48 protein-coding genes and 2 pseudogenes (2 of these 50 cut by a window edge) are annotated in these 56446 nt (G+C 69.7%); 19 read left to right on the forward strand and 31 right to left on the reverse strand.

The window, feature by feature from the left end; genetic code table 11:
* The 6 genes from V6S85_RS16350 to V6S85_RS16375 all read right to left on the reverse strand — a co-directional run.
* Nucleotides 1-199: the 5' portion of a response regulator gene (locus V6S85_RS16350; RefSeq protein ID WP_116569651.1), read on the reverse strand. Its footprint begins 266 nt before the window's first position; 199 of the gene's 465 nt are visible here — the first part of the coding sequence; its start codon is at nt 197-199; its stop codon lies beyond the left edge, outside the window.
* Nucleotides 200-214: 15 nt separating this feature from the next.
* The gene (gene lovK, locus V6S85_RS16355) at nt 215-1324 is read right to left on the reverse strand and encodes a photosensory histidine protein kinase LovK (protein WP_116569650.1); all 1110 of its coding nucleotides are present in this window, start codon (nt 1322-1324) and stop codon (nt 215-217) included.
* Between the two features lie 162 nt (nt 1325-1486).
* Nucleotides 1487-2527, reverse strand: a complete 1041-nt coding sequence (locus V6S85_RS16360; protein WP_334349577.1) for a sulfate ABC transporter substrate-binding protein — start codon at nt 2525-2527, stop codon at nt 1487-1489.
* Between the two features lie 104 nt (nt 2528-2631).
* Nucleotides 2632-3672, reverse strand: coding sequence for a sulfate ABC transporter substrate-binding protein (locus V6S85_RS16365; RefSeq protein ID WP_334349578.1), 1041 nt, complete (start codon nt 3670-3672; stop codon nt 2632-2634).
* A gap of 163 nt (nt 3673-3835) precedes the next feature.
* The gene (locus V6S85_RS16370; protein ID WP_334349579.1) at nt 3836-5353 is read right to left on the reverse strand and encodes a porin; all 1518 of its coding nucleotides are present in this window, start codon (nt 5351-5353) and stop codon (nt 3836-3838) included.
* Nucleotides 5354-5564: 211 nt separating this feature from the next.
* Nucleotides 5565-8786: an autotransporter outer membrane beta-barrel domain-containing protein gene (locus V6S85_RS16375; protein ID WP_334349580.1), complete on the reverse strand. Its 3222-nt coding sequence runs from the start codon at nt 8784-8786 to the stop codon at nt 5565-5567.
* Between the two features lie 242 nt (nt 8787-9028).
* On the opposite strand from V6S85_RS16375, the gene V6S85_RS16380 reads away from it, so the two are divergent.
* From V6S85_RS16380 to phoB, 6 genes are all read left to right on the forward strand, one after another.
* Nucleotides 9029-10486 carry a sensor histidine kinase gene (locus V6S85_RS16380; RefSeq protein ID WP_116569646.1) on the forward strand — a complete coding sequence of 486 codons (1458 nt, stop codon included), beginning with the start codon at nt 9029-9031 and terminating at the stop codon, nt 10484-10486.
* Nucleotides 10487-10587: 101 nt separating this feature from the next.
* Nucleotides 10588-12030 carry a phosphate ABC transporter permease subunit PstC gene (gene pstC / locus V6S85_RS16385; protein WP_116569645.1) on the forward strand — a complete coding sequence of 481 codons (1443 nt, stop codon included), beginning with the start codon at nt 10588-10590 and terminating at the stop codon, nt 12028-12030.
* Nucleotides 12023-13336 carry a phosphate ABC transporter permease PstA gene (gene pstA / locus V6S85_RS16390; protein WP_116488297.1) on the forward strand — a complete coding sequence of 438 codons (1314 nt, stop codon included), beginning with the start codon at nt 12023-12025 and terminating at the stop codon, nt 13334-13336. The genes pstC and pstA overlap by 8 nt, the downstream gene beginning before the upstream one ends.
* Before the next feature lie 55 nt (nt 13337-13391).
* Complete coding sequence (gene pstB, locus V6S85_RS16395) at nt 13392-14234, forward strand: phosphate ABC transporter ATP-binding protein PstB (protein ID WP_425267026.1); 843 nt, start codon at nt 13392-13394, stop codon at nt 14232-14234.
* A 19-nt stretch (nt 14235-14253) separates the two neighbouring features.
* Entirely contained in the window at nt 14254-14946 is a 693-nt protein-coding gene (gene phoU, locus V6S85_RS16400) for a phosphate signaling complex protein PhoU (protein ID WP_101716941.1), read from the forward strand.
* 21 nt (nt 14947-14967) lie between these two features.
* Nucleotides 14968-15660 carry a phosphate regulon transcriptional regulator PhoB gene (gene phoB / locus V6S85_RS16405; protein WP_058349669.1) on the forward strand — a complete coding sequence of 231 codons (693 nt, stop codon included), beginning with the start codon at nt 14968-14970 and terminating at the stop codon, nt 15658-15660.
* A 300-nt stretch (nt 15661-15960) separates the two neighbouring features.
* Here the strand turns inward: phoB and V6S85_RS16410 are convergent, their stop codons facing one another.
* Entirely contained in the window at nt 15961-16359 is a 399-nt protein-coding gene (locus V6S85_RS16410; protein ID WP_116488300.1) for a MerR family transcriptional regulator, read from the reverse strand.
* Nucleotides 16360-16419: 60 nt separating this feature from the next.
* Here V6S85_RS16410 and V6S85_RS16415 point away from each other — a divergent pair, with 60 nt between their 5' ends.
* Nucleotides 16420-17088 (forward strand): cation transporter, encoded by a 669-nt coding sequence (locus V6S85_RS16415; RefSeq protein ID WP_334349581.1) that lies wholly within the window; start codon nt 16420-16422, stop codon nt 17086-17088.
* Between the two features lie 118 nt (nt 17089-17206).
* On the opposite strand, the gene V6S85_RS16420 is transcribed toward V6S85_RS16415, so the two are convergent.
* Nucleotides 17207-17830: an isochorismatase family cysteine hydrolase gene (locus V6S85_RS16420; RefSeq protein WP_334349582.1), complete on the reverse strand. Its 624-nt coding sequence runs from the start codon at nt 17828-17830 to the stop codon at nt 17207-17209.
* A gap of 171 nt (nt 17831-18001) precedes the next feature.
* A complete protein-coding gene (locus V6S85_RS16425) occupies nt 18002-19633 on the reverse strand; it encodes a PAS domain-containing sensor histidine kinase (protein WP_334349583.1) in 1632 nt (543 codons plus the stop codon).
* 176 nt (nt 19634-19809) lie between these two features.
* On the opposite strand from V6S85_RS16425, the gene purD reads away from it, so the two are divergent.
* The 3 genes from purD (at nt 19810) to V6S85_RS16440 (ending at nt 23998) form a co-directional block, all read left to right on the forward strand.
* Nucleotides 19810-21093 (forward strand): phosphoribosylamine--glycine ligase, encoded by a 1284-nt coding sequence (gene purD / locus V6S85_RS16430; RefSeq protein WP_116569640.1) that lies wholly within the window; start codon nt 19810-19812, stop codon nt 21091-21093.
* A gap of 313 nt (nt 21094-21406) precedes the next feature.
* Nucleotides 21407-22483, forward strand: a complete 1077-nt coding sequence (locus V6S85_RS16435) for a phosphotransferase family protein (RefSeq protein ID WP_334349584.1) — start codon at nt 21407-21409, stop codon at nt 22481-22483.
* Nucleotides 22484-22702: 219 nt separating this feature from the next.
* Nucleotides 22703-23998, forward strand: coding sequence for a metal-dependent hydrolase family protein (locus V6S85_RS16440; RefSeq protein WP_116569638.1), 1296 nt, complete (start codon nt 22703-22705; stop codon nt 23996-23998).
* A 137-nt stretch (nt 23999-24135) separates the two neighbouring features.
* Here V6S85_RS16440 and lpxK read toward each other — a convergent pair whose 3' ends face one another.
* The 5 genes from lpxK to V6S85_RS16465 all read right to left on the reverse strand — a co-directional run bounded on the left by lpxK (nt 24136) and on the right by V6S85_RS16465 (nt 30109).
* A complete protein-coding gene (gene lpxK / locus V6S85_RS16445) occupies nt 24136-25140 on the reverse strand; it encodes a tetraacyldisaccharide 4'-kinase (RefSeq protein WP_116569637.1) in 1005 nt (334 codons plus the stop codon).
* Complete coding sequence (locus tag V6S85_RS16450; RefSeq protein WP_442885675.1) at nt 25137-26411, reverse strand: 3-deoxy-D-manno-octulosonic acid transferase; 1275 nt, start codon at nt 26409-26411, stop codon at nt 25137-25139. Before V6S85_RS16450 ends, lpxK begins: the two co-directional genes overlap by 4 nt.
* Nucleotides 26412-26413: 2 nt before the next feature.
* Entirely contained in the window at nt 26414-27427 is a 1014-nt protein-coding gene (locus tag V6S85_RS16455) for a cation diffusion facilitator family transporter (RefSeq protein WP_334349586.1), read from the reverse strand.
* A gap of 169 nt (nt 27428-27596) precedes the next feature.
* Nucleotides 27597-28301: a lysophospholipid acyltransferase family protein gene (locus V6S85_RS16460; RefSeq protein ID WP_334349587.1), complete on the reverse strand. Its 705-nt coding sequence runs from the start codon at nt 28299-28301 to the stop codon at nt 27597-27599.
* Nucleotides 28298-30109, reverse strand: coding sequence for an ABC transporter ATP-binding protein (locus V6S85_RS16465; protein ID WP_334349588.1), 1812 nt, complete (start codon nt 30107-30109; stop codon nt 28298-28300). The genes V6S85_RS16460 and V6S85_RS16465 overlap by 4 nt, the downstream gene beginning before the upstream one ends.
* A 188-nt stretch (nt 30110-30297) precedes the next feature.
* On the opposite strand from V6S85_RS16465, the gene V6S85_RS16470 reads away from it, so the two are divergent.
* Complete coding sequence (locus V6S85_RS16470) at nt 30298-30963, forward strand: fused DSP-PTPase phosphatase/NAD kinase-like protein (RefSeq protein WP_116569632.1); 666 nt, start codon at nt 30298-30300, stop codon at nt 30961-30963.
* A gap of 166 nt (nt 30964-31129) precedes the next feature.
* Here V6S85_RS16470 and V6S85_RS16475 read toward each other — a convergent pair whose 3' ends face one another.
* The 5 genes and pseudogenes from V6S85_RS16475 to V6S85_RS26645 form a co-directional block, all read right to left on the reverse strand.
* Nucleotides 31130-31354 carry a DUF4170 domain-containing protein gene (locus tag V6S85_RS16475; RefSeq protein ID WP_101716954.1) on the reverse strand — a complete coding sequence of 75 codons (225 nt, stop codon included), beginning with the start codon at nt 31352-31354 and terminating at the stop codon, nt 31130-31132.
* Between the two features lie 29 nt (nt 31355-31383).
* Entirely contained in the window at nt 31384-32163 is a 780-nt protein-coding gene (locus tag V6S85_RS16480) for a 3'(2'),5'-bisphosphate nucleotidase CysQ (protein WP_334349589.1), read from the reverse strand.
* The gene (locus V6S85_RS16485) at nt 32163-33494 is read right to left on the reverse strand and encodes a TldD/PmbA family protein (RefSeq protein WP_334349591.1); all 1332 of its coding nucleotides are present in this window, start codon (nt 33492-33494) and stop codon (nt 32163-32165) included. The genes V6S85_RS16480 and V6S85_RS16485 overlap by 1 nt, the downstream gene beginning before the upstream one ends.
* Before the next feature lie 50 nt (nt 33495-33544).
* On the reverse strand, nt 33545-33946 hold the full coding sequence (locus tag V6S85_RS16490) for an MAPEG family protein (RefSeq protein ID WP_116488312.1): 402 nt from the start codon (nt 33944-33946) through the stop codon (nt 33545-33547).
* 157 nt (nt 33947-34103) lie between these two features.
* Nucleotides 34104-34748 (reverse strand): annotated as a pseudogene (locus V6S85_RS26645) (SDR family NAD(P)-dependent oxidoreductase); the annotation flags it as partial.
* A 75-nt stretch (nt 34749-34823) separates the two neighbouring features.
* Between V6S85_RS26645 and V6S85_RS16500 the strand changes: the two are divergent.
* Nucleotides 34824-35750 (forward strand): LysR family transcriptional regulator, encoded by a 927-nt coding sequence (locus V6S85_RS16500; protein WP_334349593.1) that lies wholly within the window; start codon nt 34824-34826, stop codon nt 35748-35750.
* 69 nt (nt 35751-35819) lie between these two features.
* Here the strand turns inward: V6S85_RS16500 and V6S85_RS16505 are convergent, their stop codons facing one another.
* From V6S85_RS16505 to V6S85_RS16515, 3 genes and pseudogenes are all read right to left on the reverse strand, one after another.
* The gene (locus tag V6S85_RS16505) at nt 35820-37643 is read right to left on the reverse strand and encodes a M14 family metallopeptidase (protein WP_334349594.1); all 1824 of its coding nucleotides are present in this window, start codon (nt 37641-37643) and stop codon (nt 35820-35822) included.
* Nucleotides 37644-37685: 42 nt separating this feature from the next.
* Nucleotides 37686-38297 (reverse strand): annotated as a pseudogene (locus V6S85_RS16510) (hypothetical protein).
* A 28-nt stretch (nt 38298-38325) separates the two neighbouring features.
* Nucleotides 38326-39861 carry a UbiD family decarboxylase gene (locus V6S85_RS16515; protein WP_334349595.1) on the reverse strand — a complete coding sequence of 512 codons (1536 nt, stop codon included), beginning with the start codon at nt 39859-39861 and terminating at the stop codon, nt 38326-38328.
* A 153-nt stretch (nt 39862-40014) separates the two neighbouring features.
* Between V6S85_RS16515 and V6S85_RS16520 the strand changes: the two genes are divergently transcribed.
* The gene (locus tag V6S85_RS16520) at nt 40015-41790 is read left to right on the forward strand and encodes a DUF4153 domain-containing protein (protein ID WP_334349596.1); all 1776 of its coding nucleotides are present in this window, start codon (nt 40015-40017) and stop codon (nt 41788-41790) included.
* Between the two features lie 3 nt (nt 41791-41793).
* Here V6S85_RS16520 and V6S85_RS16525 read toward each other — a convergent pair whose 3' ends face one another.
* The 5 genes from V6S85_RS16525 to V6S85_RS16545 all read right to left on the reverse strand — a co-directional run bounded on the left by V6S85_RS16525 (nt 41794) and on the right by V6S85_RS16545 (nt 46754).
* The gene (locus V6S85_RS16525; protein WP_334349597.1) at nt 41794-43575 is read right to left on the reverse strand and encodes an ABC transporter ATP-binding protein; all 1782 of its coding nucleotides are present in this window, start codon (nt 43573-43575) and stop codon (nt 41794-41796) included.
* A 244-nt stretch (nt 43576-43819) separates the two neighbouring features.
* On the reverse strand, nt 43820-44326 hold the full coding sequence (locus V6S85_RS16530) for a YkgJ family cysteine cluster protein (protein WP_116569621.1): 507 nt from the start codon (nt 44324-44326) through the stop codon (nt 43820-43822).
* Nucleotides 44327-44547: 221 nt separating this feature from the next.
* On the reverse strand, nt 44548-44901 hold the full coding sequence (locus V6S85_RS16535; protein WP_116569619.1) for a VOC family protein: 354 nt from the start codon (nt 44899-44901) through the stop codon (nt 44548-44550).
* Nucleotides 44902-44944: 43 nt separating this feature from the next.
* Entirely contained in the window at nt 44945-45604 is a 660-nt protein-coding gene (locus V6S85_RS16540; RefSeq protein ID WP_116569618.1) for a class I SAM-dependent methyltransferase, read from the reverse strand.
* A 202-nt stretch (nt 45605-45806) separates the two neighbouring features.
* Complete coding sequence (locus V6S85_RS16545; protein ID WP_334349599.1) at nt 45807-46754, reverse strand: fatty acid desaturase family protein; 948 nt, start codon at nt 46752-46754, stop codon at nt 45807-45809.
* A 74-nt stretch (nt 46755-46828) separates the two neighbouring features.
* Here V6S85_RS16545 and V6S85_RS16550 point away from each other — a divergent pair, with 74 nt between their 5' ends.
* Nucleotides 46829-47170 (forward strand): lysozyme inhibitor LprI family protein, encoded by a 342-nt coding sequence (locus V6S85_RS16550; RefSeq protein WP_334349600.1) that lies wholly within the window; start codon nt 46829-46831, stop codon nt 47168-47170.
* A 164-nt stretch (nt 47171-47334) separates the two neighbouring features.
* Here V6S85_RS16550 and ubiA read toward each other — a convergent pair whose 3' ends face one another.
* A complete protein-coding gene (gene ubiA / locus V6S85_RS16555) occupies nt 47335-48261 on the reverse strand; it encodes a 4-hydroxybenzoate octaprenyltransferase (RefSeq protein ID WP_334349601.1) in 927 nt (308 codons plus the stop codon).
* Nucleotides 48262-48438: 177 nt separating this feature from the next.
* On the opposite strand from ubiA, the gene V6S85_RS16560 reads away from it, so the two are divergent.
* Together V6S85_RS16560 and V6S85_RS16565 are read left to right on the forward strand one after the other, a co-directional pair.
* Complete coding sequence (locus tag V6S85_RS16560; protein ID WP_334349602.1) at nt 48439-49899, forward strand: catalase; 1461 nt, start codon at nt 48439-48441, stop codon at nt 49897-49899.
* A gap of 82 nt (nt 49900-49981) precedes the next feature.
* Nucleotides 49982-50239 (forward strand): hypothetical protein, encoded by a 258-nt coding sequence (locus V6S85_RS16565; protein WP_334349603.1) that lies wholly within the window; start codon nt 49982-49984, stop codon nt 50237-50239.
* Between the two features lie 119 nt (nt 50240-50358).
* On the opposite strand, the gene V6S85_RS16570 is transcribed toward V6S85_RS16565, so the two are convergent.
* Complete coding sequence (locus V6S85_RS16570; RefSeq protein ID WP_334349604.1) at nt 50359-51234, reverse strand: NAD-dependent epimerase/dehydratase family protein; 876 nt, start codon at nt 51232-51234, stop codon at nt 50359-50361.
* Nucleotides 51235-51269: 35 nt separating this feature from the next.
* Here V6S85_RS16570 and V6S85_RS16575 point away from each other — a divergent pair, with 35 nt between their 5' ends.
* Genes V6S85_RS16575 through V6S85_RS16585 form a run of 3 tightly spaced genes read left to right on the forward strand, consistent with a single transcriptional unit; the run spans nt 51270 to nt 53126 of the window.
* Complete coding sequence (locus V6S85_RS16575) at nt 51270-51617, forward strand: MmcQ/YjbR family DNA-binding protein (RefSeq protein ID WP_334349605.1); 348 nt, start codon at nt 51270-51272, stop codon at nt 51615-51617.
* Nucleotides 51601-52266: a Pr6Pr family membrane protein gene (locus V6S85_RS16580; RefSeq protein ID WP_334349606.1), complete on the forward strand. Its 666-nt coding sequence runs from the start codon at nt 51601-51603 to the stop codon at nt 52264-52266. The genes V6S85_RS16575 and V6S85_RS16580 overlap by 17 nt, the downstream gene beginning before the upstream one ends.
* 20 nt (nt 52267-52286) lie before the next feature.
* The gene (locus V6S85_RS16585) at nt 52287-53126 is read left to right on the forward strand and encodes an aldo/keto reductase (RefSeq protein WP_334349607.1); all 840 of its coding nucleotides are present in this window, start codon (nt 52287-52289) and stop codon (nt 53124-53126) included.
* A gap of 198 nt (nt 53127-53324) precedes the next feature.
* On the opposite strand, the gene odhB is transcribed toward V6S85_RS16585, so the two are convergent.
* On the reverse strand, nt 53325-54536 hold the full coding sequence (odhB, locus tag V6S85_RS16590) for a 2-oxoglutarate dehydrogenase complex dihydrolipoyllysine-residue succinyltransferase (protein ID WP_334349608.1): 1212 nt from the start codon (nt 54534-54536) through the stop codon (nt 53325-53327).
* Between the two features lie 107 nt (nt 54537-54643).
* Nucleotides 54644-56446: the 3' portion of a 2-oxoglutarate dehydrogenase E1 component gene (locus tag V6S85_RS16595; RefSeq protein ID WP_116563588.1), read on the reverse strand. 1161 nt of this gene lie beyond the right edge of the window; 1803 of the gene's 2964 nt are visible here — the last part of the coding sequence; the start codon falls outside the window, past its right edge; the stop codon is at nt 54644-54646.

Below are 56446 nucleotides of genomic sequence, written 5' to 3' on the forward strand. Positions count from 1 at the left end.
CGCCCGTGGGGCCGTCGCGCAGGTGGACGTCGACGAGGGCGAGGTCTGGATGCAGCGACCTGGCCAGGTCCACCGCCTCGTCCGCGCTCATGGCGCAGCCCACGGGGTGGTAGCCGGCTTCCTGGACCAGGAACTCCAGCTCGGTGGCCAGGAGGACCTCGTCCTCGACGATCAACACATCCAACGCGCGCCCGGGCATGGGGTCACTGAATTCCTAATGATGCGCGCCGTTGACGGGCAGGTTGACGACGACGCGGGTTCCGGGCTCGGCCGCCGTGGTCTCGGACCGCGCCTTGAGCTGCTGGCAGAGCAGCTGGACGATGGTCAGTCCGAAACCCGATGTCCGGGCCCCTTCAGCCATTCCAACGCCGTCATCGGCGATTTCGATCCGAAACTCGCCATTTGTGCGAGTGATCGATACCGAGACGTGGCCCGCTCGCCCCTCCGGGAAGGCGTGGCGCAGGGCGTTGGAGAACAGCTCGCTGATCACCAGGGCCAGGGGCGCGGCCTTCGAGGCCGGCACGTCCACCCGCTCCAGGTCCAGGCTGACGCGCACGTCGTCGCGGGCCGCGGTCCCGGCCATGTCCGACACCAGGTCGCGCACGAAGGCCGAGACGTCGAAGCGCTCGACGTCCTCGCTCTGGAACAGGCGGCGGTGGACGGTGGCGATGGCGTTCACCCGCTCCAGCATGCCGCGCAGGCTGTGCTTGACCGCCGGCTCCTTCTCGCGTCGGTTCTGCAGCAGCAGCAGGGACGAGATGAGCTGCAGGTTGTTCTTCACCCGGTGGTCGACCTCGTGCAGCAGGGCGGTCTTCTGCTCCAGGGCCAGGGACAGCTCGCGGGTGCGCGCCTCGACGGCGTCCTCCAGGTCGCTGCGGGTCTCGCGCAGGTGCTGCTCGGTCTGCTTCTTCTCGCTGACGTCCAACTGCGAGCCGAAGAAGTAGATGATCTGCCCCAGCTTGTTGCGCACGGGCGAGAGGTACAGCGCGTTCCAGAACGTGCTGCCGTCCTTGCGGTAGTTGAGGATGTCGATGGCGATGTCGTCGCCGTCGGCGATCGCGCCGCGCAGTTCGCCGATGGCGACGGGGCTGGTGTCGGGCCCCTGCAGGAAGCGGCAGTTGCGGCCGATCACCTCGGAACGGGCATAGCCGGTCAGCCGCAGGAAGGCGTCGTTGGCGAAGATGATCGGATTGTCGGCCTGGGTGGCGTCGGTGACGATCATCGCCATGCGGGTGGCGCGGATGGCGGCCGCGAAGGGGTCGTCGATGCCGTGCTCGGCCGCGAGCTGATCGCTCGCCCGCTGAGACTTCAGATAATCCGTCATTCCTGAGCCCGACCCCGGCCTTGTTCTATGGACGCCCCGTCAACGGCTGAACGCCCGGTCCTGGGTCGGGTTCCCGACCAAGCTTCGGCGTGGGAACGCAAAACGCGGCGGCCCCATGGGGACCGCCGCGCCTGCAATGGTCAAGTTTTGAAAGGGCGGGCCCTATTTCGGACGGTAGATGCGGTCGAAGACGCCGCCGTCGGCGAAGTGCGTGGCCTGGGCCTTCTTCCAGCCGCCGAAGGTGTCGTCGATGGTCGACAGCGGGATCTGCTTGAACTTGCCGGCGTACTTCTTGGCCACGGCCGCGTTGCGCGGACGGTAGTGGTGCTTGGCGATCAGTTCCTGGGCCAGCGGGCTGTAGAGGAAGTTGAGGTAGCCGGTCGCCGCCAGGCGGGTCTTGTGGCGGTCGACGTTCTTGTCGACCAGGGCCACCGGCGGTTCGGCCAGGATCGAGCGCGACGGCACGACGATCTCGAACTGGCCCGGCAGTTCCTCCAGCGCCAGGAAGGCCTCGTTCTCCCAGGCCAGCAGCACGTCGCCGATGCCGCGCTGGGTGAAGGTGGTGGTGGCGCCGCGCGCGCCGGTGTCGAGCACCGGCACGTGGTTGAACAGGTCCTTCAGATAGGCCTCGGCCTTGGCCGGATTGCCGCCCGGCTGCTTCAGCGCCCAGGCCCAGGCGGCCAGGTAGTTCCAGCGCGCCCCGCCCGAGGTCTTCGGGTTGGGGGTGATGACGCCCACCCCCGGCTTCACCAGGTCGGCCCAGTCGGCGATCTTCTTGGGGTTGCCCTTGCGGACCAGGAACACGATCGTCGAGGTGTAGGGCGTCGAGTTCTGCGGCAGGCGCGACTGCCAGTTGGCCGGCAGGAGCTTGGCCTTGTCGGCGATCTCGTCGATGTCGTAGGCCAGCGCCAGGGTGACCACGTCGGCCTGCAGGCCGTCGATCACCGAGCGGGCCTGCTTGCCCGAACCGCCGTGGCTCTGGTTGATGGTCAGGGTCTGGCCGACCTTGTCCTTCCAGTATTTGGCGTAGGCGGTGTTGATGTCCTTGTAGAGCTCGCGGGTCGGGTCGTAGCTGACGTTCAGCAGGGTCACCGACCCGGCGGCCTGGGCCTGGCCGGCCAGCAGGGCGGGAGCGCCCAGAGCGGCGGCGCCGGCCGCGCCGAGCAGGCCGCGCCGGGTGGGAGACTTGAAGGCGTTGGTCATGGCGATGTCGCTATGGCTCCGGTGGGGTCGTGCGGGATAACGCGCGAAACTGACCCGAGCCTCATACTCTATTGTCTAGGTAGGTTTCACGCCCAAGAAGACTCTCACGGCCGGTAGATTTGATCGAAGACGCCGCCGTCGGCGAAATGGCGGCCTTGCGCCTTCTTCCAGCCGCCGAACTGGCCGTCGATGGTGGCCAGCGGGATCTTCGGGAACTTGGCGGCGTACTTGGCCGCGGCCTGCGGATTGCGCGGCCGGTAGTGGTGCTTGCCGATCAGGTCCTGGGCCAGCGGGCTGTAGAGGAAGTTCAGGTAGCCTTCGGCGATCAGCTTCGTGCCGCGCCGCTTGACCACGCTGTCGATCACCGCCACCGACGGCTCGGCCAGGATCGAGCGCGACGGATAGACGATCTCCAGCCCGTCGGCGGCGAACTCCTGGCGGGCCAGGTGCGCCTCGTTCTCCCAGGTCAGCAGCACGTCGCCGACGCCCCGCTGGGCGAAGGTGGTCATCGAGCCGCGCGCCCCGCTATCGAGCACCGGCACCTGCTTGTAGAGCTGGCGCACGAACGATTGGGCGGAGGCGTCGCTGCCGCCCGGCTGCTTCAGCGCCCAGGCCCAGGCGGCGAGATACGCCCAGCGCGGGGCGCCGCCGGTCTTGGGGTTGGGGGTGATGATCTGGACGCCGGGCTTTACGATGTCGCCCCAGTCCTTGATCCGCTTGGGATTGCCCTTCCTGACCAGGAACACGATCGTCGAGGTGTAGGGGGCCGAGTTCTGCGGCAGGCGCGACTGCCAGTTGGCGGCGGTCAGGCCACGGGCGGCGATCTGGTCGATGTCGTCGGCGAGCGCCAGGGTGACGACGTCGGCCTGCAGGCCGTCGATCACCGAGCGCGCCTGCTTGCCCGAGCCGCCATGGCTCTGCCTGATCTCCAGCGTCTGGCCGACCCGGCGCTTCCAGTAGGCGGCGAAGGCGGGGTTGATGTCCTGGTAGAGTTCGCGGGTCGGGTCGTAGCTGACGTTCAGCAGGGTGACGACCTTGGGCGCCTTCTGGGCCAGCGCGCTCGCCGGCGCCGCCGCCAGGGCGCCCGCGCCGAGGGCGAGGTCCCGGCGGGAAGGCCGGAAGGAGGCAGGGCGGAGCAGGGTCATCGGGCGTCCTCGTGGAATGCCCCGTAACCTTGGCCGATGCGCGGTCCCGACGCGCGCGAGTGTTTCTGAGGGCGGGATCAGAAGATCCTCCCCCATCCCTTTTATCTCCCGTCATTCCCGCCACAAGGGCGGGAATGACGGGAGGAAAGGAGACGCTCCGTCCCTAGAACGCGAACTGGCTGCGCAGGTTAACCGCCTGGTAGCCCTGGCTGAGCGGGGTCGCGCCGCCGGCGGGGTCCAGCCGGTCGATGTCGACGTCCAGGTAGTCCAGCGAGAACTTGGTCACCGAGTTGGGGAACCAGTTGATCCCGGCGCTCCAGATCGTCTGCTCGCCGCCGCGCACCCGGTCGGCCGCCAGGGCGGCCAGTTCGTGGTGGTTGAGGTCCAGCACCGAATAGCGCGCCGCCAGCTCCCAGGCGCCCCACTGGCCGGTCTTCGGATCGAAGGGGTGGGCGATGGACGGGGCGTCGAAGGCGAAGGTGGCGGCGTTGTAGCGGCGGCTCTCGCCGGTCAGCACCAGGCCGCCCTCGACGTACCAGCCGCCGAACTTCGGGTCGCTGACGCCGGCGGCGGCGTTGCGCCGCTCGAGCGCGATGTCGAACACCTCGCTCTGGATCAGCAGGCTCTTGTGCTGCACGGCCAGTTCCGCGCCCAGGTGGCGCAGGTTCTTCGCATCGAGGGCGCCAGTCGAGACCAGGGTGGTCCCGTCGACGCGCAGTTCGGGCCGCTCGGTCAGGGTCAGGGCGTAGCCGCCGCCGACCGCCGTCTGGGCCGGGGTGGCGATGTAGCCGCCGTTGACGCCCAGGTGCAGCAGCCAGTCCTTGCTCTTGACCGGGGCGAAGGCGGTGCGGCCGACATAGGCCTGCTGCTCGTCGAAGGTCTGGGCGTCGCCGCTCTTGCCGCCGGTGGCGGCGGCCGACAGCAGCCAGTTCTCGCCCGAGGTCTGCACCTGCAGCCCGTAGCGGCGGTCGGCGGCGGCCAGGCCCCGCACCATCTCGGCGATCGCCGCGCGTTCGGGGAACAGCGAGCCGTTCTGCGACGCCGCGTCGCTGAGGCCCACGCTCGGGGCGAAGGCCCCGGCGCGCACCTTGAACGGCGCGTAGTTGTACTGGATGAACAGCTCCTGGAGCATGCCGGGGCCGTCGGCGCCGTTGCCGCCGAAGTCGAGCAGGATCGAGTAGTCGAAGTTCTTGAAGAACCGGCCGTCCACGCCCAGGCGGGCGCGGCGGAAGTTGCTGCCGCTGTTGAGGTCGCGGCCGTTGCCGATCACCGCCGGCAGGCCCTTGTCCTGGAAGTAGTGGGCGGTGTCGAGCTGCATCACCCCATGCAGGGTGGCGGTGAAGGCGCCGTCGGTCGAGGCGATGGTCGGGCGGCCGGCGGCGATGCTGACGGTGGCGGCCGGCAGGGGCGAGGCGGCTTTCGGCGCCGGCGCGACGGCTGCGACCTGCGCTGGGGCCGGTTGGGCGGGCGCCGTCTGGACCGGCGCGGCGACGGTGGTCGCCTTCAGTTCGTTGATCTGCTGTTGCAGCAGCTTCAGCTGCGCTTCCAGGGCCTCGATGCGGGCCTGCTGGTCCCCCGGCGCCTGAGACGCGGGTGTCTGGGCGCTGGCGCTTCCCGCGATCGCCAGCGTCGAGACGCAGGCGATCAGGGCCATGCGCGAGGCAAGGCGGTTGATGGTCACGGTCTTCCCCTCGCGGCGGCTTTGCGGCCACCGTCCTATTGCTCAGGAGAAGATGACTAACGGGCAGGCTCTAAACGGAGTTTTGACGGCCCAAGTCATTGGTTTTCCTGGCCGCTGCGGCCAAGTGTCGCTCCGAGGACGGACGATCGAACGAAAAAGGCCCCGCACGTTGTGCGGGGCCTTGAACTCTACTCCGCCGGGGCGGCGATGATCAGAACATCGTCCGGCCGGTGAGCTTCACGTTGTAGCGCTTCTGGCGCTTGGTGCTTTCCGCGCCGCCTTCGAGGGCGACGTAGGACATCGCCGTGCCGGCCCGCAGGGCGAAGCCCAGGGTCAGGGCGCCGTCGCGGTTGTCGAAGGCTTCCAGCACGTACTTGCCGTTCTTCTTGGTCACGACGGTGTCGGCCAGGCTGCCGGCGATGGTCTTGCGGTAGCCGACGCGCACTTCCGGACGCAGCCACACCTCGCGGCCGAAGTCCGCGCCCATGACCAGGCCCAGGTCGCCCGACAGGTTGCTCCACTTGCGCGAGCCGATCGCGCCGTCCAGCACGTCGCCGCCGCCGACCTCGTCGTGGCTCGACTCGTTGAGGTAGGTGTAGTCCATGCGCGTTTCGGGACGCAGGAAGTAGCGGCCCAGCTTGGCCTCGTAGGCCGCGCCGGCGAAGGCGTTGGCGGTCACCGCGCCCCAGTCGGCCTTGGTCACGCGGTCTTCGTCGGTGACGCCGTCGCCGTTGAGGTCGAGGAACAGCACGCGGTTGCTCTCGAACCAGCCGTAGCCGGCGCCGCCGCCGAGGTTGAAGCGCCAGGGGCCGACCGAACGACGCCAGTAGACGCCGGTCTGCACGATCGAGGCGGTGGTCTGCTCGCCGACCTGGGCGACCGTGTCGTGTTCTTCCAGCGCGGTGTAGGCCAGGGTCACGCCCAGGGCGCCGCCCGCGTCGCCCATGGCTTCATAGCCGGCGACGAAGCCGAAGGCCTGGGTGTCGGTGCCCAGGGTCTCGCCGTCCTCGCGGCGGACCAGGCCGTTGATCTCCTGCACCCAGATGCTGTCGGGGCCGTAGCGGTCGCCCGGATCGGGGCGGATGGCGGTGGCGGCCGAGATCTGCTGGTTGATGTTCTGCAGGGTGGCGAACATGCCTTCGCCCTGGTCGGGCAGCAGCTGGTTGTAGTTGTGGAGGAAGGTGCTCTTGTCGTTGATGCCCAGGAACAGGTTGGCCACGTCCTTGTCGCCGGCCAGCGAGCCGAACAAGGTGTCGTAGGCCGAGGCGCCCGAGCGGGCCAGGCCGATTTCCGAGGCGGTGCGGCGGCGAACGTCCAGATAGACGTCGTTGCCGGCGGCCTTGGCGGTGGCGACGTACATGTAGGGCGCGTTGTCCAGCAGGCCCTGGCCGAAGTTTCCGGCGGTCAGCGAGCCGGCCGAGATCACCTTGTACGAGGTCTCTTCGGTCAGCAGGCTGGTCAGGCGCAGGCCAAGCTGCGCGCCCGAGGTGATGTTGGCCGCGCCCGAGACCACCAGCTGGGTGTGCGTGCCGGCCGTCGGGTCGGCGGTGAACACCAGCTTGCTCTCGGCGCCCAGGTTCAGGTTCGAGATGTTGAGGGTCTGGGCGTTGGTCAGGCCCAGCGAGCCCTTGCCGATGGTGATGTCCAGCTGGCCGTCGCTGTCGCTGATCGCGCCGATCACGGCCGCGCCGCCGTCGATGCGGAAGGTGTCGGCGCCGGCGCCGAACGCGATGTCGCCGATCACGGCGCCGTTCAGCACGTTGAAGGTGTCGGCGCCCGAGCCGAAGCGGATGGCGCCGATGATCGACGGCTCGGCGTTGTCGGGCACGCCGTCGCCGTCGGCGTCGGGCAGGGTCTTGTCGCTGCTGACGATGCCGTTCTGGGTCAGGGTGACGCCGGTGGTGTTGCGGCTGACGTCGATGGCCACGGCCTTGCCGGTGATCGTCTCGTTCGAGGGATCGGTGTCGGCGTCGTCCTTGTCGTCGGCGTCGTCGGTGGGCGAGATCGCCGCGATGATCGAGCCGGTGTTCTCGATCGAGGTCAGGCCGCCCGAATAGTCGATGACGCCGTAGGCCGAGCCCTTCTCGCCGAAGACGTTGGAGTTGATCACGCCGCCGTTGCGCAGGCTGGGGACGTTGGCGCCGGCCTCGATGACGATGCCGCGGGCGTCGAACTCGCCTTCCGAGACGCTGTAGCTGGTGATCGAGCCCTTGTTGTAGATCACCGGCACGTTGGCGCCGGCCGTCACCCGCACGCCGTTGGCGTTGGCCTCGTAGGCCTGCGAGGTCATGGTGGTCTCGAGCAGGGCGCCATTGGCGATGTTGGTCGCCTGGCCCGTGTTGCCGCCCAGCTGGATGGCGGTCGAGGTGATCCCGTCATAGACGCCGTTGGCGACGATCGCGCCGCGGGCGCGCAGGCCGTAGGCGTTGTCGCCCGTGCCGATGACGCCGATGTTGATCGCGCCGGTGTCCGAGCCGATCAGCAGGGCCGGGGCCGAGCCGTAGACGGCCAGGGCGGCGTTGCCTTCGTTGGCGTCCTCGATACCGTCGCCGTCTTCGTCGGTCTTGGTGCTGTCGTTGTCGGCCGGGCGGATGTCGAGCAGGACGCCGCCGGTGACGCTGCCGGCCACGCGGACGGCCGGGCCGCCCTGAAGCAGGTCGTCGGCGTCGAGCTTGTCGCGCACGGTCTTGTCGGCCGGGCGGGCGGTGTAGCGATAGCCGGTGGCCGTGACCGCGCCCTGGATGACGAAGGCGCCGTTGATGTTGTTGTCGATCGCCACGCCGGTCGAGTTCTGGCCGAGGACCGAGACGCTGCCGTTGACGGTGACCTTGCCGGTCACGGGCGCGTTGACGTGGACGCCGTAGCTGTTGTTGCCGGTCACGGCGATCGCGCCGCCGCTGGTCAGGTTGCCGCTCAGCGCGCTGTCCAGCTTGATGCCGGCCGAGTTGTTGCCCTCGATGGTGATCGTGCCGCCGGTGGCCAGGATGTCGCCGGTGAAGGCGCCGGGGCCGGCCAGGCGGATGCCGTAGCGGTTGGAGCCCAGCGCGAAGGCGCCGTCGACGTCGCCGTCCGAGTCGGTGTCGGTCGGGGTGTAGTCCTCGTCCAGCGTGATCGTGCCGGTCTGGGTGACCGTGCCGCTCGTGCCGCCGTTGATCAGGATGCCGGTCGAGTCGTTCACGCCCTGTGTGCTGAGCGTGCCGCCGTTGGCGACCTTATTGTTGCTGTTCAGCGTCACCAGCGCGCCGCTGGCGGTCAGCTTGATCGAGCCGGCCGTGTCGATCTTGACATCGTCGGCCGCGCCGTTCGTCCCGGCCGAGCCGGTGGCGATAGGCGTGGTCCGCGCGGTGTTCACCACCGTCTCGGCCTGCGCGGCCAAGGCCATGGCCATAAGAGGAGCGGCCGCGACCGTCGCGACCAGGACCTTGCGCTGCATACGAACAGACCACCCTAAGGAGAATTCCCTCGATCCCCAGATTGCGTCAGGTTGCGGCGAAATTGCGGTGACTTCCGCAACCGACACGCATCCGGGGGTTCCCCGTCTATCCCATGCTCAACGGCGGCGCCATATCTGGATCGTCGAATCATCGCATCGTCACAAAACTGGCCTAGGAGCCTTGGCCCCCGCCCGGCCTTTGTCGGAAGCCATCGCCCTTTCAAGGAGCCCGGACGCTCGCCATGCCCAGCCTCTCTCCCCTCTCGCCGGTCGCGCCGGAGCGCTGGGGCGGCGGCTTGGCCGGAGCCTGGGTCGGGGCGTGGACCGCCGCGGCCGCCGGGCCGACCGCGCTGGTGGCCATGACCGCCCTGGGCGCGGCCAGGCCGGGCGTGGCCCTGCCGGCGGCGATCCTGCTGGGCGTCGGCGGCGCTATCATGCTGCGGCGCCTGCGCCGACGGCTCGACGACTCGGTGCTCAGCCTGGCGCCCGCCGCCGCCTCGGCCGACCGCGCGCCGCCCTTCGCCGTCATTACCGAGAACCTGCCCGATCCGTTGATGGTCATCGCCGCCGAGGAGGCCGACGACCTGACCGGCCGGCGCTTCGTGTTCGCCAACGCCGCCGCCCGCGAGCGCTTCCGCATCCGGGAGGGGGCCCTGCTGGTCACCGCCGTGCGCAGCCCGCAGGTGCTGGAGGCGGTGGACGAGGCGCTGTTCGGCGGGGTCGAGCGCATGGTCGAGTGGACCGGCGTCGGCTCGCAGGGGCGCGACTGGACCGCCCAGGCCCGGCCGCTGGGCCGTGACGAGGCCGGCTCGCACCTGGCTCTGCTGGTGCTGCGCGACGAGACCGACGTGCGCCGCACCGAACGCACCCGCGCCGACTTCCTGGCCAACGCCAGCCACGAGCTGCGCACGCCGCTGGCCTCGCTGTCGGGCTTCATCGAGACCCTGCGCGGCCACGCCAAGGAGGATCCCGGCGCCCGCGACAAGTTCCTGGCCATCATGCAGGCCCAGGCCGAGCGGATGTCGCGGTTGATCGACGACCTGATGAGCCTGTCGCGCATCGAGCTCAACGAGCACATCGCCCCGGCTGGCCGCGTCGACCTGGCCATGGCCGCCCAGGACGTCATCGACGCCCTGGCCCCGCAGGCCCGCGACAAGCAGGTCGGCTTCGACGCCGTGCTGCCGCCGCGCGGCGCCGCCGTGGTCGAGGGCGACCGCGACCAGATCGTCCAGGTGATCCAGAACCTCGTCGACAACGCCATCAAGTATACGCCCAAGGACGGGACGGTGCGGGTCGAGATCTTCCCCGGCCTGACGCCGGCCACGGCCGTGGCCCCCCGCGACCCGGCCGCCGCCCGCCTGTCGCTGCTGACCCCCGACCATTCCGCCATCGAGGAATTCTACGCCGGGCTGCGGGTCAGCGACCGGGGTCCGGGCATCGCCCGCGAGCACCTGCCGCGCCTGACCGAGCGCTTCTATCGCGTCGAGGGCCAGAAGAGCGGCGAGCGCCAGGGCACGGGCCTTGGCCTGGCCATCGTCAAGCACATCGTCAACCGCCACCGGGGCGGGCTGCACGTGGAATCCGTCCGGGGCGAGGGCGCCACCTTCGGGGTCTATCTGCCGATGGCCAAGACCTTGCAGGGCAAGGATACAAGGGCCTCGGAAGAGCCCGCGCCGGGCGGTGTCGTAAAACTGTCGTAGAAACGTCGCATAAGGTCGTCGCCCGGCCGGCATAGATCGGTTGACGGGCGGGGCGGTGCAACGGGCGCCGTCTTCGCATCCAGCGCAAGACCGCTTCACGCATGCTGACCTGGCTCTCGCTCCTGTTCCTGGCGCTGTTCGCGCTGGCGGCGTTCCTGCTCGGCCGCGGCCGAGCGCTCAAGGCCGCCGGCGGCGCTTCGGTGCGCCTGCACTCGCTGCCCAACTATTACGGCGCCTACGCCGCCCTGTGGGCCGGCGCCCCCGCCGCCCTGCTCCTCCTGCTCGGCGCCGTGTTCGGCGGCCGCATCGAGGAGGCGGTGCTGCAGGCCGAGCGCCCGGCCGCCATCGCCTCGCTGACCCCCGACCGCCAGGACGTGTTCTTCAGCGACGCCCGCGCCATCGCGGCCAAGGAATCGCCGTCGGAAGTCGTCTACGAGGGCGCGCTGAAGACCGCGCTCGACGCCAAGGTCGCCGAGTCCGCCAAGATCACCGCCACGGTGCGCTACAGCACCATCGCCCTGGCCGCCCTGGTGGCCCTGATCGGCGCGCTGCTGGCGCTGCCGCGGGTGGGCCTGGAGTTCCGCGCCCGCAACCGCGTCGAAGGCTGGATCAACGGCCTTCTGATCGCCTGCTCGGTCGCCGCCGTGCTGACCACCCTGGGCATCGTGCTGTCGCTGGTCTGGGAAAGCTGGCGCTTCTTCCAGAGCGTCAATCCGCTGGCCTTCCTGTTCGGCACCGAATGGAGCCCGCAGATCGCCATGCGCGCCGACCAGGTGGCCTCGTCGGGCGCCTTCGGGGCCGTGCCGCTGTTCGCCGGCACCTTCCTGATCATGCTGATCGCCATGCTGGTGGCAGCGCCCGTCGGCCTCTACTCGGCGATCTATCTCTCGGAATACGCCGACCGCCGCGTGCGCTCGGTGGTCAAGCCGCTGCTCGAGGTGCTGGCCGGCGTGCCGACCGTCGTCTACGGCTTCTTCGCCGCCCTGACCGTGGGCCCTCTGTTCCGGGCCTTCTTCAACGCCATCGGCGAGGGCATGGCCGGCGGCCCGCTGGACGGGATCGCCCAGTACCTGATGCAGGTGCAGAACCAGATGGCCCTGGTGGCCGGCGTGGTGATGGGGATCATGCTGATCCCGTTCGTCTCGTCGCTGTCGGACGACATCATCAACGCCGTGCCGCAGAGCCTGCGCGACGGCAGCTACGCCATGGGCGCCACCAAGTCCGAGACGGTCAAGAAGGTCATCCTTCCCGCCGCCCTGCCGGGCATCATGGCCGCCATGCTGCTGGCCGTTTCCCGCGCCGTCGGCGAGACCATGATCGTGACCATGGCCGCGGGCCTGCAGGCCAAGCTGACCGCCAACCCGCTGGACACGGTCACCACCGTCACGGTGCAGATCGTCACCCTGCTGACCGGCGACCAGGAGTTCGACAGCCCCAAGACCCTCTCGGCCTTCGGCCTGGGCCTGACGCTGTTCGTCGTGACCCTGGCGCTCAACATCATCGCCCTGCGCATCGTCCAGAAGTATCGGGAACAATATGACTGACGCCGCCATCAACGCCGGCGCCGCCCCGCGCGAGCAGGGTCCCCGCCCGCAGCTCTCGGCCGCCGAGGCGCGCCTGAAGAAGCGCTACCGCTCGGAGATGTGGTTCAAGGCCCAGGGCATCGCCGCCATCGTCGTGGCGATGATCTTCCTGGTCGTGCTGGTCGGCCGCATCGTCGCCCAGGGCTACACCACCTTCGAGACCCACTCGATCAGCGTGCCGGTCTACCTGAACCCGGACCGCATCGACCGCACCGCGCTGGACGGGGTCAACTACGACTACATCGTCGCCGAGGCGGTGATGAAGAAGCTGAACATCCAGGACGACGACCTGGGCACGACGTCGGGCAAGGTCATGGACCTGGTCTCGCGCGATCTCGGCTTCCAGCTGCTCGACAAGATCAAGGCCGACCCGTCGGTGATCGGCAAGACCATCGAGGTCACCGGTCCGGTCAAGGCCGACGCCGACCTCTACTTCAAGGGCGAGATCAAGCGCTCGACCGCCGAGGAAGACCGCAAGCTCGACAACCAGCAGCTGGCCTGGCTGGACCAGCTGGAGAAGGACGGAACCGTCAAGGGCGGCTTCAACGTCGGCTTCTTCACCAAGTCCGACTCCACCGAGCCCGAACAGGCCGGCGTGCTGGGCGCGGTGGTCGGCTCGGCCCTGATGCTGGTCATCACCGCCCTGATCGCGGTGCCGGTCGGCGTGCTGGCCGCCGTCTACCTGGAAGAGTTCGCGCCCAAGAACCGCTGGACCGACGTCATCGAGGTCAACATCAACAACCTCGCGGCCGTGCCCTCGATCGTCTACGGCCTGCTGGGCTTGGCGCTCTTCATCAACTGGCTGCACGTGCCGCGCAGCTCGCCGCTGGTCGGCGGCCTAGTGCTGGCCCTGATGGCGCTGCCCACGGTGATCATCGCCACCCGCTCGGCCCTGAAGGCCGTGCCGCCCTCGATCCGCGAAGCCGCCCTCGGCGTCGGCGCCTCCCGCGCCCAGACCGTGTTCCACCACGTGCTGCCGCTGGCCATGCCCGGCGTGATGACCGGCGCCATCCTGTCTCTGGCGCATGCGCTGGGCGAGACCGCCCCGCTGCTGATGATCGGCATGGTCTCGTTCGTGCCCGGCGTGCCGGAAGGCTTCACCGGCGCCTCGACCGTCCTGCCCGTTCAGGTGTTCATCTGGGAGAACGCGTCGGAGCGGGCCTTCCACGAGCGCACCGCCGCGGCCATCCTCGTGCTTCTCGTCTTCATGATCGTCATGAACGCCGCGGCCGTCATCCTGCGCCGCCGCTTCGAACGCCGGTGGTAGGATCAAGATGACCGTCACCAACCCCAACGCTCTCGCCCTCGTCCAGGGACACGCCATGCCCACCCAGAACCGCGACGCCTCCGTCGCCGCGCCCGTGATCCACACCGCCGTGCCGCAGGGCCACGGGACGGTCGAGACCCGCGAGTTCAAGATCCGCGCCCGCGACGTCAACGTCTTCTACGGCGAGAAGCAGGCGCTGTTCGATGTCGCCCTCGACATCCCGGCCAAGTCGGTCACCGCCTTCATCGGCCCGTCGGGCTGCGGCAAGTCGACCTTCCTGCGCTGCATCAACCGGATGAACGACACCATCCCGTCGGCCCGCGTGCAGGGCTCGATCGAGATCGACGGCGCCGACGTCAACGCCAAGAGCGTCGATCCGGTGGTGCTGCGCTCGCGCGTCGGCATGGTGTTCCAGAAGCCGAACCCGTTCCCCAAGACGATCTTCGAGAACGTCGCCTACGGCCCGAAGATTCACGGCCTGGCCACGCGCAAGGACGAGCTGGAAAGCATCGTCGAGAGCAGCCTCAAGAAGGCCGGTCTCTGGAACGAGGTCGCCGACCGCCTGCACCAGCCCGGCACCGGCCTGTCGGGCGGCCAGCAGCAGCGCCTCGTCATCGCCCGCGCCATCGCCGTCTCGCCCGAAGTGATCCTGATGGACGAGCCCTGCTCGGCGCTGGACCCGATCGCCACGGCCAAGATCGAGGAACTGATCGACGAGCTGCGCAGCCAGTTCTGCATCGTCATCGTCACCCACTCGATGGCCCAGGCCGCCCGCGTGTCGCAGAAGACCGCCTTCTTCCACCTGGGCAAGCTGGTCGAGAGCGGACCGACCGAGGAGATGTTCACCAATCCTCGCGACAGCCGCACCCAGGACTACATCACCGGCCGCTTCGGCTAAGCCAGAGGGGACGAGGCACATGACCGAACATACCGTCAAATCCTACGGCGAAGAGCTGAACCACCTGACCGCCGAGGTGACCCGCATGGGCGGCCTCGCCGAAGCCCAGGTCGCCGACGCCGTCGACTGCATCGCCCGCCGCGACGCCCCGCTGGCCCAGCTGGTGGTCGGCCGCGACGAGCGCCTCGACAGCCTGCAGGTCGAGATCGAGCGCAAGGCCTTCCGCCTGATCGCCCTGCGCCAGCCGATGGCCGTGGACCTGCGCCACGCCGTCGCCGCCCTGAAGATCTCGATGAGCCTCGAGCGCTGCGGCGACATGGCCAAGAACATCGGCAAGCGCGCCCTGATCCTGACCGAGGCCGAGCCGATGAGCGCCCTGACCCGCTCGATCGAGCGCATGGGCCGACTGGTGCAGAGCCGCCTGAAGGACGTGCTGGACGCCTACACCGCCTCGGACGTGCAGCGCGCCATCAACGTCTGGAGCAGCGACGAGGAAGTCGACGAGCACTACAACTCGATCTTCCGCGAACTGCTGACCTACATGATGGGCGATCCGCGCACGATCAACGCGTGCACGCATCTGCTGTTCGTCGCCAAGAACCTCGAGCGGATCGGCGATCACGCCACCAACATCGCCGAGATCATCCATTTCGAGCTGACGGGCGAGGAGATCATCTCCCAGCGTCCCAAGCTCGACGTCGTCGCTCAGTAAGCTTTCGGGAGGCCTTTAGAAGTGACTCCGTACGTTCTGGTGGTCGAGGACGAGGACGCCCTGGCCACCTTGCTTCACTACAATCTCGACAAGGAAGGCTACCAGGTCGCGGTGGCCGCCGACGGCGAGGAAGCCCTGACCCTGGCCAGCGAACGCGCGCCGGACCTCGTCATCCTCGACTGGATGCTGCCCAAGGTCTCGGGCATCGAGGTCTGCCGCCGCCTGCGCGGCCGCACCGACACCCGCAACGTGCCGATCATCATGCTGACGGCGCGCGGCGAGGAAAGCGACCGCATCCGCGGCCTCGACACCGGCGCCGACGACTATGTGGTCAAGCCGTTCTCGATGGTCGAGCTGACCGCCCGCGTCCGCGCCGTGATGCGCCGCATCCGCCCGGCCCTGGCCGACGACCGCATCACGGTCGGCGACATCGTCATCGACCGGGTGGCCCACCGCGTGAAGCGCCAGGGCAAGGAAGTGCACCTTGGCCCGACCGAGTTCCGCCTGCTCGACTACCTGATGCAGCACCCGGGCCGGGTGTTCAGCCGCGAACAGCTGCTGGACGCCGTCTGGGGCTCGGACGTCTATGTCGAGGCCCGCACGGTGGACGTCCACATCGGCCGCCTGCGCAAGGCCCTGAACGGCTCCACCGAAGCCGACCCGATCCGCACCGTGCGCTCGGCCGGCTATTCGCTGGACGTCGAGGCGGCTTAAAAGGGGTTCCCTCTCTCTGAGAGAGAGGGAGGGGCCCACGCCAAGGGCGTGGGAGGGTGAGAGGTTACAGTCTCACCGGACAAGGCGCCGTCCCCCAAGCCACCCGTCATCCCGGAAAGCCCGAAGGGCTTATCCGGGACCCAGGGGCCGACGCAGTGCGGCGACCCCGGCTCTCCGGTACGCGGCGCCCGGATGACGATGGAAGAGAGCGGTCTGAGGTTTCCCGGCCAGCGCTGAAACCTCTCACCCTCCCACCGCTCGCGCGGCGGGCCCCTCCCTCTCTCAAAGAGAGAGGGGCGATCATTTTCCCCGCAGCCGCCCGATGATCTCGCAGTCGGCCACCGTGTCGGCGCGGCAGTGGCCCAGCATGTCCTGCAGTTCGGCCCGCATGGCCGTGAGGTCGGCGATCTTGCGCTCGACCTCGGCCAGCTGATCGCGGGCCAGGGCGTCGACCTCGCCGCAGGGGCGGTCGGCGCCGTCGGCCAGGTCCAGCAGCGCCCGGATGGCGTCGAGCCCGAAGCCCAGGTCGCGCGAGCGCTTGACGAAGGCCAGCCGCCGCTCGTGGCCGGTCTCGTAGGCGCGGTAGTTGCCTTCCGTGCGCGGCGGCTTGGGCAGGAGGCCCATGCGCTCGTAGTAGCGGATGGTCTCGACCGGCACGCCGGTGCGGCGGGCGAGGTCTCCGATGGATAGTGCAGGCATGCTCTTGACCCTGTAGCGACTACAGGGTGCAGAGATGGGGCCTTCTTCGAGGAGGTCCAGATGTCCGGCTGCTGCGGCGACGATCTTTGCAAGCCACAGAGCGCTCCACCGGCGGGGCGCTGGCGCCTGGCGCTGTGGATCGCGCTGGTGGTCAACGGCGGCATGTTCCTGGTCGAGGGAACGGCGGGCCTGCTGTCAGGCTCGGCGGCGCTGCAGGCCGACAGCCTCGATTTTCTCGGTGACGCGGCCAACTACGCCATCAGCCTGGGCGTGGCCGGCATGGCCCTGGCCTGGCGGGCCCGGGCGGCGATGCTGAAGGGAGCGACCATGCTGGCCTTCGGGGCCTGGGTCAGCGGCGCCACGCTGTGGGGCGTGTTCGAGGGCCGCACGCCGCAGGCGCCGGTGATGGGGGCCCTGGGCCTGGCCGCGCTGGTCGCCAACGTCGCCGTGGCGATCATGCTGTTTGGCTTCCGCACGGGCGACGCCAACATGCGCTCGGTGTGGATCTGCTCGCGCAACGACGCCATCGGCAATGTGGCGGTGATGCTGGCGGCGCTGGGCGTGTTCGGCACGAACTCGCGCTGGCCCGACCTGCTGGTGGCCGGAGTGATGGCGCTGCTGGCCCTGCAGGGCGGCTGGGAGATCGTCCGCCAGGCGCGCGGCGAACTGCGCCTCGCCAACACCCCGCCGGCCCCCGCCCGCTTCAGCGTGGCGGCGCGGAAGCGCTGACGTCGTGCGTGGTCCCCGCCCTTCGACGGGCTCAGGGTGAGGACCAATTTAGGCGCGGTAACCGAAAACCTCATCCTGAGCTTGTCGAAGGACGAGGTTTTCGCTCCGCAAGGCGGGCTTAGGGCTGGCCCAGAGCCGCCGTCACCGCCTCGGCCGTCAGGATGGCGTGGGCGTAGGTCGGGGCGTTGATGGCGTGGGCCGCGTGCAGGGCCTCGTCGGTGAAGGCCGCCGTGGCGTCGGTGACCAGGGTGACGTGGTAGCCCAGTTCCGAGGCGAAGCGGCCGGTGCCCTCGATGCAGGTGTTGGCCACCAGGCCGATCAGGATCACGTGGGTGATCTCGCGCTGCTTGAGGCGGTAGTCCAGGTCGGTATTGGCGAAGCCGCTGGAGCCCCAGTGCTCGGTGACGATCACGTCGCCGGGCAGGGGCGCGAAGTCGGGGTGCCACTGGCCGCCCCAGCCGTCCTTCTCGAACACCATCGCCCGGGCGCTGCCTTGCAGGTAGGGCGAGGGATGCTTCCAGCCGTCGAGATCGCCCAGGGCGAAGCGGTGATGGGGCACGATGAACACCGGCAGGCCCGCCGCCCGCGCCGCCGCCGTCACGGCCGCCAGCCGCGCGTGCAGCCCTTCGGCCCCCTTGGTCGCCGCCACCCTGGGCCACAGCTTGCCGCCGTCGGCCAGGAAGTCGTTGTAGGGATCCACGAACAACAGGGCGGTGCGGTCCCTGGGATAGGCGTCGGGCATGGCGAGGCTCCTGGCGGCGTGACCGTCAAGAAGCGCGCTCGGCGGAAGGAAGGCTTGGACGATCCGGTCGTGGCGGGCCCTCTATCCGCCTCCAAAACTCGCGTCATTCCCGCCCTTGCGGCTGGCAGAGGGGTTCCCGCCACAAGGGCGGGAAGACGGGATGAATGGGTGTTAAACCCGCTCCGTCGCCAGTTCGCAGGCCTCGGCGATGGCGTCGAACAGGGCGGAGACCGTGATCGGCTTGGCCAGGTGCAGGTCGGCGCCGGCCGCCAGGCAGGCTTCCACCTGGTGGGGCATGGCGTTGGCGGTCAGCGAGATGATCGGGATGCGCCCGCGGCCGGCGGCCCGCTCGCGCTGGCGGATCTCCTGGATGGCCGTCAGTCCGTCCATCACCGGCATCTGGGTGTCCATCAGAACGAGGTCGAAGTCCTGCGCCTGGTAGGCGCGCAGGGCCGCCTCGCCGTCCTCGGTGACGACCACGTCGGCGACGCCGTCGAGCATCAGCTCGACCACCCGCTGGTTGGTCGGGTGGTCCTCGGCCAGCAGCACCCGCAGACGCTCGGGCGTGGCGGCCTTCGGCGCGCGCCGGGCCGGCGCCGGGGCTTCCGGGGCGGCCGGGGCGAGACGGGCGGTCAGGGTGAAGCGGGCGCCTTCGCCGGGCGTCGAGACGCAGGCGATGTCGCCGCCCATCAGCTTGGCGAAGCGCTGGGCGATCGACAGGCCAAGGCCCGAGCCGCCGAACCGGCGGGTGATCGAGCCGTCGCCCTGCACGAAGCGCTCGAACAGGCTGGCCTGCACCTCGGGCGTGAAGCCCTCGCCGGTGTCCTCGACGGTGAGGGTCAGCAGCACCTCGTCGCCATCAGGCCCTTCGACGGCCCTGGCGCCGGCGTGGACGCTGACCGAGCCCTCGCAGGTGAACTTCACCGCGTTGCTGATCAGGTTGTTGACGATCTGGCCGAACTTCAGCGCGTCTCCGGTGACCCGCTGCGGGAAGGGCTCGTCGAACTTCAGCGAGAAGGACAGCCCCTTCTGGTGGGCCAGGCCCTCGAAGGTGGCCGCGCAGGCGGTCACCGCCGCGCGCAGGTCGAAGGGCGCGGCTTCCAGCTCGATCTCGCCGGCCTCGATCTTGGCCAGATCCAGGATCCCGCTGAGCAGGGCGTTCAGGGTGCGGCCGGAGCTGAGGATCACGTCCATCATCTCGCGCTGGCGCGGGGTCAGCTCGGTCTGGGCCAGCACCTGGGCCATGCCCAGCACGCCGTTCAGCGGGGTGCGGATCTCGTGGCTCATATTGGCCAGGAATTCTGACTTGGCGACGCTGGCGGCGCGGGCCCGTTCGAGCGCGGCCTCCAGCGCGATCGCCGACTTCTTCCGCTCGGTGATGTCCTCGCTGATGATCAGCAGCAGCTTCTCGTCGCCCTCGCCGGGGATGGCGATCTTCTTGGTCTGCAGCCAGCGGTCGCCGTTGTGCGGGGTCTTCAGGGGCTCTTCGTCGATCACCCACAGGCGGTCGCTGGCCAGCACCTTGGCGTCCATCTCGGCGAAGAAGGCGGCCTGCTCGGGCGGGAAGAAATCGGCGTCGTTGCGGCCGATCAGGTCCTCGCGCGGCACGCCCAGCAGTTCCTCGCCCGTGCGGTTGACCAGCACGAAGCGGCCGTCGCGGCCGTTCTTGACCACCAGCATGGCCGGCACGCTCTCGACCACGGCGTCGAGGAAGGCCCAGGAGTGCAGGGCTTTCGACGGGTGGGAAGCGGCGTCCGACGCGGCCGCTGGGTCGCGCGGAAGGTGATGGTCGTCCTTGGCCATGTGTCTCGAGGCAGCCCCGTGGCGCGCGTCCTGCCCTGGACGCGCGAATTTGCACAGAAAGAAGCCCGCGCGCGGGGCGCCTGGCAATCGGGCCAAGCGTCGCAGGAGGGGGTGATGGACGATCGGACGCAGCGGGCGCTTGACCCGCGCCCCCGCGCGCGCGACATCCCCGGTTCATGGAAAAGCTGACCATCCTCCTCGTCGGGTCCGGCGGGCGCGAGCACGCCCTGGCCTGGAAGATCGCGCAATCGCCGCTGTGCGGCCGCCTCGTCGCCGCCCCGGGCAATCCGGGCATCGCGGCCATGGCCGAGCTGGCCGCCGTCAAGGCGACCGACGCCGACGGCCTGGTGGCCCTGGCCCGGGAGATCGGCGCGGACCTGGTGGTGGTCGGGCCGGAGTCGGCGCTCGAAGTCGGCCTCGCCGACAAGCTGGCGCAGATCGGCATTCCCTGCTTCGGCGGCAGCCAGCGCGCCGCCCAGCTGGAAACCTCCAAGGCCTTCACCAAGGACTTCTGCAAGCGCCACGACCTGCCGACGGCGGCCTACGGCGTGTTCGAGGACGCGGCCAGCGCCGGCGTCTTCCTCGACACGCTGGAAGCGCCGTTCGTGATCAAGGCCGACGGCCTGGCCGCCGGCAAGGGCGTCGTGATCGCCGAGACGCGCGAGGCGGCCGACGCGGCGGTGGTCGACATGCTGGGCGGCCGCTTCGGCTCGGCCGGCGCTCGCGTCGTCATCGAGGAGTTCATGCACGGCGAGGAGGCCTCCCTCTTCGCGGTGTGCGACGGCAAGACCGCCGTCCTCTTCGGCGCGGCCCAGGACCACAAGCGCGCCTATGACGGCGACGAGGGTCCCAACACCGGCGGCATGGGCACCTATTCGCCGCCGCCCGTGCTGACGCAAGCCCTGGTCGAGCAGGCCTGGCGCGAGCTGATCGTGCCGACCGTCGAGGGCATGGCCGCCGAGGGCAATCCGTACGTGGGCGTGCTCTATGCCGGCCTGATGCTGACGCCGGCGGGCCCCAAGCTCGTCGAATACAACGCCCGCTTCGGCGATCCGGAGTGCCAGGTGCTGATGCTGCGTCTGGAAAGCGACATCGTCCCGACCCTGCTGGCCGCGGCGCTAGGTCAGCTGGCGAGCGCCGAGCCGCCCAAGTGGCGCGACGAGGCGGCGATCTGCGTGGTGCTGGCCGCCGAGGGCTATCCCGACGCCCCCAAGACCGGCGGCCTGATCCAGGGCGCCGAGGCCGACTACGGCCACGAGGCCGAGATCTTCCACGCCGGCACGACCCGCGACGCCGATGGCAAGCTGGTGGCCTCCGGCGGCCGGGTGCTCAACGTCTGCGCCCTGGGCGCGACCCTGCACGAGGCCCGCGACGTGGCCTATGCCGCCCTGGGCACGGTGTCGCTGGAAGGCGGCTTCTACCGCAGCGACATCGGCTGGCGGGCGCTCAGCCAGCACTGAGCGGGGGAGGCCCCCTCGGTCGCGGAGTTTATCCTCGGGCCAGCCTTTGGCTGGACCCGGGGGCGACAGCTCCCCCGGAGGGGGAGCATCTGCTTGGCGCCGACGCTTCCAGATCCTCCCCCTTTGGGGGAGGTGGCCCAGAGGGCCGGAGGGGGGACGTTTTCAGCTTCCGCTGAAGCGGCCCATCTCGCAGTACTCCCCTCTCCGTCGGCTTCGCCGACACCTCTCCCACAGGGAGAGGGTCTGTTGCTGCTTGCCACCCGCGCTTCCGCCTCTAAACTCCCATTCAAACAAATGTTGGGAGTGAAGCGCCGTGGCCGAGCCGTCCGCTCAGGAGCTGAATTCGGGCACCAAGCCGGTCGATCCGCGCCATGCGATCGACGAGGCCGCCCTGGCCGCCTGGCTGGAGGCCAATGTCGAGGGCTATGCCGGCCCGCTTGAGGTGCGCCAGTTCAAGGGCGGGCAATCCAACCCCACCTACCAGCTCGTGACGCCCGCCAAGCGCTACGTCCTGCGCCGCAAGCCGCCCGGCAAGCTGCTGCCCAGCGCCCACGCCGTCGATCGTGAGTTCAAGGTGATCTCGGGCCTGCACCAGGCCAGCTTCCCCGTCGCCCGGCCCTACGCCCTGTGCATGGACGAGGGCGTGATCGGCACGATCTTCTACGTGATGGACAACGTCGAGGGCCGCATCCTCTGGGACGGCACGCTGCCCGACTATCAGCCGGCCGAGCGGCGGGCGATCTACGAGGCCCAGATCGACACCCTGGCGGCCCTGCACACCGTTGACTACGCCGCCGTTGGCCTGGCCGACTACGGCAAGCCGGGCAACTACTTCACCCGCCAGATCGACCGCTGGACCAAGCAGTACCGCGCAAGCGAGACGACGAAGATCGACGAGATGGACCGGCTGATCGACTGGCTGCCGGCCAGCGCGCCGGCCGACGACCAGACCTCGATCGTCCATGGCGACTACCGTCTCGACAACATGATCCTGCATCCCACCGAGCCGAAGGTGATCGCGGTGCTGGACTGGGAGCTGTCGACCCTGGGCAATCCGCTGGCCGACTTCACCTACTTCCTGATGAACTGGGTGATGCCGTCCGACCAGCGCGGGGGCCTGGCCGAGATCACCGACCTGACGGCCTACGGCATCCCGACCATTGAGGAGGCCGTGGCCCGCTACTGCGCCGCCACGGGCCGGAAGGGCCTGCCGCAGCTGGACTGGTACTTCAGCTACAACCTCTTCCGCCTGGCCGGCATCTGCCAGGGCATCGTCGGCCGCGTGCGCGACGGCACCGCCGCCAGCGCCCATGCCCAGCTGATGGAGGCCCGGGTGCCGGTGCTGGCCAAGGGGGCGTGGGCCTTCGCGCGGAAGGCGGGGGCGGCGTAAGGAACCTCCCCCTGTGGGGGAGGCGATCGCGAAGCGATCGGTGGGGGGAGATCGGCCGCCTCCGCGGATGTTGAAAACGGCCCCCCTCCGTCGGCTTTGCCGACACCTCCCCCAGAGGGGGAGGATCTACGAAATATGGCGTGACGCCTCGCTCGCGCCCCGCCATCCTGCCGCAAACGCCCCTGGGGAGGGGCGAGATCGTTCAGAGGGGCTCTCTTCATGCGTATCCGTTTCCTGGCCGCCGCGCTCGGCGTCGCGGCCGCCGCCCTGTCGTTCGCGGCGGCTCAAGCGGCCGGTCCGCTGACCTTCGTCCAGGCCGGCAAGCTGCTGGCCGACCCGGCCAGCGGCAAGGTCGAGACCGCCAAGACGGTGGTGCTGCAGGACGGCAAGGTGGTGAGGATCGCCGACGGCTACGTGTCCGAGCCCGGCGGGGTGGTGGTCGACCTCAAGGACCGCTTCGTGCTGCCCGGCTTCATCGACAGCCACGTGCACCTGACCGGCCAGCAGGGCCCGACCTCGCGCCTCGACGAGGTGACCCAGTCGTCGGCCGACCAGGCCATGGTCGGGGCCGGCTACGCCCGCAAGACCCTGATGGCCGGCTTCACCACCGTCGCCGACCTGGGGGCCGACAACGCCGCCATCTTCGCCCTGCGCGCCGGCGTCAAACGCGGCGACGTCGTGGGCCCGCGGATCATCGCCGCCGGCTCGGCCGTGTCGATCCACGGCGGCCACGGCGACGTCAACGGCTACAGCGAGGAGGTCATGCACGTGCTGCGGCCGGAATCGGTGTGCTCGGGCCCCGACGACTGCCGCCGCGCGGTGCGCGAGCAGGTCTGGCGCGGCGCCGACATCATCAAGATCACCGCCACCGGGGGCGTGCTGTCCAACACCGCAGCGGGCCTGAGCCAGCAGTTTTCCGACAACGAACTGGCCGCCATCGTCGAGAGCGCCCACCGCATGGGCCGTCGCGTCACCGCCCACGCGCACGGCGTCGACGGCATCAACGCCTTCCTCAAGGCCGGCGGCGACTCCATCGAGCACGGCACCTATCTCGACAACGACAGCATCGCCCTCTTCAAGAAGAACGGCGCCTATCTGGTGCCGACCCTGATGGCCGGCGACTACGTGGCCCGCATCGCCGCCAGCCCGGGCAACTTCTTCACGCCCGCCCAGACCGCCAAGGCCCTGGAAGCCGGCCCCAAGATGCTGGACATGGCCCGCCGGGCCAACGCCGGCGGCGTCAAGATCGCCTTCGGCACCGACAGCGGCGTCTCGGCCCACGGCGACAACGCCTACGAGTTCGTGCTGCTGAACCGCGCGGGCCTGTCGCCGCTGGACGCCATCCGCGCCGCCACCGTCAACGCCGCCGACCACCTGGGCGTCTCGGCCGAGGTCGGCTCGCTGGCCCCGGGCAAGGCCGCCGACCTGGTGGCGGTGTCGGGCGACCCCCTGGCGGATGTATCGGTGCTCCAGAAGGTGGAGACGGTGATCAAGGGCGGGGTGGTCGTCAAATAAGCCCTCTCCCCTTGCGGGAGAGGGTGGCCTCCCGGAGGGAGGTCGGGTGAGGGGTCTCTCAGAAGGTTGCGGACAGGCTTTTCGACCCCTCATCCGTCATCCTTCGGATGACACCTTCTCCCGCAAGGGGAGAAGGATCAGGAAACCCCCGCCAGCACCCGCGCCAGCGCTTCCTCATCCTCGAACCGGGCCCGCACGGGCCAGGCCGCGACGCGTTCGCGCCAGGCGGGGGGCAGGCGGATCCAGTCCTTCTCGGTGGTGATCAGGCTGGCGCCGAGGTCACGGGCGCGTTCGGCCAGGCCCCGCAGGGTGTCTTCGCTATAGGCGCCGTGGTCGGGGAAGGGGGCGAAGTCGACGAGGTCGCAGCCGGCGGCCTGCAGGGCGCGCTCGACCTTCCACGGCTTGCCGACGCCGGCGAAGCCGACCTGCGGCCCGCCCGGCGGCGGGGCGGCCGGCTCCAGCCGGGCGATCAGCACGGGCTTGGAGGCCAAGAGGTCGAGCAGGGCCGGATCGGCTTGCGGCAGGTCGGCCGGCAGCAGCACGATCACCGCGTCGGCGCGCGCCAATCCTACGGCGAGGGGCTCGCGCATGGGCCCGGCGGGAAACACCCGGCCGTCGCCGAACGGCCACTCGTCGTCGCGTGTCTCGCCGTCGACCACCACCAGCGACAGGGTCTTGGCCAGGTCCGGGTTCTGGTGGCCGTCGTCCATGACGATGACCTGGGCGCCGGCCGCGGCGGCGGCGGTCGCCCCGGCCACGCGGTCGCGCGAGATCCAGATCGGGAAGTCCTGGGCCAGCATCAGCGGCTCGTCGCCGACCTCGCCGGCCTTGTGGCGGCTCGGATCCACCCGCAGCGGCCCTTTCAGCGAGCCGCCATAGCCGCGCGACAGGCCATGGGCCGCCACGCCGCCGTTGTTCAGCACAAGCAGCAGTTCGCGCACGATCGGGGTCTTGCCCACGCCCCCGGCGGTGAGGTTGCCGACGCAGATCACCGGCGCGCCCGGATCGGCCGGGGTCGCCCTGGCGATGCGGCGGGCGGTGGCGCTGGCCCAGATCCACGACAGCGGGGTCAGCAGGGCGCGGGTCAGCGGGGCTGGGCCGCCCTCGCGGCGATACCACCAGCGGGGGGTCGAAAGCTTCATGCGGAAACCCCTTGCACAAGGTTGGGCGGCGCGAGTTCGAGGATGCGCGACAGGCCCGCCTGCGCGGCGGCGTCGCGGGCCTCGACGAAGGCCCTGGCGCGGGCCGCCTGGGCCTTGAGCCGCTCGGGCGTCTCCAGCATGGCCGACAGCCGCTGGCCCAGCACCGGGCCGTCGGCATAGGTCACGCCCTCGACGGCGGCCAGGTCGGCATAGGCGGTCAGCCAGTTCTCGACGTGGGGACCCGAGACGATCGGGCAGTCCAGACGCGCCGGCTCCAGCGGGTTGTGCCCGCCGATCCCGGGAACCAGGCTGCCGCAGACCAGGGCCAGGTCGGCGAGGCGATACCACAGGCCCAGCTCGCCCAGGGTGTCGGCGACGATCACCTCGGCCACGGCGTCAGGCGCCTGGCTGCGGCGCACCGCCTCGAGGCCGCGGGCCTTGGCCATCTCCAGGACCGCCTCGCCCCGAGCCGGGTGGCGCGGAACGATCACCAGGCGCGGGGCCAGGTGGAAGCCGGCCACGGCGTCGAGCACGATCTCGTCCTCGCCGGGGTGGGTGCTGGCGGCCAGCAGCAGCGGCCGATCGTCCAGCTGGAAGCGCAGGCGGGCGTACTCGGCCTCGTCGACCGGCAGGGGCGGCGAGCCGAACTTCAGGTCGGCTTCCCCGGCCACGGTTCCGCCCAGGCTGGCGAAGCGGTCGGCGGCGCGGCCATCCTGGGCCAGGATCAGGTCGAAGCCCGCGAACAGCCAAGCCGCCGCCAGGGGGCGCGCCTGCCAGCTGCGATAGCTCTTGTCCGACAGCTTGGCCGAGACCAGGGCGAGCTTGGTTCCCCGCGCCTTGGCCCCCAGCAGCAGGTTGGGCCACAGTTCGCTCTCGACGAAGACGGCCAGGTCCGGCCGCCAGTGGTCGAGGAAGCGGGCCGCGCCGCTCGGCGTGTCGACGGGCAGGTACTGGTGGATCGCGCCCGGCGGCAGGCGCTTGGCCAGAAGCTCGGCGGACGTGACGGTGCCCGAGGTGACCAGCACGCTGGCGTCGGGGCGCTCGGCGCGCAGGCGCTCGACCAGCGGCAGGATCGACAGGCTCTCGCCGACGCTGGCGCCGTGCAGCCAGACCAGCACGCCGGGCGGGCGCGGAATCGCGGGGCGACCGAGGCGCTCGTCGAGCCGGGTGGGATCTTCCTTGCCCTTGCCGGCGCGCCTGCGCAGCAGGGCCGGCGCGATCGGCGTCAGGGCCGTGGTCGCGGCGCGATAGAGGGCCAGGGAGAAGGGCAGGCTCACACGCTGCCTTCGGCGGCCAGGGCGCAGGGATGGGCCTGCCCGCCGCGCTCGATCTGGATGGTCGAGTGGCCGATGTTGAAGCGCTTGGACAGTTGCCCGCAGACGTCGTGCAGGAACTGGTCGTGGTCGGCCTCGTCGGGACGCACCAGGTGGGCGGTCATCGCCGTCTCGGTGGTGCTCATGGCCCAGATGTGCAGGTCGTGCACCTCGGCCACGCCCGGTTGGGCGGCCAGCCAGTCGGCGACGGCCTTGGGATCGATGCCGCGCGGGGCGGCGTCCAGCGCCAGGTCCAGGGAGTCGCGCAGCAGGCCCCAGGTGCCCAGCACGATGACCACGACGATGGCCAGGCTGACCACCGGATCCAGCCACAGCCAGCCGGTGGCCCACATGGCCAGGGCCGCGACCACCACGCCGGCCGAGACGGCGGCGTCGGCGGCCATGTGCAGGAAGGCGCCCCGCACGTTGAGGTCGTCCTTGCTGCCCTTCATGAACATCAGGGCCGTGGCGGTGTTGATGGCGATGCCGATGGCCGCGACGATCATCACCGGGCCGGTCTGCACCGGCTGCGGGTCGGCGAAGCGGCGCACGGCCTCCCAGGCGATGGCGCCGACCGCCACCAGCAGCAGGGCGGCGTTGGTCAGCGAGGCCAGGATGGTGCCCTTGCGCAGGCCGTAGGTGCGCCGGCCGGTGGGCGCGCGCTTGGCCAGCACCGAAGCCCCCCAGGCCAGCAGCAGGCCCAGCACGTCGGAAAGATTGTGCCCGGCGTCGGCCAGCAGGGCCAGCGAGCCGGTGAAGAAGCCGGCGGCGGCCTCGGCGGCCACGAAGGCCAGGTTCAGCGCCGTGCCGATGGCGAAGGCGCGCCCGAAGTCGGCCGGGGCGTGGCTGTGTCCGTGATGCCCGTGGCCGTGGCCATGCGAATGACCGTGGGCGTGCCCATGGTGATGCTCATGACCGTGGTCATGGTCATGATGATCGTGGTCGTGATCGTGGCCCGGATGGTCGTGCGGCATGGGTCTACATCCCACCAAGGCGGGCGGGGATCAATCGTCGAGAACCTCCCCCTGTGGGGGAGGCGATCGCGAAGCGATCGGCGGGGGGAGAAATCGGCCGGTTCCGCGGAAGCTGAAAACGGCCCCCCTCCGTCGGCTTCGCCGACACCTCCCCCAGAGGGGGAGGATTTCAGTCCTCCAACCCCACCAGTTCTTCCGCCCGCCTCGTCACGGCCGAAAGTCGGTCGGCCCAGTCTTCGGCGAGGGTCTCGGGATCGTCGCCGCGGCCCGCGCCCGTGGGGCCGTCCCAGACCATGGCGGCCTTGGCGAAGGGCAGGGGGATCAGGGTGGCGTCCCAGGAGCCCAGGCGGATGCAGGGCTTGGCGGCCAGGCCGACGAAGATCACCGGCGCGCCGGTGACGCGGGCCAGGGACGGCGTGCCCTTCTCCATGTGCTCGGCCGGGCCGCGCGGGCCGTCGGGGGTGATGGCGATGCCGCCGCCGTCCTTCACCCACTTGACCATGTCGCGGAAGGCCTGCTCGCCGTGTTTGTTCTTGGCCAGATCCGTCTTCTTTGCCGACGAGCCGCGGATCGACGGGAAGCCCAGCTTTTCGACCGTGCGGGCGATGAATTCGCCGTCGTTGGACAGCGAGATCAGGGCGCGCATGTCCTGGCGGGCCGGGCTCTGCGGCCAGGAGAGCGGCGACATCGGGATCCGCGAGTGCCAGAAACACAGGATCGCGCCCGTCCCCTTGGTGCGGCCCTGGGCCCACACGGCCTCGGCCTTGTCCTGGCCCTCGACGGTCATGCGCAGGGTCATGAAGACGAGCTTGGAATAGCCGGCGAAGATCGAGGACAGGATCTTGATGACCAGGGGGGAACGCAGAGGCCTCAAGAGGCGGTCTCCTCGGAATCCGGAGTGGGGGCGTGGTCGAGGTCCTGGGCCTTGGCCAGGCGGGCGTAGAGGCCCTTGGCGCGGACCAGGCCCGCGTGGGTTCCGGTCTCGACGACGCGGCCCCTGTCGATGACGTAGATGCGGTCGGCGTGCTTCACGGTCGACAGGCGGTGGGCGATCAGGATGGTGGCGCGACCGGCCATCAGCCGCTCCAGCGCCGCCTGGACCAGGGCCTCGCTCTCGGTGTCCAGCGCGCTGGTGGCCTCGTCGAGCAGCAGGATCGGGGCGTTCTTGAGGAAGGCGCGGGCGATGGCGATGCGCTGGCGCTGGCCGCCCGACAGCCGCGTCCCGGCCTCGCCGACGCGGGTCTCGTAGCCTTCGGGCAGGACGCTGACGAAGTCGTGGGCGGCGGCCTGGCGGGCGGCGGCCTCGATCTCGGCGTCGCTGGCGTCCGGCTTGGCGTAGGCGATGTTGGCGCGGATGGTGTCGTCGAACAGGAACGGCTCCTGCGTCACCAGGGCGATGCGGTCGCGCAGGGAGGCCAGGGTCACCGAGCGCACGTCATGGCCGTCGACGCTGACCGTTCCGCCGGTCACGTCGTAGAAGCGCGGGATCAGGTTGAGGATCGAGCTCTTGCCGCCGCCCGACGGACCGACCAGGGCCACGGTCTCGCCCTTGCGCACCCGCAGCGACACGTCCGACAGGGCCGGCGCGCCTTCCCCATAGGCGAAGTCGACATGCTCGAGGCTCACCGAGCCGTCGCCGGGGGGCAGCGGCGCGGCGCCGGCGGGCTCGACGATGGCCGGCGCGACGTCGAGCGCGGCGAACAGGCGGCGGGCGGCGGTGAAGCCCTCGCTGAACACCGTCTGCAGGTTGGCCACCTGGCGCAGCGACTGCGCGGCCATCAGCAGGGCGGTGAGGAAGGCGAAGAAGTCGCCGGCGGTCAGGCTGCCGCCCAGCAGGCCGGCTCCGGCGGTCGCGCGCCAGCCGGCATAGACGAAGACGGCGGCGGTGATCAGGGTGGTGAAGGTCTCGGTCGCCGGGGCGGCCATGGCCCGGGCGTTGCTGCCCTTGATCAGGTGGTGCTGGCGGCGCTCGACGACGGCGGCGACGCGGCCTTCCTCATAGGCCTCGCGGTTCTCCATCTTGACGATCTTGATGCCGTCCAGGCTCTCCATGATCGCCGTCGACAGGTTGGAGGTCTCGCCCATGGCGCCCTTGGCGGCCTTGGTGGTCTTCTTGGAGAACCGCCGCATGATCAGGCTGGCCAGCGGCGCCAGGATCAGGATGCCCGCCGCCAGGATCGGGTCGTAGTAGAACATCACGGCCAGCGCCCCGATCACCGTCAGGAACTCGCGCGCGTAGTTGACGACGCCGGTGGTCGTGGCTTCGCGGATCAGGCCGGCGTCATAGAGCACCGAGGCGACGTAGGAGCCCGAGTGGGCGCCGCGCAGGCGGGCCAGGTCGGCGCGGACCAGCTTGCCGAACAGGGCGATCTGCACGTCGCCGACCATGCCGTTGCCGATGCGGCTGATGACGGTCGACTGGATGACCTGGAAGCCGCCGCGGGCCATGGCCAGCACGGCGATGGTCAGCGGGATCGACCAGATCGCGCCCGGCTTGGGATGGGTGATCAGCTCGTCGATGGCCGGCTTGATCACCGCCGCCAGCAGGGCGCTGAGGCCCGCCACCGCGGCCGCGGCCAGCATCGACAACGCAAAGCCCTTCCAGCGCGGCCGCAGGTAGTCGCGCCAGACCCGCGCGGCCAGGGCGCGGTTGGAAAGCTCGGTCGCGGGCGCATCGGTCATGGGCGAGGGGTCGGATTTCGAGGGAGGGCTGTCAAGGACGCCGGCGCCGCACTTTTGGAATTAAAGCGTGGCGGACGCCGAAACCGCTGACACTTTCGGCTGCCACGCTTTGCGACGCCAAACGACGCGGGGGTTTTGCAATAATCCCCCGTGGGCCCTATCTAGGCGCGTTTTCAGAGGATCGCCACTTGGCCGGTTTCGACCTTTCCACGCGCTGGGGGCGCTTCAAGACCTATCTCCACTTCCTGTGGAACGACCATGCCTATCTGCGCGTGGGCTTCACCAACGCCCACTGGATCAGCCCGGAACTGGTGCGCACCAACCAGCCCTGGCCCTTCCAGCTGGCCTGGTGGAAGAAGCAGGGGATCAAGACGGTCGTGAACCTGCGCGGCGGCTTCGACGGCAGCTTCTACGCGCTGGAGAAGGACGCCTGCGAGCGCCTGGGCATCAAGATGGTCGATTTCGTGATCACCTCGCGCGAGGTGCCGATCGCCGCCCGGGTGCATGGCGCCAAGGCGCTGTTCGAGACGATCGAATATCCGGCCCTGATCCACTGCAAGTCGGGAGCCGACCGGGCGGGCATCATGAGCGTGCTCTACGCCCACTATCGCCTGGGCCTGCCGATCGAGGAGGCCAAGAAGCAGCTGTCGGGCCGCTACCTCCATATCAAGGAGGGCAACACCGGGGTGCTCGACTACACCTTCGACCAGTACCTGGAGAAGGGCGCGCCCAAGGGCCTGACCTTCACCCAGTGGGTCGACAGCGACGACTACGATCCGGTGGCGATGAAGAAGACCTTCCGCGCCGGCATGCTGGGCAAGGTGCTGACCGACAAGCTGCTGCGGCGGGAGTGATATCGTCCCTCTCCCCTTGCGGGAGAGGGTGGCCTCCCGGAGGGAGGTCGGGTGAGGGGTCTCTCAGAACTCCGGGAGAAGAGCTCTGCGGACAGGCCTTTCGACCCCTCATCCGTCATTCCTGCGGATGACACCTTCTCCCGCAAGGGGAGAAGGATCCGCTCAATTAAGCCGCGCTCGGATCCAGCAGCTTGTGGGCGTGGATGATGAAGTAGCGGGCGTGGGCGTTGTCGACGGTGGCCTGGGCCTTGGCCTTCCAGGCGGCGTGGGCGTCGTTGTAGGTCGGGTAGGCGCCGACGAATTCGACCTTCGAGAGGTCGCGGAATTCGGTGCCGGCGACATCCTTCAGTTCGCCGCCGATCACGATATGAAGAAGCTGCTTGTCGGACATGGGGGAGCAAGATCCTGCGGAGTTTTTGATTATGGCAGGTCGATATGCCCGACGCGTGACAGGATCAACGGGTGAAGCGCCCTATTCGCGCAAACCAGGCTCGGAACCGTCGGATTCGGCCGATTATAGGCGAATTTTCGGCCGAGGTGATCGGTAAGCAACGCTCCGGCCTCGCCGCAGATCAGGTCGGCGGCGGCCAGGTCCCACTCGCTCTTGGGGGTCAGGGCGATGGCGGCGTCGAAGGCGCCGGCCGCCACCAGGCAGATGCGGTAGGCGATCGAGTTGCGGGCCTCGACGCGCATTTCCGGCCAGGGCTCCGGCCATGCGGGGTGGGCGAACATCCTGGCGTCGCCCAGCATGGCCGCGCCGTCCAGCGTGGTGGAGAGGCTTGGCGTCAGGGCCGCGCCGTTGAGGGTCGCGCCGCCGCCCAGCGTGGCCGCATAGGTCTCGTCGAGCGCGGGGGCGTGGACAACGCCGGCGATCGGGCGGCCGTTCTCGACCACCGCCACCGAGACGGCGAACCAGGGCTTGTCCTTCATGAAGGCGACGGTGCCGTCGATCGGGTCGACCACGAACTGGCGGGCGGTGGCCAGGCGGGCCGGGTCGTCGACCGTTTCCTCCGACAGCCAGCCGTAGTCGGGCCGCGCCGCGCCCAGCCGTTCCTTCAGCAGGGCGTCGACCGCCAGGTCGGCGTCGGTGACCGGCGAGCCGCCTTCCTTCGACCAGATCTTCACGCCCCTGGCCCGGGCCGCCAGGGCCAGGGCGCCCGCCTCGCGGGCCGCGTCGAGGATCAGGTCGAGGTCGCTCATCATTTGCCCGCGATGGCCAGGCCGTCGACCAGCAGCGACGGGCTGTTGCTGGCGCCGCGCAGCTCCAGGTCCGAGCCCACGACCAGCCGACCGTAGATGTCGATCAGGTTGCCGGCCACGGTGATCTCGGTGACCGGATAGGCCAGTTGGCCGTTCTCGAACCAGAAACCCGAGCAGCCCACCGACCAGTCGCCGGTGTTGCCGTTCAGCGACGGGCCGAACATCGAGGTGATCAGGAGGCCGTCCTTGGCCTGGCCCATCAGGCCGGCGAGATCCAGCTGCCCTGGTTCCAGGGTCAGGTTGTGGGTCGAGACGCCCGGCGCCCCGGCCGAGCCGCGCGAGGCGTGGCCCGTGGTCTCAAGGCCCAGCTGGCGGGCGCTGGCGCTGTTGAGCAGCCAGGTGGTCAGCATGCCGTCGTCGATCAGGGCGCGGCGCACGGTGGTCACGCCTTCGTCGTCGAACGGGGCCGAGCCCAGGCCGCGCACCCGGTGCGGGTCGTCGGTCAGCTGCACGCCGGCGGCGAAGATCTTCTGGTGCAGCCTGTCCTTCAGGAACGAGGTGCCGCGGGCGATGGCCGGGCCGGAGATGGCCCCGACCAGCGGGCTGATCAGCGACATGGCCAGGCGGTTCTCGAAGATCACCGGGGCGGTGGTCGAGCCGATCTTGCGCGCGCCCAGGCGGGCGACGGCCTGCTGGCCGGCCTTGGCGCCGATGGCCTCGGGGGAGGGCAGGTCCTCGGCGTGACGGACCGACCGGCCCTCGCCGCCGCGTTCCATGCCCGCGCCCTCGCCGGCGATGGCGGAAGCGGAGATGCCGAAGCCCGTGGCGGCGTGCTGGCCGGAGAAGCCGTCGCTGGTCACCAGGCGCCAGACGGTCGAGCTCCAGCTGGACGAGCCGCCGTCGGAATTGGTCACGCCCTCGATGGAGCGGGCGCCGGCCTCGGCGGCGCGAGCCTGGGCTTCCAAGGTCTCGGCCGAGGGCTCGTAGGCGTCGATCAGGTCGAGGTCGGGGAACGGGCCCTTGGCCAGCCGGTCGTTCGGGGCGAAGCCGGCATAGGGATCCTCGGGCGCCAGGCGGGCCATGGCGACGGCGCGCTCGACCAGCTTGGCGCGGGCCTCGGGGCTGACGTCCGAGCCGGAGACGGTGGCGCTGCGGCGGCCGACGAAGACGCGCAGGCCCAGGTCCTTGGCCTCCTCGCGCTCGACTTCCTCCAGCTCGCCCAGGCGCACGCCCACGGAAAGGGATTGGCGCTCGGCGAACACGGCCTCGGCGGCGTCGGCCCCGGCCTTGCGCGCGGCGGCGACGACGTCATGCAACAGGTTTTCGTCCATGGCGTCTTATGGCGAGGCGGGGAGGGCGGGGCAAGCGCCGCCCTCCGGTTTTAAGGGATGGCGTAGAACAGCAGGATCACGCCGCCGAAGACGTAGGCCAGCCAGGTGCAGATCATGCCGATGGCGCGCGGCACCGAGGCGCCGCCGCTGCGCGACAGGCCCACGGCGTGGATCAGGCGGCCGGCGAACAGCACAACGCCCACCCCGTGAATGGCGATGGCCGGCGCGCCGACCACGGCCAGCACCGCCAGGACGCCCAGGCCCGTGGGGATGTATTCGCTGGCGTTGCCGAAGGCGCGGACGGCCTGGGCGAGCTCGGGCACGCCGCCGTCGCCCAACGCCACCTTGTGCTTCTGGCGGCCGCGCACGACCAGCAGCGACAGCACCAGCAGCAGGAAGACATGCAGGCCGGCCCACAGGGCGGCGGCATGGCCGGAAGCGGAAACGTCCATCGACGGACCCTTCGTACAGAAAGCGGGGCCGCATAAGGCCCTGGCTTCCACGCCGATGGCAACTGGTGACGTGACGGAAGCTTGGCTTTGGGTGGAGGCTGCCGCCGTCCGCGAACAGGGTGGTCCCCGTGGTGAAGCCGTTGGTCAGCAGGAACAGCACCGCCTGGGCGATCTCGGCCTCGGTTCCGGGGCGGCCGGCCAGGGAGGCGGCGGCCTGGCCGGCGAAGGCGGCGTCCCGGACCTGCGCGGGACGCCGGGCCCAGAGATCGCCGTCGATCGTGCCCGGCGCGATCACATTGACCCGGATGGGGGCGAGATCGACCGCCAGCCCGCGCCCGAAAGCCTCGATGGCGCCGTTGGCGGCGGCGTAGAGCGCCGCGCCCTTCGGCGGTCGGGCGCTGGCGGCGCCGGACATCAGCACCACCGAGCCGTCGGGCGACAGCTTGGGCGCGGCGGCGCGCACGCAGCGCACCTGGCCCCAGAACTTGCCGTCGAACGGCGAGGCCAGCGCCGCCTCGTCGGGATGATCGAAAGGCGCGATCGTGTAGGCGGCGGCAGGCGTGAACAGGTGGTCGATGCGGTCGACCAGCGCGAAGAACCGGGCGACCGAGGCAGGATCGAACACGTCGATCGCAGTCGCCCGGGCGTTGGGACCCAGGCGTTCGCGCGCGGCCTCGAGCCGGTCGAGCGAGCGGCCGCCGATCACCACCCGTCCGCCGCCCTCGACGAAGGCCTTCGCCGTGGCCAGCCCGATCCCCGAGCCGCCGCCGATCACCACCAGGGTCTTGTCATCGTATCGCATGGGCCAAGGCTTAGGCGGCGGCGCGCGGCGACGGAAACGACTTGAATTCCGATCATTGCGGACGTCAATTCCGGAATGGTCTCGATCCCCTCCCTCGACGGATACAGCGGCGTGCGCGCCTTCGTGGCGGTGGCCGAGCACGGCGGCTTCGCGGCCGCCGCGCCGGCCCTCGGCCTGTCGCCGTCGGCGGTCGGCAAGGCGGTGCAGCGGCTGGAGGCCAGGCTGGGCGTGCGCCTGCTGGCCCGCACCACACGCAGCGTGGCCCTGACGCAGGACGGCCGCCTCTATCACGCCCGCTGCGTGGCGGCCCTGGCGGGTCTGGCCCAGGCCGAGGCCGAACTGAGACAGGGGCGGGGCGAGCCGTCGGGCCTGCTGCGCGTGGCCTTGCCGCCGCTGCTGGGCCGGGCCTTCGTGATGCCGGTGCTGCTGGAGCTTCTGGCCCGCTGGCCGGCCTTGCGGCTGGAGGCGAGCTTCGAGGCGCGTCCGGTCGACCTGACCGGCGAGGGCGTCGACCTGGCGGTGCGGATCGGCGCGCTGGACGACCGCGCCGGCCTCGTCGCGCGGCCGCTTGGCGGGCAGCGGCGGGTGGTCTGCGCGACGCCGGCCTATCTCGACGCGCGCGGACGGCCGGCAACCATCGAGGACCTCGCCGCCCACGACTGCCTGGTCGAGGCCCGCGACGGCCGCCCCACGCCCTGGCCGTATTTCGACGCGGACGGCGCGGCGCGGACCCTGGCGGTCGACGGCCGGGTGCGGCTGGGCGACGCCCAGATGCTGGCCCAGGCGGCGCTGGTCGGCGCGGGGATCGCCATGGTCCCCCGCTGGCTGGTCGCCGAGGACCTGGCGGCGGGCCGGCTGGAGACGGTGCTCGACGGGGTGTTCGACAGCCCCCTGCCGGTCAACCTGGTCTGGCCGCGCACGCCGTACCCCAGCGCGAAGCTGCGCACGGCGGTGGAAGCGCTGGTCGAGCGCTATGGGACGGAGAGGCCCTGGGAGGGGTGATTTTTTCCGAGGGAACCCTTCCTCTCCCTCTGGAAGAGGGGCGAAAAAGAGGGCCTCGACCTTTGCCGCCTACTTCTCCCGGGCGATCGGGTACAGCAGGTGGCGGTCGTCGTAGAAGGGCGTGCGCTTGTAGAACCAGGCCAGGCGCGCGTTGGGATCGGCGGCGAACTTGGGCTCGGCGGCCAGCTTGGCCTCGAACTCGGCTTTCAGTTCCGGATCGGCGGCCATCATCTTCTCGGCCAGCGGAGCGATGGCGTAGGGCTCGATATACTCCACGCGGCTCAGCACCTCGGGGACCATGCCCCAGGCGAAGACGCTCTCGCTGGACTGCGGTTCGAGCAGCAGCACGACGAGGTCGCCCAGCGGCTGGTCGGTCGACACCCGCACCGAGCCCTTGGGGAAGGTCCAGTCACGCGCTTGCGTCTTCACCTGCTCGACGCTCATCTGCACGTGGCCCTCGTTGGCGCGCGGGGCGACCTTGGGGTCCACGAGGCGCAGCATCTCGACGGAGACGTTTCTGGGGGCGTCCAGCGTCTCGACCTTCACCCCGTGCAGCTTCAGGCGCTCGATGATGTCGGCGCGATAGCTGGGCACCCAGTAGGCCTTGGGACGGGCCAATTGCAGCGTGGGGTGCGAGCTGTAGAACGGCAGCCGCCACAGCTCCGGGTCGGCCTCGCCCAGCCAGCGGATCTCGGTCTTGCCCGAGGCGACGCTCTCGTAGGTCTCGTAGCGGATGCCCTTGAAGTCCCGGGTCACGATCGGCTTGTCGTCGGCGACGAAGTTGGCCGGGATGGCGGCCGGGCGCAGGGCGCTGTCGGCGGCGATGGCGGCGCGCAGGGTGTCGCCCTTCTGCGCCAGCAGCTCCAGCGCCGTCTCGATGAAGACGTAGGTCCCGAGCACGCGCTGGGCGTGGGGTTTCAGGCTATGGTTCTCGATCAGGATGGTCGGCACGTGGGCGGCGCTGCCCCAGCCGTTGGAGAACCGCTCCCCTAAGCCCCCGTCCGACAGGCCGGCCTTGGGGTTGCGCTCGTCGATGCCGAAGACGAGCTCGCCCGGAATGTGGCCCTCGGCCTCAAGGCTCTGGTTCATCGCCGGCTTGAAGGCGTCGTCCAGCCACTTGGCGGTGGCCGGCGAGCGCGACCAGACGCCGTCCTCGCCGTTGTAGCCGTAGGTGACGTCGTACTGGTAATCCATGCCGTCGGTGACGTGGACGTCGACGTAAAGGTCGGCCCGATACTTGGCCTGAAGCCGCTTCAGCGCCTGCATCTCGGGCTGGTCGAGCTTCATGAAGTCGCGGTTGAGGTTCTGGTTGGTGGCGGTATTGCGCCAGCCCTGGATGCGCGGCCCGCGCTGGTTGGGCCGCGAATAGGGGCCCGAGCGCTCGTGGCCGTCGACCGACAGGATCGGGATCAGCACCAAATTGACCTTGTCGAGCAGGCCGTCCTTGCCGTGGAAAGCCATGTCGCGCAGCAGCATCATGCCCGCGTCCTTGCCGTCGATCTCGCCCGGGTGGATGCCGCATTGCACGAGCAGCAGCGGCTTCTTCGGGTCGAGCTTGTCGCCGTCCTTGCTGGCGATCACCGCGAAGATCGGCCGGCCCTCGGGCGAGACGCCGAAGTCCTCGACGCGCACCAGCTTGCTGGCCTTGTCGAGCCTGTCGAACCAGGCGCGGGTGTCGACATAGTTGGGCGAGAAGTCGTGCGCCGGATCGGCCTCGAAGGCGGTGGCCCAAGGATCGGAAGCGTCGCGGATCAGCGCCTGGCTGGCGCCCTGCCAATGCGGGGCCGGGGGCAGGAAGGCCTGGTCCCAGGGGGCTTGGGCGGCGGGGGTCTGGGCCATGGCGGGCGTTCCCAATGCGAGCAGGGCGAGGGTGAGGAGAGCGGTCGAGCGCATGGGTCCTGTCGTCGCGCCTCCTCGCGGCGAAGGCAAGGGGCGTCAGCCGCCGAGCAGCAGCCAGCCGCCCTTGTCGACCAGCGCCTTGGCCGAGCCGAAGATCTGCCAGGCCTGGTAGGCCAGCAGGATCGCCAGGGCGCCCGTCACCACCAGCCGCTTGCGCGAGAGGGCCGCCACCAGGGTCAGGGCCATGAACATCGGCGTGCCGACCCAGAAGCCCGGGCCCAGCCGCAGCTTGGCGATCTCGCCGTTCAGGATGATGAGGCCCACGAACAGGAAGACGATCAACAGGTTGGCGCCCATGACGCTGAGCAGCACCAGCCGCTTGCGGGTCCAGAAGTGGTCGTCCAGGTCCTCGCCCGGCTTGAGTTCGCGCGGGAACACCTGGGTGGCGGCGACATAGAAGGTGCTGGCCACCGCCAGCCCCACGATCAGCAGGGCGTAGTTGTAGGGTGCGGGCCGGAAGATCACCTAGGCCTGGTTCCAGAAGCTGGCGATGTCGATGGCCACGAACAGCGCCAAGAGCGGGGTCAGATAGCCGAACCGCACGTTACGCCGCTCGTGCAGCAGGCGCGCGAAGCCGCCCACCAGCTCGGCCACCGAGAAGCCCAGCAGCAGGCCGTAGAAGCTGAAGAAGAACTCGAACGGGTCCACGAAATCCCCCGATTTCAGACGCTGCGGACTATTTGCCCTTCCAGATCGGCTTGCCCTCGCCCGGCAGGCCCAGGCGCGACCACTTCTCGCTGACCGCGTCGATCACCGACTGGTCCATGCGGATCTCCTCGCCCCATTCCCGCGTCGTCTCGGGCTCCCACTTGTCGGTGGCGTCGAGGCCGATCTTGGAGCCCAGGCCGCTGACCGGCGAGGCGAAGTCGAGATAGTCGATCGGGGTGTGCTCGATCACCGTGATGTCCCGCGCGGGATCCATCTTGGTGCTGATCGCCCACATCACGTCCTTCCAGTCGCGGGCGTTGATGTCGTGGTCCACGACGATCACCCACTTGGTGTACATGAACTGGCGCAGATAGCTCCACACGCCCAGCATCACCCGCTTGGCGTGACCCGGATAGGCCTTCTTCATCGACACCACGGCGATGCGGTAGGAGCAGCCCTCGGGCGGCAGCCAGAAGTCGACGATCTCGGGGAACTGCTGGTGGATCAGCGGGATGAACACCTCGTTCAACGCCTCGCCCAGGACCGAGGGCTCGTCCGGCGGACGGCCGGTGAAGGTGGTCAGGTAGATCGGGTCCTTGCGCATGGTGATGGCGGTCACCTGGAAGACCGGGAACTTCTCGACGCTGTTGTAGTAGCCGGTGTGGTCGCCGTAGGGGCCCTCGTCCTCGTACTCGTCGAGCAGGACGTGGCCTTCCAGCACGATCTCGGCCTGGGCCGGCACCATCAGCGGCACGGTCTTGCACGGGACCAGGTCCAGCTTGGCGCCGCGCATCAGGCCGGCGAACTGGTATTCCGACAGGGTGTCGGGCACCGGCGTCACGGCGGCCAGGATCGTGCCGGGGTCCGCGCCCAAGACGACGGCGCAGGGCAGGGGCTCCTTCTTGCCGGCCTTCTTGTGGCGGGCGTAGTGCTGGGCCCCGCCGCGGTGGGCCAGCCAGCGCATGATCGCCTTGTCCTTGCCCAGCACCTGCATGCGGTAGATGCCGAGGTTGAAGTCGTCCTCGCGGTCGTCGCTGGGGCCCTTGGTGACCACCAGGCCCCAGGTGATCAGCGGCGCGGGCTCGCCCGGCCAGCAGGTCTGCACCGGCAGCTTGGCCAGGTCGATCTGGTCGCCGGTCAGCACGACGTCCTGCACGGGGGCCTTCTTGACCGTGCCCGGGCGCATCGACAGCACCGTCCTGGCCAGCGGCAGCATGTCGATGGCGTCCTTCAGGCCCTTGGGCGGCTGGGGCTGGCGCAGGAAGGCCAGAAGCTCGCCCACCTCGCGCAGCTCGCCGGCGGTGGTGCGCGGCTCGCCGCCCAGCGTCACGCCCATGGCCACGCGCTTGACCGTGCCGAACAGGTTGGCCAGGGCCGGCATCGGCGAGCGCGACCCGTCGGGCAGCAGCACGTGCTCGAACAGCACCGCCGGGCCGCCGGTGGCCAAGAGGCGGGTCTGGATCTCGGTCATCTCGAGCACGGACGACACCGGCTCCTTGACCCGCACCAGCTCGCCCTGGGCCTCCAGCACGTCGATGAATTCGCGAAGCGAGCGGTAGGCCATGGGCGGGAAACTCCTGGAACGCGGCGGAACCTAGGGGTGGGCGTGCGTCGGGGCAAGGCGTCGAGAGGGGCGAGGCGGCAAGCTTCGCCCTAGTCGCGCCTTGATGGGTGTGCTCCCTTGCGGGCGCCTTCCAGAGTTGAGCGAAACGACGCCATGACCGATCCCGCGCCAGAGACCGCCGATCCCAAGGCCGTGCGCCGCGTCGCGATCCTGCGCCTGGTCACGGGCCTGGCCCAGGGCCTGCTGCTGTTTTGCCTGGACCACGCGCTGAAGGCCAAGGCCTGGCCGGCCACCCAGCCGGCGGTGTTCGCCGCCATCGCCGCGGTCGCGATCTTCGTGCCGTTCGTGGTGCTGGCGGGGTTGTCGACCATGCGCCTGAGCCGGCTGGCGGCCTGGAAGCTGGTCGCGGTGCTGGTCGCCGCGGGCCTGGCCGCCTACGCCGTCCACAGCGGTCAGGCCGAGATCCGGCCTCGGTCGGTGATCCCCGAGGGCGTGGCGATGCTGGCCATCGCCGCCCTGCTGTTCATCGGCCACCACCTGGTGCAGCCGGCCGAGATGGAGCGTCGGCCGATCGCGCGCTTCACCACCTATTTCGACGAGACCTGGAAGCACGGGGTGCAATTGGCGCTGTCGGCCCTGTTCACCGGCGCGTTCTGGCTGCTGCTGCACCTGGCCTCGGCCCTGTTCTCGATGATCGGCATCGAGGCGATCGACAAGTTGATCGACCAGCCGTGGTTCTCCTGGCCGGCGACGGCGGTGATGTTCGCCGCCGCCGTGCAGCTGACCGACGTGCGCGCCGGCCTGGTGCGCGGGGTGCGGACGGTGTCGCTGACGCTGCTGGCCTGGCTGTTGCCGCTGATGGTGCTGATCGCCGCCGGCTTCCTGGCGACCCTGCCCTTCAAGGGGCTGGACCTGCTGTGGGCCACCAAGAAGGCCGCGGCCCTGCTGCTGACGGCGGCCGCCTTCCTGATCGTGCTGACCAACGCCGCCTATCAGGACGGGACCGAGCGGCCGCCGACCGTGCTGGCCTGGGCGGCGCGGATCGCGGGCCTGCTGCTGGCCCCGATCACCGTGCTGGCCGGCTACGCCATCTGGCTGCGGGTGAACCAGTATGGCCTGACCCCGGAGCGGGTGTATGGCGCCGCCTGTGTCGTGGTCGCGGCGGGCTATGCGATCGGCTACGCAGTCGCGGCCCTCAAGCCCGGCGCCTGGATGAAGCCGCTGGAGGCGACCAACATCACCCTGGCCTTCGTGGCCATCGCCGTGCTGCTGGTCCTGTTCACCCCGATCGCCGATCCGGTGCGGCTGTCGGTGGACAGCCAGCTGGCCCGGCTGGCGTCGGGCAAGGTCAAGCCCGAGGCTTTCGACTACGACTTCCTGCGCTTCGACGCCGGCAAGCGCGGGGAAGCGGCGCTGGACCGGCTGGCCGGCGATCCCGACGCGGCGGTCGCCCGCGAAGCCAAGGCGGCGCGCAAGCGGACGGAGCGCCGCTACAGGTTGGACGCCTCTCGCGTCGATCTGCGCCGGTTGCCGGTCTATCCGGCGGGGCGCTCCTTGCCGGAGAGCTTCGTCACCGGCCTGGAGGCCTCGGAGCTGTTCGGATGCGCCCGGGAACCGGCCCAATGTCCCGCCGGGCTGCTGGACATCGACGGCGACGGCGTCGAGGAAGTGCTGGTGCGGGTCTTCAACCAGGTCCAGATCTTCAAGCTCCACGACGGGACGTGGAAGTCGTTCGGCGTGGCGACGCCCGAATGCGGGCCGATCAAGCTGGAAGAACTGATGAAGACCGGCCGGTTCGGCGTGGCGCCCAGCGCGCCCCGCCAGGACCTGCTGGTCGGCGGCGCGCGCCTCTCGATCACGCCGGAAGACAAGGCCTGTCCGCCCGCCGGTGCGCGGACGGACGGCGCGATCGTCTCGCGCGCCCGCTGAACCTTAAGCGCCCTCGCTGACCGCGTTCAGCCGGGCATAGACCCCGCCGGCCGCCTTGAGGTCGGCGTGGCGGCCTTCCTCGACGACCCGGCCGTTCTGGAACACCAGGATGCGGTCGGCGCCGCGCACGGTCGACAGGCGGTGGGCGATGACGATCGTCGTGCGGCCCTGCATCAGGGCCTCGGCGGCCTCCTGAACCAGGGCCTCGGTCTCGACGTCGAGCGACGAGGTGGCCTCGTCCAGCACCAGGATCGGGGCGTCGGTCAGGAAGGCGCGAGCGATGGCCACGCGCTGGCGCTCGCCGCCCGACAGCTTGATGCCGCGCTCGCCGACCAGGGTGTCGTAGCCGTGCGGCAGCTTGAGGATGAAGTCGTGGGCGCGGGCCTTTTTCGCGGCCTCCACCACCTGGTCGAAGGTCGCGTCGGGGCGGCCGTAGGCGATGTTGTCGAGCAGGGAGCGGTGGAACAGGGCCGGGTCCTGCGGCACCACGGCGATGGCGCGGCGCAAGCTGCCTTGCGTCACGCGGGCCACGTCCTGGCCGTCGATCAGGATCCGTCCGCCCTGCAGGTCGTGCAGGCGCTGGATCAGCTTGACGAAGGTCGACTTGCCCGAACCCGTCGGGCCGACCAGGGCCACCTTCTCGCCCGGCGCGATGTCCAGCGAGAAGCGGTCGTACAGCGGCGCGCCGGCGTTGCGGTAGGCGAAGGTCACGCCCTGGAAGGCGATCTCGCCGGGGCCGGGCACGAAGTCGGGCGCGCCCGCCTGGTCGGCGACCTGCGGCGTCAGGGTGGCCCAGGCGGCGGCGTCCTCGCTGTCGTCCAGACCCTTCTGCAGCATGCGGATGTTCTCGCCCATGTTGCGCAGGTAGCCGCTCATCAGCAGGAAGGCGGTGATGGCGAAGGCGACGTCGCCGGGGCCGGCCTTGCCTTGCAGCCAGCTCCAGACCATCGCGCCCGACAGCCCCGCCTGCAGCAGCACCAGGAGCAGGTTCTGGCCCAGCCACACGTCGGTGAAGCGGTTCCAGGTGACCATCACCGCGTCGCGCCAGGCGGCGGTGACCTGCGCCAGGCGTTCGGTCTCGCGGCCTTCGGCGCCGAAGGCCTTGACGGTGGGGTTGGAGGTCACCGCGTCGGCCAGGGCCCCGCCGATGGCCGAGTCCAGGGCGTTGGACTTCAGATTGGACGGGCGGACATAGCGCTCGGTGATCCACAGGTTCACCGCCAGGTACAGCACCACCACGCCCAGCGAGATGGCCCCGGCCAGGGGCTGTCGCACCAGCATCATCACCGACAGGCCGACCAGCACGATCAGGCTGGGCACGAGCCAGATGGTGAAGGCGTCGGTGACGCTGTCATAGCCCCACATGGCGCGGGTCAGCTTGCGCACCGTGGCGCCGGCGAAGCTGTCGGCGTGCCAGTCGGACGAAAAGGCCTGCACGCGGGCGAAGCCCTCGTTGGTCATCTCCTCCATGTTGCGGGCGGCCAGCGGAATCCAGAACCGGTGGGCGACGTTGCGGATCAGCGAGAAGGCCAGGTAGACGCCGACGAAGGCCGCCCATGCGCCCCAGGCCTGGTCCTTGTGGCCGGCGGCGACCACGTCGATCAGCTTGCCCGAGGCCCAGGGCAGGGCCAGGTCGAAGGCCACGGCCACCAGGGTCAGGATCACGCCGGCGGCGAAGATCGTCTTCCGGCGCAGCCAGAACCGCGCCAGGAAGCCCAGCACCTGGCCGTTGGACAGCGCCCGGCGCTTGCCTCCGTTGTCGTCGTCATCCTCGAAATCGCTCATGGGCGGCTAGATAGGCTTGTTGGGGCCGGCTGGGAACGTCCTGCCGACAGGCTGCTGCCAGGTTTCGGTCCCATAATCTCGATCGCCTTCCTGGGGCCGGCGTCCAGGATCCATCGTTCCGCTGCTCAGGCCGTTCGAGGACGGCCGAGGTCCGAGCTGTCGCCGGCATGGGCTCTCGCCACTAGGCCGAGGGAGGCCAAGACAGGGGCTGAGGGGGGCAAAACCCACCGCCGCCGCGCAGCCCTCACCCCTCCGGGTCGCTCAGCACCATGGCGAAGGGAACCTGCGCGCCGTCGCGGGTGACATAGCCGCTGACCAGCTTGTGGCCGGGATCGAGCACGCCCAGGTCCACGTCCTGGCTGGGGAAGACCACGGTGCGGCGGTCGCCGACGCAGACCACCAGCTCGTAGCCGTCATAGGCGCGCTGCGACATCGCCTTGATGCGCTCGTAGTAGGGCGAGCGCTTCCAGGCCGTGGGCTTGCCGGGATCGACCACGACATTGAGCCGCTTGCCGTCGCGGTCGGGGTACATGACGAAGCCGGCCTTGTCGGGCCGCCAGGCCTCGTCGAGCTTTTCCGAGGTCAGCCACAGGCAGTGGAAGCCGCGACAGGCGTCGGGCCGGGTCTCGTAGGACCCGCAGCCGCCGCCCTTTCTGAAATGGCCGCACCAGACGCCGTCCGGCTTGGCCAGGGCCTCGATGGCCAGCACCTTGCAGCACAGGCCGCAGGAACCGCACGTCCGCTCGCCCATGTCGCTTCCCCCAAGCCCGGCCGATCGTCAGGCGTCGGAGTTTGAAAGCGATGTGTGACGGTTTTAGCAGGGGGCGGCAGGCTCGAGATGCTCCCCCTGAAGGGGGAGCTGTCGCGGAGCGACTGAGGGGGAAGCGGCTGCGCAATCGGTCAGGTCTGCGAAAGCTGAAAACGGCCCCCCTCCGGCCCTCCGGGCCACCTCCCCCAGAGGGGGAGGATCATTTATTCGAAGCCGGTGGCGCTCCAGACGGCCAGTTCGTTGCCGGCCGGGTCGATGAAGTGGAAGCGGCGACCGCCCGGGAACTCGAAGATCGGCTTGACGATCACGCCGCCGGCGGCCGTGACCTTGGCCTCCATGGCTTCCAGGTCGTGGGCGTAGAGGATGACCAGCGGCTTGGCCGGTTCCTCGGTGATGTCGCCCACGAAGCCGCCGTCGGCGCCCTGGCCCTCGAAGGCGGTGTAGCCGGGGCCGTAGTCGGTGAAGCTCCAGCCGAAGGCGGCGGCGTAGAAGGCCTTGGTCGCCGGCAGTTCGCCGCCCGCCCATTCGATGTAGTCGATCTTGCCGTCTTCGCGCATGGGCGTGCCCCTCGATATGTTCTCATTATGTTCTAACTTCCGCTCAGGGCAGAGTCCAGACGCTGGTGCGCTTGATGGCCAGGTCTTCCAGCTCGCGGGTGGTGGGCACCTGGTACTCGGCCAGCTTTTCCAGGCCGTCCTTGGGGAAGTAGGTGCGGCCCGGATCGCCGACCAGCACCGTGGCGCCGGCCGCGCGGCCCTTCCCCAGCCAGGCCATGACGGCCGCCGCCATCGGCCCCTCGTAGCAGATGTCGCCGGCCAGCAGCACATCGGCCGGCGGGGGCGGGGCGTCCAGCAGGTTGGCGTCGGTGAAGGCGATCTCCACGCCGTTGGCCTCTGCGTTCATCGCCACCGCCGCCTCGCAGAAGACGTCGATGTCGGCCGCCAGCACGCTTTTGGCGCCCGCCTTCATCGCCGCCACCGCGACGATTCCCGAGCCGGTGGCGAAATCGATCACGGTCTTGCCGCGCACGATCTGCGGGTGGTCCAGCACGTAGCGCGCCAGGGCCTGGCCGCCCGCCCAGGCGAAGGCCCAGAACGGCGGCGGCAGGCCGATTTCCTCCAGCGCCTCCTCGGTCAGCTTCCACAGCGGCGTGATCTCGTCGGCCAGATGCAGCACCAGCTCGGGCGCGTGCGGCGTGGGCAGCAGGCGGGTGTTGTCGGCGATGAAGGCCCGACGGCCTTCCAGGGTCTGGACGATCATGGGGGCGGTTAGAGCATCGGCGCGACGGCGAGACCAGTAGGCCGCCAACCTATCCGCCCGTCATTCCCGCCCTTGTGGCGGGAACCCCTGGTTACGCTCGCACGTGAGGCGCCAGCGGATCGCCAGCGATCCGTCACGTCTGCCCTTGCGGCTTATGGAGGGGTTCCCGCCACAAGGGCGGGAATGACGGGAAAGTATAGGGTCAGGCAACTTTCCCGGACGCCGCCTTCAGCACCGTCAGATAGCCCGGCGCGGTCAGCATCCCCTCCGTCAGCCCCTTTTCCCGCAGCAGCCGGTGCGCGCGGGGCAGGTTCCAGCAGGGCACGTGCATGAACAGGTGATGCTCGGCGTGGAAATTGACGTGGTAGGGCGCGACCAGGGCCCGCTCGAGCCAGTTGGCCCGGGTGGTGCGGGCGTGGCGGAACGGGTCTGGCTCGTCCTTGGCGACCAGGGCGTGCTCGGCGATGTTGCGCAGGCGCGTGACCAGCGGGAACCAGGTGGCCATCGGCACGAGCCACAGGGCGAACCACGCCCACCACAGGCCCGCGACGCTCAACACCACGAGCATGGCCAGGTTGATCAGCAGGAACCGCTTCTGGCCCGCCGCCGCGCGGGCGAAGATCGCGCCGGGGGCCTGGCCGTCGGCGCGCTGCTTCAGGCCGGCGATGATTGGTCCCAGCCGCTGCTTGAAGAAGGTCTGGCCCGTCAGGTCACGGACGATCTTGCGGCGCAGAGAGGCGCGGGTGGTGGGGAACGGCGCCGACAGCACCAGATCCGGGTCCTCGGCCTGCTGGGCGAACTTGTGGTGGGTCAGGTGGTAGGGGCGATAGCTGTTGAGCGACGCCCCCAGCGGCGCGGCGCACAGCCACTCACCCAGCCAGTCGTTGACCTTCAGATTGGGATGCAGGCCCCCGTGCGCGGCCTCGTGCATCAGGATCGCCAGGCCCAGTTGCCGGGCGCCGATCAGCATCACCGCGACGATGTAGGTCAGCGGATTGGGCCAGATCACGAAGAGCGCGCCGGCCGCCAGGATCACGCCCCAGGCGTGGGCGACCATGGCGATCCCGCGCCAGGACGAGCGCGCCGACAGGCGGGCCCATTCCTCGGGCGCGAACAGCTCCTGCGGCTTGATGCGAGCGGCGACGGCCATGGAACGGATCATCGCACATTCAGGTTCTGGCCGACAGAATGCCGTTAGGTCACGTCCGTTTCCGGAGGATTTTCATGCGCTTGTCGATCGCCGTCGCCCTTGTCTCGCTAGGCTTCGCGGGCGCCGCGCACGCGGCCAGCTTCGACTGCGCCAAGGCCAGGCGGGCCGACGAAAAGGCGATCTGCGCCGACCGGACGCTGAACGACAAGGACGTGCGGATGGCCGTTCTCTACGACATCAACAAGCGCACCATGGGCATGGGCGCGCGCGGGGCGTTGATGGACGGCCAGCAGGCCTGGCTGAACGATCGCGCGGGCTGCAAGGCCAACCGGACGTGCCTGGCGCGGGCCTATGACCGCCGGCTGGGCGAGCTGGAGAGGTCGATGGAGCGGATCTACCGCGCGGGGCCGTTCTGATCTTCCTTCTCCCTGGAGGGAGAAGGTGGCCTGCGAAGCAGGTCGGATGAGGGGTTAGGGACTGAGGACGGCGTGCCGGCGCGACGGTTGGCGACGTGACCCCTCACCCTCCCAGGCTGTCGCCTGGGCCCCTCCCTCTCTCCTCCGGGAGAGGGTTCATTTTTCTACAGCCCCGCCGGGCTCCACAGTCCGGCCACCAGGGCCAGGACCAGGATCGCGCCGGCCTGGGCGTTGGACTTGAAGATCTTCAGCGCGCCGGGGCCGTCGTCGACGCGCACGGCCACGGCCTGGCGCGACAGGTGCAGGCCGAACAGGCCCAGCAGCGGCAGGAACAGCGGCCCAAGGCCCCCGACCCAGGCGGCCGCGAGCGCCAGCGCGAAGGCCAGGACGTAGAACACCGCCACGCCCTCGCGGACCCTGGAGCCCAGGCGACGGGTCGACGACTTCACCCCGGCCAGGGCGTCGTCCTCGATGTCCTGGATGGCGTAGATCGTGTCGTAGCCCAGGGTCCAGAAGATGCCCGAGGCGTAGAGCAGGGCGGCCGACCACGACAGGGTGTGGGTGGCCGCGGCGTAGCCCAAGAGGGTGCCCCAGTTGAAGGTCAGGCCCAGCCACGCCTGCGGCCACCAGGTGATCCGCTTCATGAACGGATAGCCGGCCACCAGCACCAGCGAGGCCACCCCGAGTCCAATGGCGACCCAGCCCAGGCAGATCAGGATCAGGAAGCTGGTCAGGCTGCAGCCGACCAGGAACAGCCAGGCCTGCTTGACGGTGATCAGGCCGGCCGGGATCGGGCGCAGGGCCGTGCGGGCCACCTGGGCGTCGAAGTCGCGGTCGACGATGTCGTTGAAGGCGCAGCCGGCCGCCCGCATCAGCGCCGCCCCGACGAAGAAGGCGATCAGCAGCCAGGGATTGGGCAGCTGGCCCTTCTCGGCCGCGGCCAGGGCGATGCCCTGCCAGCCGGGCAGCATCAAAAGCCAGATGCCGGCCGGACGATCGAAGCGCCCCAGCTTCAGCCAGGGGCGCAGGGGCTCGGGGGCGTAGCGGTCGACCCAGTTGGCGGCGGCGGCGTCGGGCAGGATGGCGGTCATGCGGCTTGGCTTAAACCGCCGCGCCCGCCGGGTCGAGCCGATGCGTCCTTCCAAGAACCGCGTGATCGCCCGGGTTGCTGTTCGATAGGATTTTCCGATCCTGCCGAGAAAAACGATCAGTTGGATTTATCGAACGCCGCCCGCGACAGTGGCGCTACGAAATTCGACGAGGGCGACATGACCAAGACCATCCTGACCACCACGGCCGGCGCGCCCGTCGCGGACAACCAGAACAGCCTGTCGGCCGGCCCGCGCGGCCCGCTCCTGATGCAGGACTACCAGCTGATCGAGAAGCTGGCGCACCAGAACCGCGAGCGCATCCCCGAGCGCGTGGTCCACGCCAAGGGTTCGGCGGCGTATGGAACGCTGACCATCACCCACGACATCAGCGCCTGGACCAAGGCCAAGGCCCTGCAGCCAGGCGCCCAGTCCGAAGTGCTGCTGCGCTTTTCCACCGTGGCCGGCGAGCGCGGCGCGGCCGACGCCGAGCGCGACGTGCGCGGCTTTGCTTTGAAGGTCTATACCGAGGAGGGCAACTGGGACCTGGTGGGCAACAACACCCCGGTGTTCTTCATCCGCGACCCGCTGAAGTTCCCCGACTTCATCCGCACCCAGAAGCGCCACCCGGTGTCGAACCTGCGCTCGCCGACGGCGATGTGGGACTTCTGGAGCCTGAGCCCCGAGAGCCTGCACCAAGTGACGATCCTGTTCTCGGATCGCGGCCTGCCGCAGGGCTATCGCCACATGCACGGCTTCGGCAGCCACACCTACAGCTTCATCAATGACGCCAATGAGCGGGTGTGGGTGAAGTTCCACTTCAAGTCCCAGCAGGGGATCCGCACCTGGACCAACGACGAGGGCAATGCGGTGATCGCGGGCGACCGCGAGAGCGCCCAGCGCGACCTGTTCGAGGCCATCGAGGGCGGCGACTACCCGCGCTGGACCCTGAAGGTGCAGATCATGACGGAGGCGGAAGCGCGCGAGACCGCGTTCGATCCGTTCGACCTGACCAAGGTGTGGCCGCACGCCGACTTCCCGCTGATCGAGGTCGGCGTGCTGGAGCTGAACCGCAACCCGGACAACTATTTCGCCGAGGTCGAGCAGAGCTCGTTCTCGCCGTCGAACATCGTGCCCGGGATCGGCTTCTCGCCCGACAAGGTGCTGCAAGGCCGGCTGTTCGCCTATGCCGACGCGCACCGCTATCGGGTGGGCACGCACTACGAGGCGCTGCCGGTCAATCGTCCGCGCTGCCCGGTGAACCACTACCACGCCGACGGCGCCATGCGCTTCGACGCGCCGAAGCGGACGCAGGCCTGGTACGAGCCGAGCAGCTTCGGCGGGCCGGTGCAGGAGCCGTCCGTGGCCGAGCCGCCGCTGCCCTTGCATGGCGACGCCGACCGCTTCGATCACCGCTTGGGCAATGACGACTACGCCCAGCCGGGCGCGCTGTTTCGGCTGATGAGCCCGGCCCAGCAGGCGGCGCTGTTTAGCAACATCGCCGGCGCCATGCAGGGCGTGCCCGAGGCGATCGTGCGTCGCCAGCTGGTCCACTTCCACCGCGCCGACCCGGCCTATGCCGCGGGCGTCGCTTCGAGACTGGGGATCGCGTTCGACGCGGCCCCCATCGCCGCCGAGTAGACGCTCGCTCGGCGGCCCGAGGAGGACCGCCACCCGCCCAGCCCCCGGCGGTCCTCCTCCACCCCATGAAAGGAGACATCCGATGACCCGTCCCGCCCCGATTTCGAACCGTATCGTCGGCTGGAGCCTGCTGGCCCTGGGCCTGGCGGCGGGCGTCGTCCTGCCGCACCCGGCCACCACGGCCCTGTGGTCGGCTTCGGCCCGGGCGTTCCGCCGGGCCGGCGACGAGGCGATGGTGTCGCGCCTGCTGTCGGCGACCAAGTTCGGCCCGCGTATTGCCCGGGGCCTGAAGCGGCCGGCGGCGGGGGCGCTGTATTACGGTCAGGCTGGGTTGGCTTGAAGATCCTCCCCCTGAAGGGGGAGGTGGCCCGAAGGGCCGGAGGGGGAAGTGCTTGCTGACGCGCCGCTGAAACTTCCCCTCAGTCGCTTCGCGACAGCTCCCCCTTCAGGGGGAGCGCCTTAAAACCGAGGCCGGAAATCCCGCGGCGCCCACCCGAAATCCCTGACCGCGTCGGACGAGTCGAACACCAGGTCCTGGCTCATCCGCGCGCCCATGGCCGCCGTGGCGCCGGGAAAGAACGGCCGCGCCAGGGTCAGCAGCAGGGAAAACAGCCAAGGCGGCAGCACGAGGATCGCCGGTCGCCGGCCCAGGCCCTCGAACACCCGGCGGGCCATCTGGCGATAGGGCAGGGTCTCGCCGCCGACCAGGGCGTAGGCGCGGTCGAGGGCGGCGGGCGCGGCGGCGGCGGCGATCGCTCCGGCGGCCAGGTCGTCGGCATGGACCGGCTGGCGCAGGCCCTCGCCGGCCCCCGACAGCGGCAGCACCTTGAAGCGGCGGATAAGGCCGGCCAGGCGGCTGACATTGCCGTCGCGGCCCTCGGCGTAGATCAGGGTGGGCCGCAGGATGGTCCAGGCCACGCCTTGCTCCGAGCAGAAGGCCTCGACGGCGTCTTCCGCGTCGGCCAGGGCCTTGGCCACCACGCGCTCGGAAGCCTCGGGCGAGTCCTGCTTGGTGAAGCGGCTGGTCGAGGAGAAGGCCACCAGGCGCTTCATGCCCCGCGCCTTCAGCAGCGGCAGCACGGCCGGCAGCAGCCAGATCGGCGACAGCGAGAACACCGTGGCCGCGCCGGGCAGCTGTTCGGCCAGGTCGTCGCCCTTGAGGTCGGCGTCGATCCAGCAGGCGTCGCCGCTGGCCGAGAAGCCGTAGGGCGGCCGGCGCGACAGGCCCATGGGCTCGTGGCCGGCGGCCTGCAGCCGCTCCATCAGGAAGGTCCCGATCAGGCTGGTGGCCCCCAGCACGAGGATCGGCGTCTTCAGGGTGTTTTCCGCGCTCATGGTCCCTCTATAGTCGCGGGAGGGGAGCTTCGCCCATGCCCATCACCTATGACGAGGTCCGCGCCTTCGCCCTGGCCCTGCCGCTGGTCGCGGACGGGACGTCCTATGGCTATCCCTGCCTGAAGGCGAACGGCAAGTTCCTGACGAGGCTGAAGGAGGACGGCGACAGCCTGGTGCTGCCCGGCGTGCCGTTCGACGAGCGCGAGATGCTGATCGAGGCGGCGCCCGAGGCGTTCTATTTCACCGACCACTACCGGAACTATCCGACGGTGCTGGCGCGGCTGTCGGCGGCCGAGGCGGGGACGGTCAAGAGCCTGCTCGAGCGTCACTGGCGCGCCTGCGTGCCGAAGAAGGTCTCCAGGACCCATGACGCGCGGGCCTGATCCGTTGCGCGCCTGGCGCCTGCTCGCCGCCGCCGTCGTCTGGTTCGGCGTCGTGCTGCAATATGTCCTGATGGTGGCCGGCGAGGACGCGGCCCGGGCGGCGGTCTCGACCGTGCGGTTCTTCAGCTACTTCACCATCCTCAGCAACATCGCCGTCGGATTGGTGCTGGCCGCGCCGGCGCTGGCGCCAGGATCGCGGCTGGCGCTCTGGGCGCGGCGCGCGGGAACGCGGGTGGCGGTGGGCGTCTACATTGCCGTGACCGGCGCCATCTATCACTGGCTGCTGGCGGGGCTGTGGGACCCGAAGGGCTGGCAGCTGGTCGCCGACACCCTGCTGCACACGGCCGCGCCGCTGCTCTATCTCGCCGATCTGCTGGCTTTTCCGCCGCGCGAGGCCGCCCGCTGGAGCCAGGCCTGGAAGGCGCTGGCGTTCCCCGCCGCCTTCGGCGCCTGGACGCTGCTGCACGGGGCGATCTCGGGCTTCTATCCCTACCCGTTCCTCGACGTGGCCAAGCGCGGCTATCCCGCCGTGCTGGTGACCATGGTCGCGATGTCGGCCGGCTTCTACGCGCTCACGCTGCTGCTGACCGGCCTGCAGCACCTGCAACTTCGGCTGGCGAAGCGGGGCGGGGCGCCTATATCCGGCTGACCAGATTTCCGGAGCTTCCCATGTCGAACCCCACCCCCGGCGTCCGTTCGGGCGATGTCGAGATCCCCGCCATCGGCCTGGGCACCTACCAGCTGGAGAACGGCATGGCTCAGACCATGACCGAGAAGGCGCTGGAGCTCGGCTATCGGCATGTCGACACCGCCCAGATCTACGGCAACGAGCAGGACGTCGGCGCGGCGCTGGCGGCCACCGGCGTGGCTCGGGGCGAGATCTTCGTCACCACCAAGGTGTGGATCGACAAGTTCGCCGAGGGTGACTTGCAGCGCTCGGTCGACGAGAGCCTGAAGAAGCTGCGCGTCGACCAGGTCGACCTCCTGCTGCTGCATTGGCCCAAACCCAAGCCGGCCCTGGCCGAGACCATCGCCGCGCTCAACGCGGTGAAGGCCGACGGTCGCGCGCGGGCCATCGGCCTGTCGAACTTTCCCTCGGCGCTGATGGAGGAGGCCGCCGGCCTTTCCGAAGCCCCGCTGGCCACCAACCAGGTCGAGTACCACCCCTACCTGTCGCAGAAGACCCTGCGGGCCACGGCCGACAAGCTGGGCGCCTCGCTGACCGCCTGGTCGCCGCTGGCCCAGGGCAAGGTCGGCGACGATCCGGTGCTGAAGGCCATTGGCGACAAGTACGGCAAGACTCCGGGCCAGGTGACCCTGCGCTGGCAGGTGCAGCAGGGTGTGATCACCATCCCGCGCACCAAGAACCCGGCCCGCCTGGCCGAGAACTTCGCGATCTTCGATTTCGCCCTGACCGATGAAGAGATGGCGGCGGTCTACGGCCTGGCCCGTCCGGATGGTCGCATCGGCGACTGGATCGACGCGGCGTTCAGGTGGGACGCGGAATGAGGAACCTCCCCCTATGGGGGAGGAGACCGCGTAGCGGTCGGAGGGGGGCGTAGTCGGGAAATCGGCCGTCGTTTCGGGAGCTGAAAACGTCCCCCCACCGGCCTTCGGCCGCCTCCCCCAGAGGGGGAGGATCTTCTGATCAAAGAAAAAAGGGGCCGCTTTCGCGGCCCCTTTCCATGTCTCGAAAGACTGAAACCCTTACAGGTCCAGCAGCAGGCGCTGCGGGTCTTCCAGGGCTTCCTTGACCTTGACCAGGAAGGTCACGGCGCCGGCGCCGTCGACGACGCGGTGGTCGTACGACAGGGCCAGGTACATCATCGGGCGGATCTCGATCTTGCCGTTGATGACCATGGCGCGTTCCTTGATCGCGTGCATGCCCAGGATGCCCGACTGCGGCGCGTTCAGGATCGGGGTCGACATCAGCGAACCGTAGATGCCGCCGTTGGTGATCGTGAAGGTGCCGCCCTGCATGTCCTCGATGGCCAGGCCGCCGGTGCGGGCCTTCTTGCCGAGGTCGCCGATGGTCTTTTCGATCTCGGCCAGGTTCAGCGCGTCGGCGTCACGGACGACCGGAACCACCAGGCCCTTGTCGGTGCCGACGGCGACGCCGATGTCGTAGTGGTTCTTGTAGATGACGTCCTGGCCGTCGATCTCGGCGTTGACGTCCGGGATCGCCTTCAGCGCGGCCACGACGGCCTTGGTGAAGAAGGACATGAAGCCCAGCTTCACGCCGTGGCGCTTTTCGAACACGTCCTTGTACTGGGCGCGCAGGGCCATGACCGCGCTCATGTCGACCTCGTTGAAGGTCGTCAGCATGGCGGCCGTGTTCTGGGCTTCCTTCAGGCGACGGGCGATCGTCTGACGCAGGCGCGTCATCTTCACGCGCTCTTCGCGTTCGTGCAGGGCGCGCGGCGCGGCCGGAGCGGCGGCCGGCGCCGGGGCGCTGGCGCGGGCTTCCAGGGCGGCGAGCGCGTCGCCCTTGGTCACGCGGCCGTCCTTGCCGGTGCCGACGACCTTCGACAGGTCGAGGTTGTTCTCGGCGGCGACGCGGGCCGGGGCCGGGCTGACCGGAGCGGCGGCCGGAGCGGCCGGAGCGGCGGCGACCGGAGCCGGGGCGGGCGCCGGAGCAGCGGCCGGGGCCGGAGCGGCGGCGGCCGGAGCGGCCGAGGCGGTGGCGCCTTCGGTCACCACGCCCAGGACCGTGCCCGGAACCACGGTGGCGCCTTCCTCGGCGCTGATCGCGGCCAGGACGCCGTCGGCCGGCGAGACGACTTCGAGGCTGACCTTGTCGGTTTCCAGCTCGACGAGCAGCTCGTCCTTCTTCACGGCCTCCCCGGCCTTCTTGGTCCAGCGGGCGACCGTCGCTTCGGTGACGGATTCGCCCAGGGCGGGGGTCATGATGTCGGCCATGTCAGGTTCCGATGTCTCTTTGATCTGGCGGTCGGGGTCTAAACGAACTTAGGCCGCCGCGCCTATCGAACAAGTCCGAGGGCGCGGCGGCTTGAAGGTTGGTGCTCTTAGGCGAAGGCTTCGGTGAGGAAGGCTTCGAGCTCCTTGAGGTGGCGGCTCATCAGGCCGGCGGCGGTCGAGGCGCTCGCCGGACGGCCCACATAGCGGGCGCGCTTGGCCTTGATGTCCATCTTGTCGAGGGTCAGCTCGATCCACGGATCGACGAAGGTCCAGCCGCCCATGTTCTTCGGCTCTTCCTGGACCCACAGCAGCTCGGCGTTCTTGAAGCGGTTCAGGACGCCCATGACCGACTTCATCGGCCACGGATAGAACTGCTCCAGGCGCAGGATGTAGACGTCGTCGCGACCGGTCTTGGCGCGCTGGTCGATCAGGTCGAAGTAGACCTTGCCCGAGCACATGATGACGCGCTTGATCTGATCGTCGCTCTTCAGCGTGATCCCGCCGACGTCGCAGCCGGCTTCGGCGCCGTCCACCATCACGCGGTGGAAGGCGGTGCCTTCGGCCAGGTCGCTCAGGTTCGAGACGGCGCGCTTGTGGCGCAGCAGGCTCTTGGGCGACATCACGATCAGCGGCTTGCGGTACTCACGGTGCATCTGGCGACGCAGGGCGTGGAAGTAGTTGGCCGGCGTGGTGCAGTTGACGACCTGCATGTTGTCTTCCGCGCACGACTGCAGGAAGCGCTCGAGGCGGGCCGAGCTGTGCTCGGGGCCCTGGCCTTCGTAGCCGTGCGGCAGCAGCATCACGAGACCGCTCATGCGCAGCCACTTGCGCTCGCCCGAGCTGATGAACTGGTCGATCACCACCTGGGCGCCGTTCACGAAGTCGCCGAACTGGCCTTCCCACAGGGTCAGGGTGTTCGGGTCGGCCAGCGAGAAGCCGTACTCGAAGCCCAGCACCGCCTCTTCCGACAGGGCCGAGTCGATGACTTCGTAGTTGGCCTGGCCGGGGCGGATGTTGTTCAGCGGCGTATAGTGCTCTTCGGTCTTCTGGTCGATGACGTCGGAGTGGCGCTGGGTGAAGGTGCCGCGGACCGAGTCCTGGCCCGACAGGCGAACGGGGAAGCCTTCGTCGAGCAGGGTGGCGAAGGCCATGTGCTCGGCGGCGCCCCAGTCGAGGCCTTCGCCCTTGGTGAAGGCGTCACGACGGTTCTCGATCGCGCGGCGCACGGTCTTGTGGGCGTCGATGCGTTCCGGGATGGCCGTGATCTTGGCGGCCAGTTCCTGCAGCTTGGCGAGCGGAACGTCGGTCTTGCCGCGGCGCTCTTCGTCGCCCGGCTGGGCCAGGCCCTTCCACTTGCCGTCCAGCCAGTCGGCCTTGTTGGCCTTGTAGCTCTTGCCGGACTCGAATTCCTTGTCGAGGAAGGTCTCGAACTCGCCGACCCAGGCGTCGGACTCGGCCTGGCTGATCTGGCCTTCGGCGATCAGGCGGTTGGCGTACAGTTCGCGCGTCGAGGGGTGGCCCTTGATCTTCGCGTACATCAGCGGCGACGTCATGGTCGGATCGTCGCCTTCGTTGTGACCGAAGCGACGGTAGCAGACCATGTCGATGACCACGTCCTTGCCGAACATCTGGCGATATTCGGTGGCGACCTTGGCCGCGAACACCACGGCTTCGGGGTCGTCGCCGTTCACGTGGAAGATCGGGGCCTCGACCATCAGCGCCATGTCGCTGGGGTAGGGCGAGCTGCGCGAGTAGCGCGGGCTGGTCGTGAAGCCGATCTGGTTGTTGACGATGAAGTGGATGGTGCCGCCCGTGCGGTAGCCCTTCAGGCCCGACAGGGTGAAGCACTCGGCCACGACGCCCTGGCCGGCGAAGGCCGCGTCGCCGTGCAGCAGCAGCGGCAGCACGTG

It is taken from the genome of Caulobacter sp. CCNWLW153 (assembly GCF_036889365.1).
Taxonomy (GTDB): domain Bacteria; phylum Pseudomonadota; class Alphaproteobacteria; order Caulobacterales; family Caulobacteraceae; genus Caulobacter; species Caulobacter radicis.

Bases quoted from the DNA above. Each gene is read 5' to 3' on its own strand.
- lovK (WP_116569650.1), bottom strand. From the start codon at position 1,324: ATGACGGATTATCTGAAGTCTCAGCGGGCGAGCGATCAGCTCGCGGCC.
- V6S85_RS16360 (WP_334349577.1), bottom strand. From the start codon at position 2,527: ATGACCAACGCCTTCAAGTCTCCCACCCGGCGCGGCCTGCTCGGCGCG.
- V6S85_RS16365 (WP_334349578.1), bottom strand. From the start codon at position 3,672: ATGACCCTGCTCCGCCCTGCCTCCTTCCGGCCTTCCCGCCGGGACCTC.
- V6S85_RS16375 (WP_334349580.1), bottom strand. From the start codon at position 8,786: ATGCAGCGCAAGGTCCTGGTCGCGACGGTCGCGGCCGCTCCTCTTATG.
- V6S85_RS16380 (WP_116569646.1), top strand. From the start codon at position 9,029: ATGCCCAGCCTCTCTCCCCTCTCGCCGGTCGCGCCGGAGCGCTGGGGC.
- pstC (WP_116569645.1), top strand. From the start codon at position 10,588: ATGCTGACCTGGCTCTCGCTCCTGTTCCTGGCGCTGTTCGCGCTGGCG.
- pstA (WP_116488297.1), top strand. From the start codon at position 12,023: ATGACTGACGCCGCCATCAACGCCGGCGCCGCCCCGCGCGAGCAGGGT.
- pstB (WP_425267026.1), top strand. From the start codon at position 13,392: ATGCCCACCCAGAACCGCGACGCCTCCGTCGCCGCGCCCGTGATCCAC.
- phoU (WP_101716941.1), top strand. From the start codon at position 14,254: ATGACCGAACATACCGTCAAATCCTACGGCGAAGAGCTGAACCACCTG.
- V6S85_RS16410 (WP_116488300.1), bottom strand. From the start codon at position 16,359: ATGCCTGCACTATCCATCGGAGACCTCGCCCGCCGCACCGGCGTGCCG.
- V6S85_RS16415 (WP_334349581.1), top strand. From the start codon at position 16,420: ATGTCCGGCTGCTGCGGCGACGATCTTTGCAAGCCACAGAGCGCTCCA.
- V6S85_RS16420 (WP_334349582.1), bottom strand. From the start codon at position 17,830: ATGCCCGACGCCTATCCCAGGGACCGCACCGCCCTGTTGTTCGTGGAT.
- V6S85_RS16425 (WP_334349583.1), bottom strand. From the start codon at position 19,633: ATGGCCAAGGACGACCATCACCTTCCGCGCGACCCAGCGGCCGCGTCG.
- purD (WP_116569640.1), top strand. From the start codon at position 19,810: ATGGAAAAGCTGACCATCCTCCTCGTCGGGTCCGGCGGGCGCGAGCAC.
- V6S85_RS16440 (WP_116569638.1), top strand. From the start codon at position 22,703: ATGCGTATCCGTTTCCTGGCCGCCGCGCTCGGCGTCGCGGCCGCCGCC.
- lpxK (WP_116569637.1), bottom strand. From the start codon at position 25,140: ATGAAGCTTTCGACCCCCCGCTGGTGGTATCGCCGCGAGGGCGGCCCA.
- V6S85_RS16455 (WP_334349586.1), bottom strand. From the start codon at position 27,427: ATGCCGCACGACCATCCGGGCCACGATCACGACCACGATCATCATGAC.
- V6S85_RS16465 (WP_334349588.1), bottom strand. From the start codon at position 30,109: ATGACCGATGCGCCCGCGACCGAGCTTTCCAACCGCGCCCTGGCCGCG.
- V6S85_RS16475 (WP_101716954.1), bottom strand. From the start codon at position 31,354: ATGTCCGACAAGCAGCTTCTTCATATCGTGATCGGCGGCGAACTGAAG.
- V6S85_RS16480 (WP_334349589.1), bottom strand. From the start codon at position 32,163: ATGAGCGACCTCGACCTGATCCTCGACGCGGCCCGCGAGGCGGGCGCC.
- V6S85_RS16485 (WP_334349591.1), bottom strand. From the start codon at position 33,494: ATGGACGAAAACCTGTTGCATGACGTCGTCGCCGCCGCGCGCAAGGCC.
- V6S85_RS16490 (WP_116488312.1), bottom strand. From the start codon at position 33,946: ATGGACGTTTCCGCTTCCGGCCATGCCGCCGCCCTGTGGGCCGGCCTG.
- V6S85_RS16500 (WP_334349593.1), top strand. From the start codon at position 34,824: ATGGTCTCGATCCCCTCCCTCGACGGATACAGCGGCGTGCGCGCCTTC.
- V6S85_RS16505 (WP_334349594.1), bottom strand. From the start codon at position 37,643: ATGCGCTCGACCGCTCTCCTCACCCTCGCCCTGCTCGCATTGGGAACG.
- V6S85_RS16515 (WP_334349595.1), bottom strand. From the start codon at position 39,861: ATGGCCTACCGCTCGCTTCGCGAATTCATCGACGTGCTGGAGGCCCAG.
- V6S85_RS16520 (WP_334349596.1), top strand. From the start codon at position 40,015: ATGACCGATCCCGCGCCAGAGACCGCCGATCCCAAGGCCGTGCGCCGC.
- V6S85_RS16525 (WP_334349597.1), bottom strand. From the start codon at position 43,575: ATGAGCGATTTCGAGGATGACGACGACAACGGAGGCAAGCGCCGGGCG.
- V6S85_RS16530 (WP_116569621.1), bottom strand. From the start codon at position 44,326: ATGGGCGAGCGGACGTGCGGTTCCTGCGGCCTGTGCTGCAAGGTGCTG.
- V6S85_RS16535 (WP_116569619.1), bottom strand. From the start codon at position 44,901: ATGCGCGAAGACGGCAAGATCGACTACATCGAATGGGCGGGCGGCGAA.
- V6S85_RS16540 (WP_116569618.1), bottom strand. From the start codon at position 45,604: ATGATCGTCCAGACCCTGGAAGGCCGTCGGGCCTTCATCGCCGACAAC.
- V6S85_RS16545 (WP_334349599.1), bottom strand. From the start codon at position 46,754: ATGGCCGTCGCCGCTCGCATCAAGCCGCAGGAGCTGTTCGCGCCCGAG.
- V6S85_RS16550 (WP_334349600.1), top strand. From the start codon at position 46,829: ATGCGCTTGTCGATCGCCGTCGCCCTTGTCTCGCTAGGCTTCGCGGGC.
- ubiA (WP_334349601.1), bottom strand. From the start codon at position 48,261: ATGACCGCCATCCTGCCCGACGCCGCCGCCGCCAACTGGGTCGACCGC.
- V6S85_RS16560 (WP_334349602.1), top strand. From the start codon at position 48,439: ATGACCAAGACCATCCTGACCACCACGGCCGGCGCGCCCGTCGCGGAC.
- V6S85_RS16565 (WP_334349603.1), top strand. From the start codon at position 49,982: ATGACCCGTCCCGCCCCGATTTCGAACCGTATCGTCGGCTGGAGCCTG.
- V6S85_RS16570 (WP_334349604.1), bottom strand. From the start codon at position 51,234: ATGAGCGCGGAAAACACCCTGAAGACGCCGATCCTCGTGCTGGGGGCC.
- V6S85_RS16575 (WP_334349605.1), top strand. From the start codon at position 51,270: ATGCCCATCACCTATGACGAGGTCCGCGCCTTCGCCCTGGCCCTGCCG.
- V6S85_RS16580 (WP_334349606.1), top strand. From the start codon at position 51,601: ATGACGCGCGGGCCTGATCCGTTGCGCGCCTGGCGCCTGCTCGCCGCC.
- V6S85_RS16585 (WP_334349607.1), top strand. From the start codon at position 52,287: ATGTCGAACCCCACCCCCGGCGTCCGTTCGGGCGATGTCGAGATCCCC.
- odhB (WP_334349608.1), bottom strand. From the start codon at position 54,536: ATGGCCGACATCATGACCCCCGCCCTGGGCGAATCCGTCACCGAAGCG.